The following is a 57,671-nucleotide window of genomic DNA, read 5'->3' as shown; positions in this document are numbered from 1 at the left end:
CGCCTGTTCGGCGTTGAGGTGGATCCAGTCATTGCCACGCAGTTGCTGCGGCTGACGTGGGCGGTCTTTGCGGTTGACGTAGCCGTAACCAAAGCGGCCGCGGTCACACATAAAGTAGTGGTTCACGCTGCCGTTATAGCGGTTTTCAATACGGCGCAATTCACCATAGCGTTCGCCTGGGCTGGTATTACAACCCACACTGCACTGCTGGCAGATACTTGGCGCGAACTGCATATCCCATTTACGGTTATAACGCTCGGAATGGGTTTTATCGGTGAATACGCCAGTCGGGCACACTTCTACCAGGTTACCGGAGAACTCGCTTTCCAGCGTGCCGCTCTCAGTACGACCAAAGTAGACGTTATCGTGCGCGCCGTAGACACCTAAATCGGTGCCGTCAGCATAATCTTTGTAGTAACGCACACAGCGATAACAGGCGATACAGCGGTTCATTTCATGGGAGATGAACGGGCCGAGATCCTGATTCTGGTGAGTACGTTTACTGAAGCGATAGCGGCGGAAACTGTGTCCGGTCATCACTGTCATATCTTGCAGATGACAGTTACCCCCCTCTTCACAGACCGGGCAATCGTGCGGGTGGTTAGTCATCAACCATTCAACCACACTTTCGCGGAACGCTTTGGCTTCGCCGTCATCAATGGAAATAAAGGTTCCATCAGTGGCCGGGGTCATACAGGACATCACCAAACGCCCACGGGTGTCATCGGCGTTTTGGTATTGCTTTACCGCACATTGGCGGCAAGCGCCGACGCTTCCCAGCGCCGGATGCCAGCAAAAGTAAGGAATATCGAGTCCCAGGGAGAGACAAGCTTGTAACAGGTTGTCGGCCCCGTTTACGTCGTATTCTTTGCCGTCTACATGAATCGTAGCCATAGTCAGCATGCTTCCAAGTGGCTTGCCATAAGGCAAGCGTTAATCAAAAATTCTGGCGGGATGAATGACCGGTTCCGGATAAACGGGACAGATGCATTCATCAGGGCTACCAACGTTGCTTCAATAGGTTATTCGGCTGAATACCGGCTATGGCTCGGGTGTTGCCATAGTCCTTCGTTGCGATCCCGGCTTCGAACTCTTCCCGGAAATATTTGATCGCACTTTGTAGTGGTTCAACCGCGCCCGGTGCGTGAGCACAGAAGGTTTTGCCTGGCCCTAAGAAGCGGCATAGCTGCTCCAGCGTCTCGATGTCGCCCGGCTGACCTTCGCCGCGCTCCAGTGCACGCAGGATCTTCACGCTCCATGGCAAACCATCGCGGCAAGGCGTACACCAGCCACAGGATTCGCGGGAAAAAAACTCTTCCAGATTACGCACCAGCGGTACCATGCCAATTTCGTGGTCTACCGCCATTGCCAATGCGGTGCCTAAACGGCTGCCTGCTTTGGCGATGTTTTCGAAGTCCATCGGCAAATCCAGATGGTCAGCGGTCAGAAAGTCAGTCCCTGCGCCGCCCGGCTGCCATGCTTTGAATTTCAAGCCATCACGCATGCCACCAGCGTAATCTTCCAGAATTTCACGGGCGGTGATACCAAATGGCAGCTCCCACAGACCTGGGTTTTTCACCCGGCCAGAGAAGCCCATCAGTTTGGTCCCGGCATCGTTACTCTTCCCGGCGGTGATCCCCTGATACCACTCCACGCCATGCTCAATAATGGCGGGCACGTTACACAAGGTTTCCACGTTATTCACGCAGGTCGGCTTACCCCAAACACCCGAAGACGCGGGGAAAGGTGGCTTGGAACGTGGGTTAGCGCGGCGACCTTCCAGCGAGTTAATCAACGCGGTCTCTTCACCGCAGATGTAGCGCCCTGCACCGGTATGGACGATCAGCTCAAAATCAAAGCCGCTGCCCATGATATTTTTGCCCAGCAAACCCGCTTCGGTTGCTTCGGCAATTGCACGGCGCAAGTTAACCGCCGCTTCGATATATTCGCCACGCAGGAAGATGTAGCCACGGTAAGCTTTTAGCGCAAAGGCACTGATCAGCATCCCTTCCACCAGCAGATGTGGCAGTTGCTCCATCAGCAGGCGGTCTTTATAGGTGCCCGGCTCCATCTCATCGGCGTTACACAGCAGATAGCGGATGTTCATGCTTTCGTCTTTCGGCATCAGGCTCCACTTCAAACCGGTGGAGAAACCTGCGCCGCCACGGCCTTTCAGGCCAGCGTCTTTGACTAAGCTCACAACATCAGGTGGTGCCATGCCTTTTAAGGCTTTTTCAGCACCTTGATAGCCGGTTTTGCTGCGATATTCATCCAGCCACACCGGCTGTTTGTCATCACGCAAACGCCAGGTCAGCGGGTGCATTTCCGGAGTACGGACGATCTCTTTGGTAAAACCTGAGTTAGCTGTCATGGATATTGCTCCAGTAACTTCTCGATATCTTCAGGTTTCAGGTAGCTGTGGGTATCGTCGTCAATCATCATGGTGGGGCCACGATCACAGTTACCTAAACAGCAGGTCGGCAGCAGCGTAAAGCGGCCATCAAAGGTGGTTTGACCTGGCTGAATGCTGAGTTTTTTCGAAATCGCGGCCTGAATCCCCTGATAACCGGTGATGTGGCACACCACGCTGTCGCAGTAGCGGATCACATGACGCCCGACCGGTTGGCGGAAGATCTGGCTGTAGAATGTGGCCACCCCTTCAACATCACTGGCGGGGATACCCAGCACTTCAGCAATGGCGTGAATCGCCCCATCCGGCACCCAACCACGTTTCTTCTGCACAATTTTCAGTGCTTCGATCGACGCGGCGCGGGCATCTTCGTAATGGTGCTTTTCATGCTCGATAGCATCACGTTCTTCAGCACTCAACTCGAAAACGTCAGTTGTGGTCGCCGGTTCAGCCGCATTGACTGCCAGATTCACCACATCAAGGTTCTCTTTATGATCCTGAGTCTCTTTTTGATCACTCATAATTAGCGGTCCACATCAGACATTACAAAATCGATACTGCCCAGATAGACAATCAAGTCAGATACCAGGCTGCCACGGATAACCGATGGGATCTGCTGCAAATGGGCATAGCTTGGTGTACGTATCCGGGTGCGATAGCTCATGGTGCTGGCGTCACTGGTCAGATAGTAGCTGTTGATCCCTTTGGTCGCTTCAATCATCTGGAATGATTCGTTGGCTGGCATCACCGGACCCCATGATACTTGCAGGAAGTGAGTGATCAGCGTTTCGATATGTTGCAGCGTACGTTCTTTCGGCGGCGGAGTTGTCAGTGGGTGGTCAGCCTTGAATGGCCCTTCTGGCATGTGTTTATAACATTGCTCCAGAATGCGCAGGCTTTGACGCAACTCTTCCACTTTCAGCATCACGCGGTCATAACAGTCGCCGTTGTTACCGATTGGCACTTCAAAATCAAAGTTTTCATAACCGGAGTACGGACGCCATTTACGCACGTCAAACTCAACACCTGTGGCACGTAAGCCAGCACCGGTCACGCCCCACTCCAACGCCTCTTTGGCGTTATAAGCGGCGACGCCAACAGAACGCCCTTTGAGGATGCTGTTCTGCAATGCCGCTTTGACGTAGGAGTCCAGACGTTTTGGCATCCAGTCGAGGAAGTCACGCAGCAGACGTTCCCAACCGCGCGGCAGGTCGTGGGCGACGCCACCAATACGGAACCAAGCCGGGTGCATACGGAAACCGGTAATTGCTTCAACCAGATCGTACACTTTCTGACGGTCAGTAAAGGCGAAGAACACCGGCGTCATTGCGCCAACATCTTGGATAAAGGTACTGATATAGAGTAAGTGGCTGTTGATGCGGAAGAGTTCGGACAGCATCACGCGGATGGTTTCGACCCGCTCTGGCACTTTGATACCGGCCAGTTTTTCCACGGCCAGCACGTATGGCATTTCGTTGACGCAACCGCCAAGGTACTCGATACGGTCAGTGTACGGAATATAGCTGTGCCAGGATTGGCGCTCGCCCATCTTTTCCGCGCCACGGTGGTGATAGCCCACGTCCGGTACGCAATCGACAATCTCTTCGCCATCAAGCTGCAACACGATTCGGAATGCACCGTGTGAAGAGGGGTGGTTCGGGCCGAGGTTAAGGAACATAAAGTCCTCGTTTTCGGTGCCGCGCTTCATGCCCCAATCTTCAGGTTTGAAGGTCAGTGATTCCATCTCCAGATCTTCTTTCTGCTTAGTCAGCACAAAGGGATCGAACTCGGTAGCACGGGCTGGGTAATCTTTACGCAGCGGGTGACCTTCCCAGCTCTGCGGCATCATGATGCGCGTCAGATGTGGGTGACCATCAAAGGTAATCCCGAACATTTCCCAGGTTTCCCGCTCATACCAGTTGGCATTAGGGAAAATCTTGGTCGCTGTGGACACGTGCAAGTCTTTTTCAGACAGTGCCACTTTCAGCATGATGTCGCGGTTGCGTTCGATGGAGAGCAGATGATAGAAAACAGAAAAATCTGCGTCAGGAAGACCCTGGCGGTGAGTACGCAGGCGCTCATCCACACCATGTAAGTCAAACAGCATGACGTAGGGTTTAGGCTGTTTTCTTAAGAACGACATTATTTCCAGCAATTGTTCACGCTTCACCCATACCACGGGCATTCCGGTACGGGTTGCTTGAACAACAAAGGCCTCAGGCCCAAAACGATTCGACAGTTCACCAATCACCGGATCATCGAGGTGATCACGGGTTTGCCATGCTGGCTGGGTGCCGTCGGACGTCGTTAAATCGGTCATTATTTATTCACCACACTGTTTTTTCACCACACTGAATGTGTCATTTTGTGGTCATTTGCCGCACACATGTTCTGGATAAAACGGTTCCATCCAAGAACAAATCACTTACGCACAAAAAATCCAACACCGGAAGTCGGGTTAGATCTCGTCAGGTGTACGCAAGTTAGTTACTGCAATTCGTTCAGCATGCTTACGTTCTCTTTCTGGCTGCATATTGGCGCGGTAAACACCTTGATCACCCACAACCCAAGAAAGAGGACGGCGCTCTTTACCGATAGATTCCTGCAACAGTAACAGTGCTTGCATATAAGCTTCCGGACGCGGTGGACAGCCAGGAATATACACGTCTACTGGGAGGAATTTATCCACGCCTTGTACCACGGAATAGATATCGTACATGCCGCCTGAGTTTGCACAGGCACCCATGGAGATAACCCATTTCGGTTCGAGCATTTGTTCATACAGACGCTGAATAACCGGGGCCATTTTGGTGAAGCAAGTCCCAGCCACCACCATGAAGTCGGCTTGGCGCGGAGAAGCACGCAGTACTTCTGCACCGAAACGTGCCACGTCATGTACGGCAGTGAACGAGGTCACCATCTCGACATAACAACAAGAGAGGCCGAAGTTATACGGCCAAAGAGAGTTCTTACGCCCCCAGTTCACCATGTCATGCATGGCGTTCTCAAGTTTACCCATGTAAACACTACGGTGGACATGTTGCTCGAGAGGATCGCCGCTGACGGTTTCCTGAGTTTGCAGGGGGTAACGGTCGTTCTCACCGTTAGGGTCTATGCGGGTGAGCGTATAGTCCATGTTAATGCCTCGCTGTATTTATTGGCGTATATCTGGATGACTGCTGGCGTATTTGACTATGCTCGGTTTGCTCACGCGGCGATTAGAACGCACAGGAGTCCAATCCAGAGCGCCGATACGCACCAGATAAACCAAACCAGCCAAAAGCACCAAAATGAAAATGGTTGCTTCGATAAAGCCTACCCAGCCGCTCTCACGAATAGAGATTGACCACGCATACAGGTACAGGGCTTCAACATCGAAAATAACGAAAAACATGGCGACCAGGTAAAACTTGGCGGATAAACGCATACGCGCTGAACCTACCGAGTCAATACCAGACTCATAGGGGACGTTTTTGGCACGGGCCCGAGCTCTCCCACCCAGGAAGAACGCACCCAAGAGCATCAAACCGCACAGTCCGATTGCGCCGATCAGGAATACAGCGAACGCCCAATGATGAGCGATAACTTCAGTGGTTGTTGACATACGCATTGCTTACTCATCAAAAGTGGTGTCGGACATCCTGCTCTTGTATTGGCAGTTAGTGCACCACATCGATTCAAAGGGAAGGATAAAAACCACACAAAACACACTGTTTTTACAACTGTTTAGCCAGTGTTTTACTGTGGGCTTTTTACTCCTTTCAGTAACCTTTTGTCAACTTAGACAAAAGTAACTACAGATTAATTTACAAGTGCACGATCTTACTTAACATTTGGTGCGGACTCGTAAGCTAAATCGAGTCAGTAATTTGTTAAGTCAGAACATACACATATAAACCAACCAGTATAGTTCGTATTAACTATACCATTGTCTCAGGAATAACCCGTTCTTCCACTCACTAGCTAGGGGTATTTTTTTGATCCAGAACACGTTTTGAGTGTTATTTAATAGATATTCGGCATGAAAAGTTGCACTTTAATATTTATTAATAATGAAACAGTGTTTTGATTAAATTATTTTTATCAATAAATGAGAATGAATATTAATTACATTCCCTCTCAGTAGACGTCATTTCCCTGATGCCGATAAACATCCCTAAGTTAAATAAAACGACGTTTTGAGCATGAAATTAATATGAGATAGGAGTAAATCTGATTTTTATTATGAAAATAAATTAAAAAGCCCCTAGAATTAGGGGCTTATAATATAGTGTTTGCGTTAAATTCTTAACTTATATCGTCGATTAGATAATCAGAATCCAGTACTCGATCTGAGCCAGACTGTAAACCATGTTGATGACCCGCCTGCATGGCATCGAAAATGGCTAATGCCAATTCATTGTCACACTGACTGCTTTTACAGAGTGAATAGTGCGTTTCAGGCAGGCGAGGTAGCCCTTCTGTTTCACCCAGTACCCGTAAATCAGGACTCATCATCTCTATCGGCCTGGCGGTCACACCCAGCCCTGCCCTGACTGCCGCTCGAATGGCAGAAAGCGAAGAGGCGACATAGGCGATGCGCCATGCAATACCCGCCTTGGTTAGATGCTCTATTGCCATATCACGGAAAGGACTTGGCTCATCCATCACCACTAAAGGAACTGACTCGCCGGGCTGGAACTGATAGTCGGCGGCGCAATACCAAAGTGTCGGTGATGTTCTCAAAATCACGTGAGGATGAGTGTCAACCTTAGCCGTAGTAATAGCCAGATTCACCTCGCTTGTATTCAGCATATCGGCGATAAGTGGGCTGCGTTTTACCCGCACATCTATCGCCAGCCGCGGATATAGCGTCGCCACTCGGTTCAGCAAGAAAGGTAACAGCGTATCGGCAGTATCATCAGATGCGCCAATAACGAGTGACCCTTCTATATTGCTGTACATGAGTGACGTACAGGCTTCATCGTTAAAACGTAAAATTTTTCTGGCATAGCCGAGTAACTGGAGACCATGTTCAGTGAGTAATTTGTTACGCCCATGGCGGGCAAATAACTCCTTACCAACTAACTGTTCTAACCGTTGCATTTGCTGGCTAACCGCTGACTGAGTCCGACAAACCGCTGCAGCAGCAGAGGCAAAAGTATTCAAGTCAGCAACAGCTACAAAGGTTCTAAGCAGATCGAGGTCGAGATTAATTATCGGACGATTTGCATTTGTCATAGTGTATTCTTCACTTTTTTGAATTCTAATTACAAACTACCCTGGTGTTTAAGTATTAGCGCCGTCAATAAGGGACAACGCTAAGTATGACAGTACCCCACTCATTAGAGTAGGGCAAAAAATTTACTTATATTTCGTTACCGCTATCTCTTTTTATAAAAAACTATTGACTGAGTGATGCCGTTGTTTGTGAATAAGGTCATAAAAAACCGTTAAATCTTCGATTAATGAAGATTTTTTTGCTTCAGTAATCTCACTATTCGAGGCTACTTATAAGAGTTGGAAACCCATTTTAATTAAAATGCCAAGTCTCTCAAACGGAGGAAATATCAAAAATCATCAATGTATTACTCTGGTATTTTTTTATTTACCTCTGTTAATTCAACTATTAACGCTTGATAACCTTTAAGATTTTGTAAGTTAACATTAATTATTCTTAATAGTTTTCCTATTTACAAGTTTATCCTGCCCCATGCCGCAAGAATATGTATGATGATATAAACTGTTGAATTGAGATTCTTGCTTTTAAAAGGCAAGCTCAATGGAGAGGATTAACCGCTATAACGGCAAGTCTTTGTCTTGAAGAGAATCCCCCTCACCTTGTAAATCCTATTTTTTTGTTAACGGTTGTGTATATCCAAATCGGCCAGGATAAAACTTCAGACAAATTCATCAATCACGCATAATCGAGCAGGGTATAACGATAAAACACCATTAATGTCATTTTGCGCATTCAGCCGACCGTCATTTGAAATAAAAACCGGCATTCGCACTAAAGATGTGCATAGAACTTCAAAAAGCAGCGGCGTCGGAGTACATTGAATACCTTGCAGTGTTCCACGCTGAGGACACGCTTTTACCAGCAAAAGGCTCAATTTTTTATGTCCCCCATTGAGAAATCCAGCAAACTGGACAACGTTTGTTACGACATTCGTGGCCCAGTGCTAAAAGAAGCTAAGCGTCTTGAAGAAGAAGGTAATAAGGTTCTGAAACTGAACATCGGCAACCCTGCCCCGTTTGGTTTCGATGCACCGGATGAAATTCTGGTGGATGTGATCCGTAATTTGCCAACGGCACAAGGCTATTGCGACTCCAAAGGCCTATTTTCGGCGCGCAAAGCCATTATGCAGCACTATCAGGCCCGCGATATGCGTGACCTGACAGTCGAGGATATCTACATTGGGAACGGTGTTTCTGAGCTGATCGTGCAATCCATGCAAGCATTGCTGAATATCGGCGATGAAATGCTGGTGCCAGCACCGGATTATCCGTTATGGACAGCGGCGGTTTCGCTTTCAAGCGGTAAAGCCGTGCACTATATGTGTGATGAAGAGTCAGGCTGGTTCCCTGATTTAGATGATATCCGCAGCAAGATCACCCCGCGTACCCGTGGGATTGTGATTATCAACCCGAACAACCCGACCGGCGCGGTATACAGCAAAGAACTGTTGCTGGAGATTGTTGAAATCGCCCGTCAGAACGACCTGATTATTTTCGCCGATGAGATCTACGATAAGATTTTATATGACGACGCTCAGCATCACTCTATTGCTGCGTTGGCACCGGATTTACTGACCGTCACCTTCAATGGTTTGTCCAAGACTTACCGCGTTGCCGGTTTCCGTCAGGGCTGGATGGTGCTGAACGGGCCGAAGAAGCACGCTAAAGGTTATATCGAAGGCTTGGAGATGCTGGCGTCAATGCGGCTGTGTGCCAACGTGCCGATGCAACATGCGATTCAAACAGCACTGGGCGGCTATCAGAGCATCAATGAGTTTATTCAACCGGGTGGGCGTTTATACGAACAGCGCGACCGTGCCTGGGAGTTGATCAACCAAATCCCCGGTGTTTCCTGCGTGAAACCTCAGGGTGCGCTGTATATGTTCCCGCGCATTGATCAGAAGCGTTTTAATCTGAAAGATGACCAGAAGTTGGTATTGGACCTGCTGTTGCAGGAAAAAGTGTTGCTGGTACAAGGCAGCGCCTTTAACTGGCCATACCCGGATCATGTGCGGATCGTGACATTACCGCGCGTGGATGAGTTGGAGATGGCGGTGAGGAAGCTGGGGAGATTTTTGGAGACCTACCACCAGTAGGGTTTGGTTTTTATTTGTTAAGCTTCACTAAACAACCGTCAACCGGATTAAGTTTCGGTTGATATTCGTTCAGTGATCACCTGACCCTCGCAGCCTCAACCGAGCAGGAGGGCAGGCCGGCCCTCCTGCACCTGCGGCTTGCGCGAAATATTGCCCTGCGGGTAAACCTCCCACGTCTTTCGGGCTGACGAGCCAGCGCGATGGGCATCCTTGCCCAAGCGCGCTTTTCGCGGGCGTCCTGCCCGCTCACTCTACCCTCCATCCTCGTCGGCAATATTCCTGATTGCGCTCAAGGTCAAAAAACAATTCAAAACCCTGTTTTTAGGTTTTGAAGTTAAAAGCACATTTGAGCTGCCGAGTGAAGAGTGGAGGTAGGACGCGAGGCATGGATGCCGAGCGAGGGCCGCTTGAACAGGAGTGAATCGGCCCGGTCCGTCAGCCGGAACGATGATTGAGGGCACCCACGAAGTGGGCAAGCGATACGTGCAAAGCGCGGGATTCCACAAGGGGGCCGCTGCCCCCCTTTGGCGGTTGGGGCATCGGAGGTAAGGTACGCACTGAAGCTTTAACAACCGAACCAGAGCACGAGACCGAATATCAACCGAAACCTGATCCGATCAAATCAAATCAAACATCAACCCAAACCCAATCTGATATGCTATCCCCAGTTCTGCTTTTAAAAAGTAAAAAAGAGAGAAATTTATGAGCCACTTCTTCGCCCACCTATCCCGCCTGAAACTCATCAACCGCTGGCCGCTGATGCGCAATGTCCGCACTGAAAATGTCTCTGAGCACAGCTTGCAGGTGGCATTCGTTGCTCATGCGTTAGCCATCATTAAAAACCGCAAGTTTAATGGCAATCTCAATGCCGATCGAATCGCGCTGCTGGCGATGTATCACGATGCCAGTGAAGTGATTACTGGAGATTTACCTACCCCTATCAAGTATTACAATCCGCAAATTGCCCATGAGTACAAAAAGATAGAAAAAGTCGCGCAACAGAAATTAATCGAAATGTTGCCGAAAGAGTTGCAGCAGGATTTTCGCTGCCTGCTAGATGAAAATTATTATAGTGAGGAAGAGAAAGCACTGGTTAAACAAGCCGACGCTCTGTGCGCTTACCTCAAATGTCTGGAAGAGTTGTCAGCGGGTAATAACGAATTCATTCAAGCCAAGGCTCGATTAGAGAAAACCCTCTCCATGCGCCAAAGCCCAGAGATGGATTACTTTATGGAAGTCTTTGTCCCCAGCTTCAGCCTATCACTAGATGAGATCAGCCTCGACTCACTGGACTAATGTTGAGTTTGACGTTGAAGTTAATTTTCAGAAGCACATTTGAGCTGCCGAATGAAGAGTGTCGGCAAGGAAAACGATCGTGACGCCCGTTTTAGGCGTCACGCGGAGGGACCTGCGACTAAATGACGAAGGATAATTAGAAGGGAAATAACACCGGCACCACCATCACACTCACAATCATCACCAGCACGGTAAAGGGCACTCCCATGCGGACAAAATCACCAAATTTATAGCCACCTGGGCCTAAAACCAGTGTATTGACCGGTGACGACACCGGAGTCATAAACGCCGCCGATGCAGCGATACCAATTATCATTGCGAATGGGTACGGGGAGAGGGACATCTCGCGGGCAGCCGCAATCGCAATCGGGGCCATCAGGACCGCCGTTGCCGTATTGGAGATAAACAGCCCAATGGTGGCGCAGAGCACAAACAAACACAGCAACATCACTCGCGGCCCCATCCCGCCAGCCACATCCATTAACCCCTGGACAATCAAATCCACCCCGCCCGTTTTCTGCAATGCCTGTGCGAAGGGCATCATCCCGATAATCAGGATTAAGCTCGGCCAATGGATCGAGCGGTAAGCGCTTTCCATGTCAATACAACGGAACTGTCCCATCAATAAACAGGCTACCAGCGCCGCAATCACATTCGGCACTTCATCGGTCAGCATCATCGCTACCATCAACGCCAGACAGAACAAAGCATGAGGCGCTTGTGAGATGGCCGGCGCCACTTCGTCAACTTCAGCTGGCAAATTCAGCACGATAAAATCACGGTTTTTTTGCTGTAATTGGCGAATCAGTTTCCAGTCGCCAATGACCAGCAAGATATCGCCAAACTGTAATTTTTCATCGACCAGTTTGCCTTCCAAGGTCTTACCGTTACGACGGATACCCACCACATTCAGGCCATAACGGGTACGGAAGGTGACCTCACGTAAGCTCTTGCCCAATAAGGCAGAGTCAGGAATAAGTGAAACCTCAGCCATCCCGACGTTGCGGGCTTGTTCGGAGAAATATTCACCGCGCAGCACCAGAGGTTCTAACATCTGTTCAGTACAGAATTCGCGTAAATCGATGTCGCAATCGGACATATCAATCAGCAGCACATCGTTTTCATGCAGCTCAGATGAGCTGGTCGCGCTGACCATCACGCGTCGAAAGCGCTTCCAGCGTTCGATCCCCACCACGTTCGCACCATAGCGGGCGCGCAGATGCAGCTCATCAAGAGAACGGCCAATTAAGGGGGAGTCGCGGCGGATAGCCAGGCGGCGGGCGCGGCCTGTCAGCTTATAATCGCGGATAAGATCACGGAAGGTGCGGCGCTTCCATTGGTCTTTTTCTGAGTGCTCTTGTTTACCCCCCAGCCAGCGGCGGGCCACTAACATATAAGCGACCCCCATCAGTAAAATGATGATGCCAATCGGGGTGACGCCAAAAAAGCCAAACCCTTTGATGCCTTCACGTAGCAATTCGCTGTTCACCACCATATTTGGTGGTGTCGCGACCAGAGTCATCATGCCGCTAATCAGGCCAGCAAAGCTCAGTGGCATCATTAATCGCCCCGGCGAGATCTTCATTCGGCTGGCAACACTCAGTACCACGGGGATAAATATCGCCACCACACCAGTCGAGCTCATAAAAGCGCCCAAACCCGCGACGGTAACCATCAATAACGCGAGCATTTTGGTTTCGCTGTGACCAGCCACTTTTACCAGCCAATCCCCGACCTGATAGGCGACACCGGTTCTGACTAATCCGTCACCAATGACAAACAATGCCGCGATCAATATCACGTTGGGGTCGCTGAATCCGCTGGTGGCTTCAGCAAGAGACAAAGTGCCACTCATCACAAAGGCAATAATCACCAACAACGCCACGACATCCATTCGTAACTTATTGGTGGTAAACAGCACTATAGCTATCAGAAGTAGCGTCAACACCCACAATAGTTCGCTGTTCAAAATGGCCTCGTTGGCAAAAAGTGAAGGGAAATTTCCGGCTTTGGCAGTAAAGCATTAAATTCAGCAGCGACCGCTGTCCGAGATCAATAATGACCTGCTAATTTATGAGCTTACCACTCAATAAGTGTATTAATCGTCCTTTTTTTCAGAAAAAATATTCATCAATTTGTGATGCACTATTCACCAGTTAAAAAAATGTCACTTAAATATTCGGATATTCAATCGCATTTAACCGTCTGACTATACTGATAATAGTGAATGGTGAGCAGTCATTGGGTTATCTAGGTGGGAGCAGTAAATGATTAATATTACGGATTATCCGATTATCCTTTTTCTGCTGTCATGTGCACTGTTGTATAGCGCCGCCTATATCGGTCAGGCTTTCTTCCGGCGCGGCCGGGATCTGGACGATAATATCCGCGAAAATTTTACCGTCATTCAAGGGGCGACACTCACCTTACTGGGGCTGATTATTGGCTTCAGTTTTTCCATGGCTATTAACCGCTACGATCTGCGTAAGAATTATGAAGAGGCGGAAGCCAATGCGATCGGCACTGAATATCTGCGCACCGATTATCTGCCAGCCGCATCCAGTACCGCCACTAAAGCGCTGTTAGTGCACTATCTTGATCAGCGGATACTTTTCTATACTACGCGCAATGAAGCGCATCTCACCGCGATTAATAACCAGACCAATCAGTTGGAAAATGCCCTTTGGGTCGAGTTGCTGGAGCCGGTGAATCAGCGCCCTGATCCCGTCAGAGCGTTGGTGGTGTCGGGGATGAATGACGTTTTAAATTCAGCGGGTTATACGCAAGCTGCTTGGTGGAATAGAATCCCACATGCCGCTTGGCTATTGATGCTGATTATTGCCGTTTGTAGTTGCACACTGGTGGGTTATGGCTCAAAACAGGGCAAAAATGGCAAGATCATGACTTTGATATTGCCGCTGGTGATTTCGTTCTCTTTTATGTTAATCGCCGATATTGATAGCCCACGCGGTGGGATTATTCGAGTGAAGCCGCAAAACCTGCACAGTCTGGAAGAGAGCTTGCCGCCCCTTATCCACCCACAACAATAAAGCAAAAGAGCGCCAGTTGGTGCTCTTAGCTTGCTGACAAAATTCATTTATAGCTCGGTGACTGGCGGGTCGACTGTCCCTCGGGGCGTTTCGGTCGCTTACCCGACTACGACCCCAACGGCACATTTCCCCGCTAATCAACTTTCTAATCAGTCTGAGAACAGTTCAGCAGTGAAACGATTAATCCACCAAGCGAACAATGGCCCCATTGGCGGTGACTTCAACAGCAATTTGCTCGAGTGACGTCAGCACCAGATCAACCTGATCGAGTTTTGGTGTGTCAGCAGGGGCATTCACCGCAATCACTTTGCAGCCTGCCGCCAGCCCTGACAAAATCCCCGCTGGCGCATCTTCCACCACGATGCAATCTGCCGGTGCCAGTCCTAAACCTTCAGCTCCCAACAGATAGGCGTCAGGCTTGGGTTTCCCATGCTTCACGAGTTCAGCGGTCACAAAAACTTTGGGTTCCGGCAAATGGCCCGCCGCACGACGCGCTGAGGCAACCGGTACTGAACCGGAAGTGACGATAGCCCATGGAATCGACAGGCTGTTCAGCCGCTCCAACAGTGCGACTGCGCCTGGCAGTGCGGTCACACCATCAGTGTCGTTGGCTTCAATGTGCTCTAATGCCAGAAACTCCGCCTGAAGTTCAGCATCACTGGCACCCGGCATAAAATGGCGAAGAGAGGTAATGGCTTGTTTGCCATGGATAAAATCTAGTACCTCCGTTGGATTGATGCCGCGACCTTGCGCCCAGCCAATCCAAGCTCGTTCAACAGCAGGTAATGAATCAACCAGAGTCCCGTCCAAATCAAAGAGAAAACCTTTACACTCCACAAGCACATCCTCGTCAGTAAACCACTTTTCATGAACCAATAGCTTTGTAAATCAATCGTTTCAATGTACCCAATCAGGCATTGATAATTTGCGAAATCTCAACGGCGCTCAAATGATATTGGCGCGGGCAGGATTGCCAAATCGCCAGCATACGTTGGTATTTGTCCCACATTGGGGTTTGGGAGTTGAAACCGTGAGTGCCGGAGTCAAAATGGGTATAGCGCCCTTCGGTGTTGACCATAAAACGCACATAACTCAAGTAGCGGGATTCGGTGGCAGCATCAAAACCAAGGAACGTGATACGGCGTTCATCCAAATCCTGTTTGTCTTTCAGGTTACCCCAAGAGACTTGCAGCGCGTGGTGCATCTCCATGATATTAATGATGGTCCGGCAAGTCTCTTCGCTCATTTCACCAAAATCACGATCCAGTTCACGCATCTGCAAACCAAAGCCACGTTCGACAATCGTTTGCTGGCGGCGATAGCGCTCAGCGTTTTCTGGGTCCAGCATGGTCATCATCTTGTACTGATTCGACAGAATCAATCGTTGGGCGTTGGTCATATCCATCACTAAACTCCTAAGACATAAATAATGAGGAAATCATCGCACACAGGCTTAGCCCATACTTTGATTTGACAGGGGATTTTGCGCAGCTAATCCTTTGAGGCTAGAGATCATCAAGAAAGGTTTTATCTAGCTGTTTGAATGCGCGTTTCAGTACATCCGCCAGCGACTGATAAGTCGGCGTTTGTTCAATTGGTGCAACAGCCTGCCCTGCTTCAGCCAGCTTGTTACGCACTTCGTGGAACCACTGGAGTAGGGTTGGCGGTAACGGCGTAATCGCACGTTTTCCTAACCACCATAGTCCTTGCAGTGGCAAACCGCAGGCGAACAATGCCGTGGCGATGGCGGGGCCTAATTGGCCGCCGAGCGCTATCTGCCAGGTCAGGGTAAAGATGGCCAGCGGGGGCATAAAGCGAATACCAAAACGTGTCGCGGTTACCACACGATTCTCCGGAAACATCGGTGCCAGGCGTTTGTCTGCAGGCCAGGTCTTCATATAGTGCTGACCACGCTGGAGTACCTGAAACCAATTCACGGTATCAGAGGGTTTTGTTGTCATGGCTCACCTCAACTTCACAAGCAAAAATTAAAATATTTTTTGTAATCCACAAACTAAAAATTAGTCTGTTAAATATATTTTGTTTTTAGGCGACGCTATCGGTATCCTAGCTCGGCCTTTTGGCCGCTAGAAGATGACGATAAATATGTCAACTTTTCGCAGCATTTAAATCAATTTTGTTAAATCGCACCAGTTTTTACCACCAGGTGTTAACGTTTGTACTTAACGTTTAATACGCGATTTTTCCATCATCATGCCTTTTTTGCTATCGCATGATGTTAATCATTAATGTCGACACCAATTTGCGCTACGCTTTTGGACAGATTGACGTTTTATTAACCACGTGTTTTTCGCTGTTTTTGCAAAAACAAATGTCGAACACGACTATAAATAGGTACTTCCATGTCGAGTAAGCTAGTACTGGTTCTTAACTGCGGTAGCTCTTCCCTAAAATTTGCTATCATCGACGCGACCAACGGTGAAGAACACCTCTCTGGTTTAGCCGAATGCTTCCATCTGCCGGAAGCCCGCATCAAATGGAAAATTGATGGTGGCAAACAGGAAGCAGCATTGGGTGCTGGTGCAGCACACAGCGAAGCACTGAATTTCATTGTTAATACTATTCTGGCACAAAAACCAGAGCTTTCTGCTCAACTGACTGCCATCGGTCACCGTATCGTTCATGGTGGCGAGAAGTTCACTGCATCAGCTATCGTTACCGACGAAGTTATTCAGGGTATCAAAGATTCTATCCCGTTTGCACCACTGCATAACCCTGCTCACCTGATCGGTATCGCTGAGGCATTGAAATCCTTCCCGAATCTGACAAATAAAAATGTCGCGGTCTTTGACACTGCTTTCCATCAGACCATGCCGGAAGAGTCTTACCTCTACGCCCTGCCGTACAGCTTATACAAAGACCATGGCATCCGTCGCTATGGCGCACACGGCACCAGCCACTTCTATGTGAGCCAAGAAGCCGCTAAGACTCTGAACAAACCGCTGGAAGAACTGAACGTTATCACCTGCCATTTGGGCAACGGTGGTTCAGTGACTGCGGTACGTAACGGTAAATGTGTTGATACTTCTATGGGCCTGACGCCACTGGAAGGTCTGGTTATGGGTACCCGTAGTGGTGATATCGACCCGGCAATCATTTTCCACCTGCATGATTCAATGGGGATGAGCGTTGATCAAATCAACAAACTGCTGACCAAAGAATCAGGTCTGTTGGGTCTGACTGAAGTCACCAGTGACTGCCGTTATGTTGAAGACAACTATGAAACCAAAGCCGATGCACGCCGTGCAATGGATGTGTTCTGCCACCGTCTGGCTAAATACATCGGTGCTTATACCGCGCTGATGGATGGTCGTCTGGATGCCGTTATCTTCACCGGTGGTATTGGTGAGAACGCAGCCATGGTACGTGAACTGACGCTGGATAAACTGGGCCTGTTGGGCTTTGAAATTGATCACGAACGCAACCTGGCAGCACGCTTTGGTAAATCTGGCACCATCACCAAAGATGGCAGCCGCCTGGCGCTAGTTATCCCAACCAACGAAGAGTTGGTTATCGCACAAGACGCCGCCCGTCTGACTGCATAAACAGTATTTGTACTCATATACCCAAAGTCATTGGCGTTGCAGGTAGGCAGCAAGCGAACGAATCCCGATGAGCTTATTCAGGTAAGTGATTCGGGTGAGTAAGCGTAGCTAACCCCCTGCAACGTCAAGGGCGAAGGGTATACCGTAGAAGAGGTTTTGCCGTGTCCCGTACAATAATGTTGATCCCTACCGGCACCAGCGTTGGTTTAACCAGCGTCAGCTTGGGTGTCATCCGCTCCATGGAACAAAAAGGTGTACGCCTGAGCGTATTCAAGCCCATCGCGCAGCCACGTGCTGGCGGCGATGCACCTGACCAAACCACGACCATCATTCGTGCCAACTCCAGCATCACTGCTGCTGAGCCGCTGAATATGGGTTATGTGGAAACCTTGCTGAGCTCTAACCAGCAAGACGTGTTGATGGAAGAGATTGTTGCTCGTTATCACGAAAATACCAAAGATGCCGAAGTGGTGCTGGTTGAAGGTTTAGTGCCGACACGCAAACATCAGTTTGCCAATGCGCTGAACTATGAAATCGCCAAAACCCTGAATGCAGAGATCGTGTTTGTTATTGCCTTGGGCAATGATTCACCTGACCAATTGAAAGAGCGTATCGAACTGGCTCGTTCTAGCTTCGGTGGCAGCAAAAACAAAAATATCACCGGCGTTATCATTAACAAACTGAATGCCCCAGTTGATGAACAAGGCCGTACCCGCCCTGACCTGTCTGAAATCTTTGATGATTCCACCAAGGCCAGTGTCGCGAACATCGATCCAAAGCAGCTGTTTGCCAATAGCCCGCTCCCCGTTCTGGGCTGCGTGCCATGGAGCTTCGAGCTGATTGCCACTCGTGCTATCGACATGTGCAAGCACTTGAACGCGCGCATCATTAACGAAGGTGATATCAATACTCGCCGCGTTAAATCTGTTACGTTCTGCGCTCGCAGTATCCCGCACATGCTGGAACACTTCCGTCCGGGTTCTCTGCTGGTGACCTCCGCAGACCGCCCAGACGTGTTGGTTTCTGCTTGTCTGGCCGCAATGAATGGCGTTGAAATCGGGGCCATTCTGCTGACTGGCGGTTATGACATTGATGATCGCATCAATAGCCTGTGTGCACGTGCCTTCCAGACTGGCTTGCCTGTATTTATGGTTGATACCAATACTTGGCAGACCTCCCTGAGCCTGCAAAGCTTCAATCTGGAAGTCCCTGCCGACGACCATGAACGTGTTGAGAAGCTGCAAAACTACGTTGCCAGCCATATCAGCAGCGAGTGGATCGACTCTCTGAGTGCCACATCTGAGCGTTCACGTCGCCTGTCTCCACCCGCATTCCGTTATGAGCTGACTGAGTTGGCGCGTAAAGCTGGCAAGCGTATCGTGCTGCCAGAAGGTGATGAACCACGTACTGTTAAAGCAGCCTCTATCTGTGCTGAACGCGGTATCGCGACTTGTGTGCTGCTGGGTAATCCGGAAGAGATCCAACGTGTTGCTGCGGCTCAAGGTGTTGAGCTGGGTAAAGGCGTTGAAATCATCGATCCGGTTGCCGTGCGTGAGCAATACGTTCCGCGTCTGGTTGAGCTGCGTAAGAGCAAAGGCATGACCGAAGTGGTTGCTCGCGAACAGTTGGAAGATAACGTGGTTCTCGGCACACTGATGCTGGAGAAAGGCGAAGTTGACGGTCTGGTTTCCGGTGCCGTTCATACCACCGCGAACACCATCCGCCCACCGTTGCAGTTGATCAAAACCGCACCGGGCAGCTCACTGGTCTCTTCGGTGTTCTTCATGCTGCTGCCTGACCAAGTTCTGGTTTACGGCGACTGCGCGATTAATCCGGACCCAACGGCTGAGCAACTGTCTGAGATTGCTATTCAGTCAGCTGATTCTGCAGCAGCCTTCGGTATCGAACCGCGTGTGGCGATGATCTCTTACTCTACCGGTAATTCTGGTGCAGGTAGTGATGTCGAGAAAGTGCGTGAAGCGACCCGTTTGGCACAGGAAAAACGCCCAGATCTGATCATCGATGGTCCGTTGCAGTATGACGCGGCAATCATGGCAGATGTGGCTAAATCCAAAGCGCCTAACTCACCTGTTGCGGGTAAAGCGACCGTGTTCATCTTCCCAGACCTGAACACCGGTAACACCACTTATAAAGCGGTACAACGTTCTGCCGACCTGATCTCAATCGGGCCGATGCTGCAAGGCATGCGCAAGCCAGTTAACGACTTGTCCCGTGGTGCATTGGTTGACGATATCGTCTATACCGTGGCACTGACAGCGATCCAGTCTGCACAAGCTGACGCTGCGTCTTAATCTCACGATTGAGTACGTAAGGGGTCAAAAGAAACGCCAGCCTCGTGCTGGCGTTTTTGTTAATGACATCCGTGGCCTACAGATTGTCGGCGACAAGACTTTCACCGCCAAGCCACTTGAGCCAAAGGACTGCATTCACAAAACCCACCAACAAAAAAACCGCCATATAGGCGGTTTCTCTGCGCTGGTCCGGTAAGCGGCCATTCCAGCAGGGTTGTTGGCATCAAAAAATGTTACCAGCGTATCGCAAGTGCTTGTATTCACGGCAGTATCGCCGGTGGTGCTGACGTGAAGCGGTCTAAGCATGGACCGCACAATGAAACGATACTTTTGTATTGTACTCGTTGTATTTGGTGCGTTGTTAGCATCCGGAAGTGGGGGTTGGAGTATCTTCAACAACTCAATCACGGTAATAATCAACACATCAGGCAAGTCAGCCCGGTAGCCGTCCTTCGGGGCGGCTTTCCTTTGCTATTTGGCTCTATATTCAGGTACTTTGCCGCAGTTCGAATTTATAGCTGAAACTCTGGCTAAGGGGTTCTTCCGCTTCGCTGTCATCGTCATTATCCAGCAGATCAATCAGCATCTTACCAGCTTCTTTGCCCATCTTTTTGTAGTCAATGCGCATTGAGGTTAGGGTCGGATGGGTTTGATCGCAGCTGTCTGAGCCATCCAGACAGGCCACTGCGATACCACTTGGGATTTTCAGTAGCCGCCGCTGGCACTCAAATAATACGCCAAGCGCGATATCTTCATGGCTACATATCACCGCGTCTAATTCAGGTTGACGCAACAACATCTCCGTCAGGGCATAGCGGCCAAATTGCAAACTGGCGATCTCTGGCGTGGTGACGGTTTGATCCGCATTCTTGTAGTGCTCCAGCATCGCCTTGTGCCATCCATTGAGCTGCTGGCGTTGCAAACGGTTATCCATATGTGCGCCGATATAGCCAATATGGTGATAGCCGCGCTCCAGCAAATGGCGACTTAGCTCATAGGCGGACTCAAAAAAGGCCGCCTCAAGGGTGATTTTGGCCCCTTTGAAGTAAGAACCCACCACGTTGACCGTTGGAATATTCGCCCGTTCGAGCAGTTGATAGGTTTTATCAGCCAGCTGTGAGCCAAATATCACCACAGCCGCCGGACTGCTTTGCAGCAATGTCATCAATATTTCGGCTTCTTTGCGCTGATTATATTCATGGCAACCCAGTAATAGCTGGAACTCATTTTTATTCAGAATCTGTTGCAGCGCCTGCATAAAGCGGGAGCTGGCTTTATCGGTTAATGACGGAATTAAAACGGCGACAGTGTCGCTGTGGCCAGATGCCAGTGCACCAGCAGCACGATTGGGAATATAACCAAGGGCTTCAACCGCTTGCTCTATTTTCTCACGTAACTTATCTGAAACCTGCTCCGGCGTTCGCAGCGCTCTGGAAACAGTCATCGACCCTACTCCGGCGTAGTTCGCCACTTCCTGTAGAGTGACCCGCCCGGTATTACGGCGCTTGCGCGTTTTTTCCATGCTGATTTCCTGCCTGATTAAAAATGTCTTGTCAGATTAAAACACACCCTTTCTGACTGGCTTCGACAATACATTGCATTGTATATGGCTTATTCGGCGATAGCTAAAGCTCATAAAGTGACAAATGATAGCGCTATCACAAATTTTGATAGCGCTATCAGGTAGCGCTATCAATTGCGATATCCGTCACATTAATGAGCGTGATAACTATCTACTCTCAGGTTAACAGTCATCGGGAGTCATAAACATCATGTTAAAAACACTGTTAACGCCAGACGTCATTCAGGTGGTCAGCCAAGCCAAAGATTGGCGTGATGCCATCGCGATTTCATGCCAGCCGCTGATTGATAATGGCTCAATTGAAGCTCGTTATGTTGAGGCGATTTACCGCTCCCATGAAGCCATTGGCCCCTATTACGTGGTCGGGCCGGGGATTGCCATGCCACATGCTCGCCCGGAAGAGGGTGCGAATAAGCTCTCTTTGGCATTAACCGTCATTACCGAGGGCGTCACTTTCAATGCGGAAGGTAACGACCCGGTAAAACTGCTCATAGTGTTAGCCGCGACAGACAGTACTAGCCATATTGAGGCTATTTCTCAACTCGCTCAGTTGTTCGATAACGATAACGATGTACAAGCCTTACTTAATGCCAAAACGCAGCAGGATATATTGTCCGTCATTGCGCGTTACTAAGAGTGACATTGGGTTTGGGTAACAATTTTAAGGGGAAAGAAAATGAAAATTACAGTGGTTTGCGGTAACGGTCTCGGTACCAGCCTGATGATGGAAATCAGCATCAAAAATATTCTGAAAGAGTTGGCCGTCAGTGCGGAAGTGGATCATGTCGATCTCGGTTCAGCCAAAGGAACGCCAAGTGATATTTTTATCGGCACCAAAGACATTGCCGAGCAATTAGTGGCTCAAGCCGTTGGCGGCAAGATCGTGGCACTCGATAACATGATCGATAAGAAAGCCATGAAAGAACGTTTGTCTGTGGCATTAACCGAATTAGGCGCGCTGTAACTGGAGGCTGGCATGGATTTCTTTCGTTTTTTAATGAGTGATGTTCTCTCCGAACCGGCAATACTGGTCGGTTTGATCGCGTTAATCGGCTTGATTGCCCAGAAAAAACCGGTGACCGAGTGCATTAAAGGCACCGTAAAAACCATCATGGGTTTTGTGATTTTGGGCGCAGGTGCGGGTCTGGTGGTTTCATCTCTGGGTGATTTTGCCAATATCTTCCAGCACGCTTTCGGTATTCAGGGCGTCGTGCCAAATAACGAAGCCATTGTGTCTGTAGCGCAGAAGAGTTTCGGTAAAGAGATGGCGATGATTATGTTCTTCGCCATGGTGATCAATATTCTGATTGCCCGCTTTACGCCGTGGAAATTCATCTTCCTGACCGGTCACCACACCCTGTTTATGTCGATGATGGTGGCCGTTATTCTGGCAACCGCCGGGATTAGCGGTGTGACACTGATTGTTATCGGTTCGCTGGTGGTTGGGGTTGCCATGGTGTTCTTCCCTGCCATTGCCCACCCATACATGAAAAAAGTCACCGGTTCTGATGACGTGGCAATTGGCCACTTCTCGACCCTGTCTTATGTTCTGGCGGGCTTTATCGGCAGCAAATTCGGCAATAAAGAGCATTCAACTGAAGATATGAATGTGCCGAAAAGCCTACTGTTCTTGCGTGATACACCGGTCGCTATCTCCTTTACCATGTGTATTATCTTCATCGTCACCTGCCTGTTTGCTGGGCCGGAAGTAGTGAAAAGCCTGAGCGGCGGCAAAAACTGGTTTATGTTCTCGCTGATGCAATCCATTACCTTTGCTGCGGGCGTGTACATCATCCTGCAAGGTGTGCGGATGGTCATTGCCGAGATAGTCCCTGCGTTTAAAGGGATCTCCGACAAATTAGTGCCTAATGCTAAACCAGCGCTGGATTGCCCGGTTGTCTTCCCATACGCGCCAAATGCGGTATTGGTCGGTTTCCTAAGCAGCTTTGCTGCGGGTTTGATCGGGATGTTCGCACTCTATTTGATGAATATGACCGTGATTATCCCCGGCGTGGTGCCTCACTTCTTCGTCGGTGCTGCCGCAGGGGTGTTCGGTAATGCCACTGGTGGACGCCGTGGTGCTATTTTAGGTGCATTCGCTCAAGGTTTACTGATTACCTTCCTGCCAGTGTTCCTGCTGCCAGTACTGGGTGATATCGGGTTTGCCAACACCACATTCAGCGACGCTGACTTTGGTGCCTTGGGTATTTTACTGGGTATTATTGTTAGATAATCAGTGCAATAGAGATAAAAAAACGGCCTCCCTATCATGGGGGGCCGTTCTGTTTGTCGCGGCTTCAGTTGGGAGACTTAGTTTTTACGATTAAACGACACGCTTTTTATCTGCGCATACACCCACTGACCCGGTTTCAGCCCCAGCTCATCGCGCGCCCAAGGGGTGATCCGCGCCCATAACCATTGATCGCCAATCGCGAGTTTGACATCAATCTGCCCATCAACCTCCAGACACTCGGCTATTTTTACCGGCAAGATATTGCGGATACTGCTGCTTTGCGGCGGCTGCAACACCAACGAGACATCCGCCGCATTGATGCGAATACGCATTAAGCCCCCCTCTTGCGCATCCAGCTTGCTTACCCATAAACGCTGATCGGCTAGCGCCAGCGCGGTCATGGCATAACGCTCATGATGACCAATCACGCTCACTCGCAAAATGCTGCTTGGCTCTTCCCGCTGCAACCAAGGGCGCAGTGCGCTACTGGCCCAGACCTCTTCCAGCCCGCCGACAGCGCGAACTTTACCGGCATCCATCACCACCACTTGATCCGCCAGCCGCAGGATTTCATCCATGCTATGGCTAACATACAAAATGGGGGTGTTGACATCTTGCGCCAACCGCTCCAGATAGGGCAACAGCTCGCGTTTGCGCGGCAGATCCAGTGATGCCAATGGCTCATCCATCAGCAGCAGTTCTGGGGCGGTGAGCAATGCGCGACCAATGGCGACTCGCTGTTTCTCGCCACCAGATAGCGTCAGCGGAAAGCGGTTTAATAGCGGCTCGATACCCAGCAGACCGACAATAGAATCAAACTGCCCACGCATCGAAGGGGCCATACCGTACTGCAAGTTGCCCCGCACCCGATAATGGGGGAACAGGCGCGCATCCTGAAAAACATAGCCCACGCGACGTTTTTCAGGCGGCAGATAAATTTGCTGCGCCACATCCACCAGCACCCGACCATTGAGCACTACTTTACCTTGCTGCGGGCGCGTCAGGCCGCCAATCACATTGATCAGTGATGTCTTACCCGCACCGGACAAGCCAAAAATCGCGGTAATGCCCTGCGCCGGTAAATCGGTGGCCACTTGCAGATGCAAATCACCCAGTTGTTGACTGAAATCCAGCTCTAGCATGGGACCCCCATGCGCTTTTTACCCCAACGGGCCAGCCACTCGGACAGCAGCAGTGAAACCAATGACAAAATAATCGCGATAACGCATAACCGCGCCGCCGCAGCTTCCGCGCCGGGGGTTTCAATCAACGTGTACATCGCCAGTGGGATAGTGCGGGTTTCGCCGGGAATATTGGAAACGAAAGTAATGGTCGCGCCAAATTCGCCCAGTGAGCGGGCAAAAGAGAGCACAGTGCCAGCAATCACGCCCGGTAAAGAGAGCGGCAGTGTGATGGTGAAAAACACCCGCCACGGGTTCGCGCCTAACGTACGGGCTGCCAGTTCCAGACGGGTATCGACCGCTTCCAGCGCCAGCCGGATCGCCCTGACCATCAGCGGGAAAGCCACCACTGCCGAGGCCAATGCCGCACCACGCCAACTGAAACTGAAGTTGATGCCAAACCAGCTATAGAGCCACTCGCCAATAAAACCGCGTCGGCCCATACTGATCAGCAGCAAATAACCAATCACCACTGGCGGCAACACCAGTGGCAAGTGAATGACGCTGTCTAACAATGATTTACCGGGGAAACGGCAGCGCACTAAAATCCATGCCATTAAAATACCTAACGGCAAACTGCACGCCACCGCCACACCGGAAACCTTCAGGCTAAGAATAATGGCCTGCCACTCATACTCACTCAATATCATTAGCGTGGGGTAAATCCATAATTTTTGAAAATAGTCGCCGCAGCAGGGCTTTTCAGATAATCATAAAAAGCAGTGACGGTCGGATTCTCATGGCCTTTAACAATCGCCATTGGGTATTCAACCGGCTTATGACTTGCTTCCGGGAATATCCCCACAACTTTAACTTTTTGACTGGCTATGGCATCAGAGCCATAGACAATACCCAGAGGCGCTTCTGCCCGCTCGACCAGCGCCATAGCGCTGCGCACGTTGTTAGCACGCGCCATTTCTGGGGCTAAAGTTGACCAGGCACCTAAATTCTCCAGTGACTCTTTGGCATAAATCCCTGCGGGAACATGATCAGGATCGCCCACCGCTAAACGGCCGCCATCCAACAATTTTTTCCAGTCGGTTTTTTTATCAATGACAACTTTATCAATTTTGCTCTCTTGCGGCGCGATCAATACCAGCTCATTACCTAATAAGGTATAGCGAGTATTGGCAACAATTTGCTGCTTATCAATAGCATAATCCATCCATTGCTGATCCGCAGAAATAAAGAGATCGGCTGGTGCGCCCTGCTCAATCTGGCGTGCCAGGGTGGAGGATGAGGCAAAAGAAGCAACCACATCCACCTGCTTCTCTTTTTTATACTGGGCGGCAATATCTTGCAGTGCATTGGTCAGCGAGGCTGCCGCGAACACAGTGATGTTCTCCGCCGCAAACGCCGTGCTGGAAAAAGCGGCTAGCAGTGCTGCACTCGCTACCCATTTATTCACTTTACCATATTGATTTTTCATGTTGTTCTCCGCATTAATGAACCCGTTATATAGATTGAAATATAACGTAACATCATAAGCAGGTCATGCAGTTTATCGGCAAGATGTGAGGTAACTTGAGTTGTGACAATAATATAGAGGGAGATGACGCGAAGCATAAAACGAAAATGCCCAACGTTTTCGCGTCGGGCATTTAGCAATCAAATTAAGAACGTTCTTTTTTGTGGCTGGTGTTGGAGATGATGTTAAACACCTCACCCAGCCCATAGATCATACCCAAAATCACTGCCATCACCACGGGTACCATGACCACGGCAAAGAGCAGACTTTTCAATAAATCTAACATGCCAGCCTCTCATTACTGCTGATTGAGCGATAACCTAGGTTACCACGATAATTGCCATCTATCATTTACTGTAAATTATATCAGCAATGAATGAATCCTGTTATTTTAACTACCAGCAAAAAAATGTAACCTGCCAAACGTGCGATCTGTCTATAAACAGGCAGTTAAGGCACAATACGCCTTTCCCGCTGGAGTCAAACAATCATGCAGGCAGAAATTCTACTTACCTTAAAACTTCAGCAACGGCTGTTTGCTGACCCCCGCCGCATTGCATTGCTAAAGCAAATACAGCACACGGGATCTATCAGTCAAGGGGCAAAACTCGCCGGTATTAGCTATAAAAGTGCCTGGGATGCCATTAATGAGATGAATACCTTAGCGGAAGAGATTCTGGTGGAGCGGGCAACCGGCGGTAAAGGCGGCGGCGGTGCGCATCTGACCCGTTACGGCGAGCGCTTAATTCAGCTTTATGATCTGCTCGCGAAGATTCAGCAAAAGGCGTTCGACACGCTGAAAGATGATTCGATGCCACTCGATAGCTTACTGGCCGCCATTTCCCGCTTTTCGCTGCAAACCAGCGCCCGCAATCAATTTTTCGGCACCGTCATTGAACGTGACCATCAGCAGGTTCAGCAACACGTCAATATTCAGCTGTCAGATGGTAAAACCCGTTTATCCGCCGCCGTGACCCAACAGAGCGCCGATCGCCTGCAACTTACAGCAGGCAAAGAGGTATTGGCACTGATAAAAGCCCCCTGGGTAAAACTGGTCACCGATCAGGCACTGGCAGGGGCCGCAGATAACTCCCTGGCGGGGATGGTTGCCAGCATCGAACCGGGTCACGATCACAGCGAAGTCATAGTGACATTAACTGGCGGGGCCAGTCTCTGCTCGACGCAAAACAACAGCGAATTGCACCAACTGAATTTACGTGTCGGTAGCCCTGTCATTGCTCAATTTAATGCTGATCGCGTCATTATCGCGACACTTTGCTAAATAATTCAGCTTAGTTATTAACCGTGAGCATGGTATTGCTTATTGACATTCCTGCCCTTTCCGCTTATCCCTAACACTCTTATTGTGTTGCATAATGTGGGAAAGATGATGTCTGAGTTGCATATATCGCAAGGTTGTTTTCGCCTGAGTGACACCCGGACACTTATCGTGCCTGCGTTATCTATCTCTTCGAGTGATGAAAAACCGTCGGGCGATAAGCCGCAACCCAGTGATAGCTGGGCATTCGTCGGGGCCAATGGCAGCGGAAAATCAGCGTTGGCTAAAGCATTATCAGGGGAACTCACCTTACTGAACGGCAGTCGCCAGAGTGATTTTCGCCATACAGTGCGTTTGTCATTCGAACAGCTCCAGCAGTTAGTTAGCGAAGAGTGGCAGCGCAATAACACCGATCTGCTCAGCGCAGACGAGGATGATACCGGGCGCACCACCGCTGAAATCATTCAGGAAGAGCGTCAGGATCCGCTGTACTGTCAGCAGTTAGCCGAACAATTTGGTATCAGTCAGCTACTCTCGCGTCGGTTTAAATATCTTTCTACTGGTGAAACCCGCAAAACCCTGTTGTGCCGTGCACTGATAACACAACCGGATCTGTTGATTCTCGATGAACCCTTCGATGGGCTGGATGTCGCCGCCCGCGCACAGCTCGCGGGTATGCTATCCACTCTTTCCGCGCAAGGTGTCACGCTGGTTCTGGTACTCAATCGCTTCGATGATATTCCTGATTTTGTGCAGTATGTCGGCGTATTGGCGGACTGCCACCTGACCCATACTGGCCCACGCCAACAAATTCTGTCCGAAGCCCTGATTGCCCAGTTGGCCCACAGTGAAAATCTGGATGGTTTGTCATTGCCAGAAGCTGAACATCCGCAACAGCAGATCCATTTACTGAAAGATAAGCCGCTGATTACCTTGCACAATGGTGTTGTAGAGTATAACGACCGCCCTATTCTGCATAACTTGAGTTGGCAGGTGAATCGCGGCGAGCACTGGCAAATTATCGGCCAGAACGGCGCGGGAAAATCAACCTTACTCAGCCTGATTACCGGTGACCATCCGCAAGGCTACAGTAATGATTTGACGCTGTTTGGCCGCCGCCGTGGCAGTGGTGAAACCATCTGGGATATCAAGCGCCATATTGGCTATGTCAGCAGCAGCCTACATCTGGACTATCGGGTCAGTTCCAGTTTGCGTAACGTTATTTTGTCCGGCTTTTTCGATTCGATTGGTATTTATCAAGCTGTATCCGACCGCCAGCAACAGTTAGCCGATGAATGGTTGGCCCTGCTAGGCTTCTCTGCCACCGCCGCTAATCAGCCCTTCCACAGCTTATCCTGGGGACAACAACGGCTGGCATTGATCGCGCGGGCGCTGGTTAAACATCCGGCGCTACTGATTCTTGATGAGCCATTACAAGGTTTAGATCCCCTTAACCGCCTGTTAGTCCGCCGTTTTATTGATGTGATGATCGGCGAGGGGGAGACACAGCTGTTGTTCGTTTCTCACCACGCAGAAGATGCACCGCAGTGCATTACTCACCGTCTAACCTTTATTCCCGAAGGTGATATCTATCGCTATCGCCAAGAGAAGTTACCCCACTAAATCGCCTATGTTATTATTCCCACCGTCAGCCATTATTAGTGCTGACGGTGGATAACGAACCATTCAATTAAGGGATTATTTATGTGGGGTATCCTTGCGGCTTCGCTGCTTTTTTTATCTGTTAACCGGGTACTTGCCCTGTTCCTCTTGGCCTCTTCACTGGCGATTGCCTTTTATCACGGTGTCCTGACACTGCCTTCAGCGGCATTCTTGTTACTAACAGTGATTGTTGCGCTACTGCTGAATAAATACCGTGCGCAGAAATGGCTGGCTGTCGGGCTGGAAACGGTGCTGGTATTGGCCTCCATCGCGCTCTTTCTGCATTTGGTACCCGGTTTTAACAATCTGAAAGTACTGGATAAAGTGATCGTGGGGCCACTCAGCACACCTTTCACTATGTACTACAACCTTGATAAAGCCGTGATCCCCTTTATCTTGCTGGCTTGTCTGCCCACCCTGTTTGTTGCTAAAAGTCATCCATCAATGAGCCGAATGGGCTGGATTGGATTGATTGTCAGCATGCCCGCACTGCTACTGCTGGCTGTCGCCTTGGGTGGGCTGAAGATTGAAATGCACACCCCAGCCTGGATTGGCTCCTTTGTTGTTGCCAATCTCTTTTTTGTTTGTTTGGCTGAAGAAGCGCTGTTCCGTGGCTATTTGCAGCAACGTTTAACTCAGTGGTTGGGGAGCTATCCGGCACTGATCATCACTGCCCTGATCTTTGGTGCGGCGCATTTTGCTGGCGGCCCACTATTGATGATTTTCGCTGCATTGGCGGGACTGATTTACGGCCTGGCATGGCTGTGGAGTGGTCGTTTATGGGTGGCGGTAGCATTTCATTTCGCGTTGAATTTACTGCATTTACTCTTCTTCACCTATCCGCTTTATTTGCCGCACTAACCTTTATTGGCCGGGTTTCTACTGACCCGATACGGGCTTTCACCGCCGCATCGGGTCATGACATCACCGGCAGGACATTCCTGCTGAATTGATGGATGGGAACGCTACCACTTCAGTTATCATTGTCACGACCGAGATTTTTGTGATTTTTTGCCTATCCTTGTTCATTCCGCTGTATTTATGCTCCGACAGAGAATAAGCTTGGATAAAATTGAGTGTAAACGATTCCATTATCGAGCGCAGATCACCTTTTTGCTGGTAATCCCGTGCTATCTTTCTTAGACCAAAGTCATTCGAGGAGTCTTTTATGTACGTTCTGGTAACAGGTGGTAGCGGTTACATCGGTAGCCATACCTGTGTGCAATTGATTGAGGCGGGTTATAAACCAGTCATCCTCGATAACCTTTGCAACAGCAAATCCAGCGTATTAGCTCGGATAAATAGCCTGACCGGCTACACACCTGAACTGTATCAGGGTGACGTCCGTGATCGCGCACTGCTCGACAAAATCTTTGCGGCTCATCCTATTCATGCCGTCATTCATTTTGCCGGTCTGAAAGCCGTGGGTGAATCGGTCACTAAGCCATTGGAATATTACAATAATAATGTCTATGGCACCTTAGTGTTACTGGAAGCCATGCGCGCCGCGCAGGTCAAAAACTTTATCTTCAGCTCATCCGCCACGGTTTATGGCGATCAGCCCAAAATTCCTTATGTCGAAAGCTTCCCAACAGGCTCACCGTCCAGCCCCTATGGCCACAGCAAATTGATGGTTGAGCAAATTTTGCAAGATCTACAACTGGCTGATCCGCAATGGAATATGACGATTCTGCGCTATTTCAACCCGGTCGGTGCACATCCATCAGGGCTGATGGGTGAAGACCCGCAGGGCATTCCAAACAACCTGATGCCATTTATTGCGCAGGTTGCCGTGGGTCGCCGTGAGTCACTGGCAATATTCGGTAATGACTATCCAACCCCTGATGGCACAGGGGTACGTGATTACATTCATGTGGTCGATTTAGCCGATGGTCATGTGGCGGCGATGAAAAAACTGCACAATCACCCCGGGGTTCATATTTTCAATCTGGGTGCTGGGGTCGGCAGCAGTGTTCTACAAGTGGTCGAGGCGTTCACCAAAGCTTGTGGCAAGCCACTGGCCTACCATTTTGCCCCACGTCGCGAGGGCGATTTGCCCGCCTACTGGGCCGATTCGACCAAAGCAGCAGAACAACTGGGCTGGCGCACCTGTCGCTCACTTGATGAAATGGCGGCCGATACCTGGCGCTGGCAATCCAACAATCCGCAGGGCTACCCCGATTAAGGTATTGTTATGACTGACTTTAACCCTGTGGACCATCCACATCGCAGATATAACCCACTGAGCGATCAGTGGGTACTGGTCTCGCCCCATCGGGCCAAACGCCCATGGCAAGGCCAGCAAGAAGCACCGGCGACAGAGAGCTTACCGGCGCACGATCCTGACTGTTTCTTATGCCCTGGCAATACTCGGGTGACAGGCGATGTCAATCCTGACTACGCCTCCACCTATGTGTTTACCAATGACTTTGCTGCGTTGATGCCCGATACCCCCGATGCGCCGCAGAGCGAAGATCCGCTGATGCGCAGCCAAAGTGCCCGTGGCACCAGCCGCGTTATCTGCTTCTCGCCGGATCACAGTAAAACCTTGCCACAGCTGACCCTACCTGCACTGGAAGATGTGATTCAGACGTGGCAACAGCAGAGTGCCGAGTTGGGTAAAATTTACCCGTGGGTTCAAGTGTTTGAGAATAAAGGTGCGGCGATGGGCTGCTCCAATCCGCATCCCCATGGGCAAATTTGGGCTAATAGTTTTTTGCCAAATGAAGCCACGCGGGAAGATCGCCTACAGCGGGACTATTTTCAGCAACATCAATCGCCCATGCTACTCGATTATGCCGAACGTGAGCGCCGTGACGGCAGCAGAACAGTGGTGGAAACCGAGCACTGGTTAGCTGTAGTGCCTTACTGGGCGGCGTGGCCATTTGAAACTTTGCTGCTGCCAAAAACACAGATATTGCGCTTAGAAGATATCTCAGCAGCACAGCGCGCCGATCTGGCTATCGCGCTGAAAAAACTGACCAGCCGCTATGACAACTTATTCTCGTGCTCCTTCCCGTACTCGATGGGATGGCACGGCGCACCCTATAACATTAGTGGCACTGATAATTGCAATAACACTGATAACAGCAACAACAACGCGCACTGGCAGTTACATGCTCACTTCTACCCGCCACTACTGCGCTCGGCGTCGGTACGTAAATTTATGGTGGGTTATGAAATGCTGGCCGAGACCCAGCGTGACCTTACAGCAGAGCAGGCGGCTGAACACCTGCGAGCAGTCAGTGATGTTCATTATCGAGAAGGCGGAGTCAAATAATGAGTTTAAAACAGCATACCCAGGCTATTTTCCGCCAACAGTTTAACCGCGACGCTGATATCACCATTAAAGCGCCGGGCCGCGTCAATCTCATTGGCGAACATACCGATTATAACGACGGTTTTGTGCTGCCCTGCGCCATTGATTATGAAACGGTGATCAGCTGTGGTAAGCGCGATGACCGCCAAATTCGGGTGATTGCCGCTGATTATGACAATCAACAAGACATTTTCTCCCTTGATGCCCCAATAGTGCCACACCCTGAATACCGCTGGGCAGATTACGTGCGCGGCGTGGTGAAACATTTACAACTACGCTCAGCCGATTTTGGTGGCGCAGATTTGGTGATCAGTGGCAATGTACCGCAGGGAGCGGGTCTCAGCTCATCGGCATCATTGGAAGTGGCGGTCGGTCAGGCGCTGCAATCCCTCTACCAGTTACCACTGAGTGGCGTGGAGCTGGCACTGAATGGGCAAGAAGCTGAAAACCAGTTTGTCGGCTGTAACTGCGGCATCATGGATCAGCTGATTTCCGCACTGGGTCAGCAAGATCACGCGTTGTTGATTGATTGCCGCACCCTGGAAACCCGTGCGGTGCCGATGCCCGCCAATGTTGCGGTGGTGATTATTAACTCCAATGTGAAACGGGGCCTGGTGGACAGCGAATACAACACCCGCCGTCAGCAATGTGAAACCGCTGCCCGCTTCTTTGGCGTCAAAGCGCTGCGCGACGTCGATCCTAATCTATTCTTCTCCATTCAGGATGAGCTAGACCCGGTCGTCGCTAAACGCGCTCGCCATGTGATTACGGAAAATGAGCGCACGCTGGCCGCTGCTGATGCACTGGCCTCCGGTGATTTGAAATTGATGGGGCAATTGATGCAGGAGTCTCATATTTCGATGCGTGATGATTTCGAGATCACAGTTCCGCCGATCGATAGCCTGGTGGATATTGTTAAATCGGTGATTGGGGAGCAAGGTGGTGTTCGTATGACTGGCGGTGGTTTTGGCGGCTGTATTGTTGCGCTGATGCCAACGTCGCTGGTCGAGCAAGTTCGAGCTACCGTCGCGCGCGAGTATCCGGCACATAGCGGCGGCAGGACAGAGACCTTCTACGTATGTCAGGCTTCACAAGGAGCGGGTTTATGCTGAAAAACGACGCTGCACCGCCAAGCAGTGTTGACCAGTTAGCACCGGATGGTCACCCCTTTGAAATGACCGAATTGCGCAATAAATCAGGCATGAGCGTGACGCTGATGGACTGGGGTGCTACTTGGCTGTCTGCAATACTGCCGCTGAAAGAGGGCGAAAAACGCGAACTGTTGCTGGGGTGCCAAACGCCGGCTGACTACTTGCATCAGGCGGCGTACCTCGGCGCCACGGTTGGCCGCTACGCGAATCGCATTGCTAACGCCCAAATCACGGTGGAGGGTGAAACTCTCCAACTGATACCAAACCAAGGCCCTAACCAGCTCCATGGTGGCCCAGAGGGGTTCCATGCCCGTCGCTGGCAGAAGGTTAAGCAGGACGAGAAGCAGGTCATCTACCAACTGCATTCGCCTGATGGTGATCAGGGCTTCCCCGGCAATCTGGCCGCTGAAGTGAAGTATTTACTAACCGAAGATAACCGATTAGAGATTCACTATCAGGCGCAGGTGGATAAAACTTGCCCAGTGAATCTGACCAATCATGCCTACTTCAACCTTGATGGCGAAGGGCGTGATGTTCGGGCGCACCGTCTACAGCTGTTTGCGGACCGCTACTTACCGGTCGACAGTGATGGCATCCCAACAGGCGGGTTGGCGAATGTTGAGAAAACCGGCATGGATTTCCGTCAACCGAAAACGCTCGCGCGCGACTTCCTGCAAGATCGCTGTCAGCAGCGAGTGAAAGGGTATGACCATGCTTACCTGTTGCACCGTACCTGTGGTGCCACAGAAAGCCCGGCGGCACATTTGTGGTCATCTGATAATCGCGTACAAATGAGTGTCTATACCACGGCTCCGGCGTTACAGCTGTATAGCGGCAATTTCCTTGGCGGCACGCCGTCACGAAATGGCGGAACCTATGCCAGCTACACCGGTGTTGCATTGGAAAGTGAATTTCTGCCAGATAGCCCGAACCACCCCGAATGGCCGCAACCTGATTGCTGGTTAAAACCGGGGAAAACCTATCGCGCCACCACCGTTTATCAATTTATCGCCTTGTAACTTTTTTTATATGCGGCCGCCGACTACGCTTAATGGCATCTGTCAGGCGGCCGTATCCCGCTGTTACCTGCCCTTTCAGACGCCAAAATAGCTTAAATAACCAGTACTTAAATAAAGGGAACTGATATGCGTCTAACTACCTTATGGTTGATCTCAGCCGGCTTGTTGTTGAGTGCCAATGTGATGGCAGCAGATACGGCAAAAACCCCCTCACCCGCTCAAGCCGCGCAACAGCAAAAAATGACCGATTGTAATAAGCAGGCAGCCACAAAATCGCTAAAAGGGGATGAGCGCAAAACGTTCATGAGCCAATGTCTGAAAGCCCAACCCACACCGGCTGAAAAAGCATTGACGCCGCAGCAACAAAAAATGAAAAGCTGCAATGCCGAAGCCGCAACCAAAGCGTTAAAAGGCGATGAGCGCAAAACCTTTATGAGCACGTGCCTGAAAAAAGCGGTCTAACTCCTCGGATAACACTCACTACACCTAAAACTCTTGGCGTCACAGGTAGGCGGCAAGTGAGCGCATCCCGATGAGCTGACTCAAGTCGGTGATTTGGGTAAGTGAATGTAGCCAACAACCCTGTGGCCCCAAGGATAAAGAATACCCAAAGTCATTGGCGTCACAGGTAGGCGGCAAGTGAGCGCATCCCGATGAGCTGACTCAAGTCAGTGATTCGGGTAAGTGAATGTAGCCAACAACCCTGTGGCCCCAAGGATAAAGAATACCCAAAGTCATTGGCGTCACAGGTAGGCGGCAAGTGAGCGCATCCCGATGAGCTGACTCAAGTCAGTGATTCGGGTAAGTGAATGTAGCCAACAACCCTGTGGCCCCAAGGATAAAGAATACCCAAAGTCATTGGCGTGACAGGTAGGCGGCAAGTGAGCGCATCCCGATGAGCTGACTCAAGTCAGTGATTCGGGTAAGTGAATGTAGCCAACAACCCTGTGGCCCCAAGGACGAAGGGTATTTCGCGGAATCGATTCAACTCGAGCCCTTACGTAAACGCAAAAAATTGGTTATGGTTAAACACAAACGATTGCTGTTAGCGGCAATCCGGCAATATAATGATAATAGTTATCATTGAATCATTTGAGGAGTTCGAACTATGGCAGTAACAAAGCTGGTTCTGGTACGTCACGGCGAAAGTCAGTGGAACAACGAAAACCGCTTCACCGGTTGGTATGACGTTGATTTATCTGAGAAAGGCCGTACTGAAGCAAAAGCAGCGGGCAAGCTGTTAAAAGACGAAGGCTTCACTTTTGATTTCGCTTACACCTCAGTGCTTAAACGCGCTATCCACACTCTGTGGAGCATTCTGGATGAGTTGGATCAAGCTTGGTTGCCAACTGAAAAAACCTGGAAGCTGAATGAGCGTCATTATGGTGCGCTGCAAGGTTTGGATAAATCAGAAACGGCGGCTAAATACGGTGATGACCAAGTTAAACTGTGGCGTCGCGGCTTTGCTATCACCCCTCCAGCACTGGACAAAAGTGATGAGCGCTTCCCAGGCCATGACCCACGTTATGCAAAATTAACCGATGCTGAGCTGCCAACCACTGAAAGCCTGGCGCTGACCATCGATCGTGTTATCCCTTACTGGGAAGAAGTGATCAAACCACGTATTGCCAGCGGCGAGCGCGTAATCATCGCGGCCCACGGTAACTCACTGCGTGCCTTGGTAAAATATCTGGATGATCTGAACGAAGAAGAGATTCTTGAACTGAACATCCCAACTGGCGTGCCATTGGTGTATGAGTTTGATGAAAACTTCAAACCAATCAAACACTACTATCTGGGCAATGCTGAAGAGATCGCGGCTAAAGCCGCTGCGGTTGCCAATCAGGGTAAAGCAAAATAATCAACCCTGATTAGCACCATTAAAAAACCCCCGTTCATCATCGATGGCGGGGGTTTTTATTTGCCTGTCTAATTATCTGCGCAGGCAGTTTGGATGCGAACAGCGCTTACTGACGGCGAGCCTTCACTGCGCTAGCTAACTGGCGTAGTAACACTTCCGTATCTTCCCAACCAATACAGGCATCGGTGACACTTTTGCCGTAAGTCAGTGGCTCGCCACTTTCCAAATTCTGATTACCTTCCACCAGATGGCTTTCAATCATCACGCCCATAATGGATTTCTCACCCTGAGCTATCTGGCGGCAAACATCAGTGCCGACTTCCATCTGCTTTTTGAACTGCTTGCTGCTGTTAGCATGGCTGAAATCAATCATGATCTGCGGTTCAAGACCCGCTTTACTCAGCCCTTCTTTAACCGCTGCAACATGTGCGCTGCTGTAGTTTGGCTCTTTGCCGCCACGCAGAATGATATGGCAATCGTCGTTACCGGCTGTATTAACAATCGCTGAATGGCCCCATTTGGTCACAGACAGGAAGCAATGTGGCGCACTAGCAGCATTAATTGCATCGATGGCGACTTTAATCGTGCCATCTGTGCCATTTTTAAATCCAACCGGACAAGAGAGGCCAGAAGCCAGCTCGCGGTGAACCTGAGATTCAGTGGTACGGGCACCAATAGCACCCCAGCTCATCAGGTCAGCCAGATATTGCGGGGTGATCATATCCAAAAACTCACCCGCAGCCGGTAGGCCACTCTCGTTAATATCTAACAGCAACTTACGTGCGATACGTAAACCGTCATTGATGTCGTAGCTACCATCCATATGCGGATCGTTAATCAGACCTTTCCATCCCACGGTGGTACGCGGTTTTTCAAAGTAGACTCGCATCACCACTTCAAGCTCACCTTCCAGCTCTTCGCGCAGTGCCAGCAAACGGGTCGCATACTCTTTTGCCGCTTGAGTATCATGAATCGAGCATGGGCCGATCACCACCAGGAGACGGTCATCATTCGCGCGCAAAATATTGTGAATCGCTGTGCGGGTCTTGGATACGGTTTCTGCTGCATTTTTGCTGGCAGGAAACTTCTCTAACAGGGCAACAGGCGGCAGGAGTTCCTTAATTTCATTAATCCGTAGGTCATCATTCAGGTAATTCATAGCTCTTCCATTAAGTCTTGTGACGATCATCGCACAACGTCTATCTGTACCAATATAGTTGAACCAATTTAGCTGGTGAATTGAACGCTGTAAATCTACTTTGTCGCATTGGGTGTTGAGCACGGATTAACCTTAGTTAAAGCCAGTAAGCCAAACTCTCTGCTAAGACCTATACTCAACAGCAATTTTTATCAGTGCAGTTAATTCACTGCTTGAATCAATTTCTACCAGAGTTAACATAAATAAACGGTTATGAGCACATATTTCATGGTCAAAGGATAAACATGGCTACATCCTCACTTTTCCCGCAAGACAGCAACAGTAAACGCCTGCTGGTCGCCTTCGCAATCACTACCCTGTTTATGGTTGTCGAAGCCATTGGTGGCTGGCTATCCGGATCGCTGGCGCTATTAGCCGATGCGGGACACATGCTGACTGACTCTGCCGCATTATTCATCGCGTTGATGGCCGTACACTTTTCACAGCGAAAACCTGATTCCCGCCACACCTTTGGTTATTTGCGGCTCACCACTTTGGCCGCTTTCGTGAATGCCGCAGCATTAGTCTTGATCGTCGTGTTGATTGTCTGGGAGGCAGTCCAACGCTTCGTCTCCCCCCATGAAGTCATGGGTGTGCCGATGTTAATCATCGCCATTGCGGGGCTATTGGCGAATATCTTCTGCTTTTGGATACTTCATCGCGGCGAGGAAGAGAAAAATATCAATGTGCGCGCTGCGGCCTTACATGTGTTGGGGGATTTATTAGGCTCAGTTGGGGCGATCATCGCCGCCATCGTGATTCTGACCACCGGTTGGACGCCAATCGACCCTATTTTGTCAGTGCTGGTATCCGCGTTAGTGTTGCGTAGCGCCTGGCGGCTGCTGAAAGAGAGTTTCCATGAATTACTGGAAGGCGCGCCGCAGGAGATTGATATCGCCAAACTGCGCAAGGGCTTATGCTCCGACATATATGAAGTGAGAGATGTTCATCACGTTCATCTATGGCAAGTCGGTGACCAGCGACTTATGACACTGCATGTGCAGGTGATCCCCCCAAGGGATAATGATGAATTGCTGCAACGTATTCAGCACCATTTATTGCATCACTACAATATTGGTCATGCCACCATTCAAATGGAGTATCAGGGCTGCGAAACACCCGATTGCTCAATTAATCAGGCGGCTCCGGCGGGTAGTCACCACCACCATCATCACTGATGCAAACAGTCAGGCCGCAGATCCCACTCGGGGATACCTACGGCCTGATTTATGCTACTCAACAAAGCTATTGAACTGAATAATCACTCACCTTGGACCGACAGCGGGCGTGAATGATTTCGCGCCGCACTCTTTATCCACAACCACGAACCGTTCAGGGCAATCAGCGTCAGTAAGACGTACTCCAGCGCCATAGCGTACACCCCTTGATAGGCAAAAATCGCGACACTGATTACATCAATTACTACCCAAATCAACCAGTTTTCAACATATTTGCGGGTCATTAGGATCATCGCCACAATGGACAACACCATCATGGTGGAGTCCCAGAATGGGAAGGCATCAGGCTGCAACTCTGGCATTTGCACATTCGCACCCAAACTCTGCATCACCGTCACTGCCACGCGAGTCAACCAGGCAAATACGGTATCAATATGCAGTGTCATCAAGGTGATACCAGCAATGCAAACCACCGCCCAACCCAATGCTTTGGGCAAAGATAACCAGCGAATCTTCAACTCAGCCTGATTATCTGGCGTTTGTTTACTCCAGGCATACCAGCCGTAAATATTGGCGACGAAGAAGAACAGCTGTAATAACAAGCTGGCATAGAGCTGAATCTGGAAGAAAATTACCGCGAACAGTGTCACGTTAATCAAACCAAACAGATAGTTGATGATCTTCTCTTTGCTGGCAAACCAGATGCACAGCAGCCCAAACAGCGTACCAATCGCCTCTATCCATGAAAGGTCATAACCGCCCGCACCCAGCGGGATATGCACCAATATATTGCCTGTACTAAAGAAATCCATTTGGCGTCCTTTTAACTGTCACCCTTCGTATTTGAAGTTGCGGGGTTGTTGGCTACGCGCCTTCACCCGAATCACTTACTGATGTAAGCTCTTCGGGATTCTATTGCTTGCCGCCTACCTGCAACGCCACATTCTGCGGGTATTAATCATTTAAGTGTTAAGGCCATTTAATCGAATTCACAACTTAAGCATTGCCTTTGACTTGCAACTTCAACTGGTTGGCAAAATCTAACATGCGATTTAGCGGTATCAGCGCCTGCTGACGCAACTCTTCATCAACATGTATCTCATGCATCGCCCCGCCCTGCTCCAGCCCTTCAGCAATGGCTCTGAGGCCATTCATCGCCATCCACGGACAATGGGCGCATGTTCGGCATGCCGCGCCTTCGCCTGCTGTCGGTGCTTCAAATAACTCTTTATCCGGGCAAGCCTGCTGCATCTTGTAAAAAATGCCACGATCCGTGGCAACGATCAATTTCTGCTGCGGCAAGGTTTTTGCCGCCTGAATCAGTTGGCTGGTTGAACCGACAGCATCAGCCATATCGACGATCGACTGAGGAGACTCCGGATGGACCAACACCGCCGCGTCAGGGTGTAGTGCTTTCATGCGGGCCAGTGCCTGGGTTTTAAACTCGTCATGGACGATACAGGCGCCCTGCCAGCATAAGATATCTGCGCCGCTCTTCTTCTGCACATAGTTGCCTAAATGGCGGTCAGGTGCCCAGATAATTTTCTCGCCCAAGCTATCGAGATGCTCGATTAACTCAACAGCAATACTGGAGGTCACCACCCAGTCCGCTCTAGCTTTGACTGCTGCCGAGGTATTGGCGTAGACCACCACGGTCCGGTCCGGGTGGCTATCACAGAAGGCGGCAAATTCATCAATCGGGCAGCCTAAATCCAGCGAGCACTCCGCATTCAGGGTGGGCATCAATACTTGCTTCTCTGGATTGAGAATTTTGGCGGTCTCTCCCATAAAGCGCACCCCAGCGACCAGTAAGGTCGAAGCCGGATGGGTATTGCCAAATCGTGCCATCTCGAGGGAGTCGGCGACGCAGCCACCGGTCTCTTCAGCCAATGCCTGGATTTCGGGATCAGTATAATAGTGAGCGACTAACACGGCATCGCGTTGCTTCAGCAGTGTTTTGATTTTCTCACGGTAAAAGGCTTTTTCATCCGCATCCAGAGGGACTGGCCGTGGAGGGAAAGGGTAAATAGCCGCATTCACATCAAAAATTTCGCTCATCGCTCACATCTCTGTTGCCAATCATTCCGACGCCACCAATCATTGCTGACTGCCAGTAGAATTGGTTTGTTTTTTATCCTAAACAAAATAACCAATATTTAGCGAAAAGTCGCCCAATATTGTCTAATAATGGCAAAAATGTTTAATAGAGTTAAAAATGAGATGAAAATTGGAGTGATTGAAGAGCTGTAGGAAGATTATAGGGGTGATGTTGGGGTGTTGGGCGTAAAAATAGACATTGGAAGCTTAGGAAGAATATGAATATAGGGAATATCGAGGGACATGAACATAATGGTGGGTCGTGCGGGATTCGAACCTGCGACCAATTGATTAAAAGTCAACTGCTCTACCAACTGAGCTAACGACCCATTATATATTTACTGCTTAGTGATAATTCGGTGTTCGTCGTGCGGGATAACTGTACTGCTACATAATGGTGGGTCGTGCGGGATTCGAACCTGCGACCAATTGATTAAAAGTCAACTGCTCTACCAACTGAGCTAACGACCCATTATATATTTACTGCTTAGTGATAATTCGGTGTTCGTCGTGCGGGATAACTGTACTGCTACATAATGGTGGGTCGTGCGGGATTCGAACCTGCGACCAATTGATTAAAAGTCAACTGCTCTACCAACTGAGCTAACGACCCATTATGTATTTACCGCTTAGTGATAATTCGGTGTTCGTCGTGCGGGATAACTGTACTGCTACATAATGGTGGGTCGTGCGGGATTCGAACCTGCGACCAATTGATTAAAAGTCAACTGCTCTACCAACTGAGCTAACGACCCATTATGCATTTACTGCTTAGTGACATTTCAACGCTAATCGTGCGGGATGACTCGTCCTGCGGACTCGCCCTTCGGGTCAACGCTGCGCGTTGCTGTCTCGCTTCGCTCGGCTCGAACCTTTAACCAATCGATTAAAAGTCAACTGCTCTACCAACTGAGCTAACGACCCATTACCGCTACTACTGACGATAATTTCCTGCTGCTTTAACGTTTTACAAGTTGTCTTGGCAACGGCGGCATATATTACTAATTTCTCTTCACAGTGCAACTTAAATTTCTGTTGAAGCGTTTAACTGCTTGTTCTTCGCTCGCCAAAGCCCAGAAATTAGTCAATATGACCAATTCCTGGACTCGAAAAAGGCTAAAGAGCAGATAAACGTTTCTGTGCCTGTTTAGCAGCATCAGTATTAGGATATTGCTTGATCACTTGTTGATAAACCGCCTTCGCTTTGTCGCTTTGGCCTTTATCCTGCATGATCACCCCAACTTTAAACATCGCTTCTGAACTTTTTGGAGACTTTGGATAATTTTTTACTACAACAGCATAATAATATGCAGCATCGTCTTTCTTACCTTTGTTGTAATACAACTGCCCTAGCCAGTAGTTGGCATTAGGCTGATAAGTCGACTTTGGATACTGTTTCACAAAACCTTGGAAAGCAGTGATCGCTTGATCGTATTGCTTTTTCTCAAGAGCCAAGGAAACGGCAGCATTATAATCGCTGTTTTCATCACCAGTACTTGCCGCAGGAGCCGCTGTAGTAGCTACTGTACCTGCCGCAGCAGTATCGGAACTTCCAGTCGTGGCATTAGCTGACGCAGCAGCATCAGCCGCGGGAGCTGCTGTTGAAGCCCCCTGACCACCACTCAGACTATCCATCTGCTGGTAGATCTGCTTTTGCCGCTCAACAATTTGATTGAGCTGGTACTGATTTTCTTGGATCTGACCGCGTAAACTATCAACATCGCGTTGCGAATCAGACAGTTGTTGCTGAAGTTGAGTTAATAGCTGGCTGTGAGCGTTGGAAATACGCTCAAGTTGAGTGACCCGATCTTCTACCGAGCCGGAGCCGACATTACTGATTGGCGCTTGGGCAGTAGCGGCCCATGGGACCGCTACGCCAACCAGTAACGACAGACCCACCAAGTGACGTCTGAAGTTACTGTTCATGCGATTCTCTTAGTAAACCAGAACTGCACGACGGTTTTTAGCGAACGCTGCTTCGTCATGGCCCAATACTGCTGGTTTCTCTTTACCGTAAGAAACGATAGAGATCTGGTCAGCAGAAACGCCTTTACCTTGCAGATACATCTTCACTGCATTAGCACGACGCTCGCCCAACGCGATGTTGTATTCTGGCGTACCGCGTTCATCCGCATGGCCTTCAACAACAACTTTGTAAGATGGGTTGCTACGCAGGAATGCAGCGTGTGCATCCAGCATTTGAGCGAAGTCAGAACCGATATCGTATTTATCGAAACCGAAGTAAACGATATTGTTCTTTTGCAGTTCTTGCATCTGAAGACGCGCTTGCTCTTCGGAAGACAGGTTGCTGCCATTTTCTGTACCAGTGCCAGCGCCCATGCCAGATTGGTCATTATTTGCGCTTTTGTTAGAACTACAAGCAGCGATTGCCAGAACTGGCAAAGCCAACATTAGCCCTTTTAGCACTTTGTTCAGTTGCATCTCTTTGATCCTTTTATAGTTTGCCATACATACGTATTTACACATGCATCACAGATACGGCGACCAGGCAGGAAATTTGACCTGTCCATCAGTTGCCGGAAGACGCGCTTTGAAACGCCCATCAGTCGAGACCAGCTGTAACACGGCTCCCAGCCCTTGTGTCGAGCTATAGATAACCATGGTGCCGTTAGGCGCGATACTAGGCGTTTCATCCAGGAACGTGTCCGTTAATACTTGAACGGCTCCCGTTACTAGATCCTGTTTGGCGATGTGTTGCGACCCACCATTGGAACTAACCAATACCAGGAACTTACCATCAGGACTCACATCTGCGTTCTGGTTCTGAGAACCTTCCCACGTGATTCGCTGCGGCGCACCGCCATTAATATTCACTTTATAAACTTGTGGACGACCACCCTGATCCGAGGTATAGGCCAGATTTTGGCTATCCGGGAACCAGCTTGGTTCTGTGTTATTGCTACGGCCATCGGTAACCTGGCTGATTTGACCAGAACCTAAGTCCATAACATACAAGTTCAGGCTGCCGCTTTTAGATAAAGCGAAGGCCAATTTAGTGCCGTCCGGCGAGAAGGCTGGTGCGCCATTATGACGTGGGAATGAAGCCACTTGTCTGATTGCACCATTTGCCAGCGTCTGAATAACCAGTGCTGATTTACCACTCTCGAAAGTGACATAAGCAATTTTGCTACCATCTGGAGACCAGGCTGGTGACATCAAAGGTTCAGGAGAACGGTGAACGACAAATTGGTTGTAGCCATCGTAATCAGAAACCCGCAATTCATGTGGGAATTTACCGCCGTTCGTTTGCACGACATAGGCAATACGAGTGCGGAAAGCACCTTTAATCCCGGTCAGTTTTTCAAATACTTCATCACTGGCAGTATGCGCAGCATAACGTAGCCATTGCTTGGTTACTTTATACTGGTTTTGCGCCAAAACGCTACCCGCAGCACCAGAAGTATCGACTAACTGGTAAGAAACGACATAACTACCATCGGCACTTGGCTGAACCTGACCAACAACCACGGCATCAATACCCAATGCAGTCCAAGCCGCAGGCGTTACCTCAGCCGCAGTGGAAGGCTGTTGTGGCATGCGAGCTGCGTCAATAGGGTTAAACTTACCACTGTTACGTAAATCCGCGCCAACAATAGCGCCAATCTCTTCAGGTGGTGTGCCCGGCCCCATCCATTTGAATGGAACCACCCCAATTGGGCGCGCAGAGTCTACCCCTTGGGTAATCTCAATTCGGACTTCTGCGTGTAATACAGACGCCCATAAAACTAAAAAGCCTAGCGCTACTCGAAATGCCTGCTTCATCTTGTCTCCCTTATCCGAGCGGGATGCCCGCGATAATTAGCAGAATTTTAACAAACCAACGCAAACAAAACTACATAATCCACTGGTTGATTAACAGTATTATCCACTGCCAATCAAACTTTATTGCGGTTTAAAATCAAGTGGAACATTCTTAAACACTTCATAAACATCCTGACTTGGAGGTTTAGGTATTTTAGCAAGTTTTGCAGCGGCGATAGCAGCCTGACACAGTGCCGGGTCGCCACCTTCAGCTTTAACATCAATTAATAGACCATCTGGTGCTAGTTTAATTCGCAGATTACAGGTACGGCCTTTGTAAAGATCTGCATCATAAAATTTACTTTGGATCGCAGCAGTTACCTGGCCCAAATAGCCACTAATATCCCCCGCTGATGCCCCGCTCTTCTTACCACCACCTTTACCTGCGGCAGCAGCACCTGCACCTGAACCACTTTTAGGTGCATTCTTATTATTTGCCAAGCCACCAAACAGCTCATCTACGTCTGTTGCAGCAGCGGCCGCTTCTGCGGCAGCTTTTTTCTTGGCATCAGCTGCGGCGGCTTTTTTAGCGTCAGCAGCCGCTTTTTTCTCAGCATCTGCGGCAGCTTTCTTTTCAGCAGCATCGGTTGCAGCTTTTTCGGCAGCTTCCGCGGCTTTCTTCGCATCAGCATCGGCTTGTTTCTTCGCCGCGGCCGCTACAGCAGCCTCTTTTTTGGCTTCAGCTTCTGCTTTTTTCTGCGCATCAGCCTGAGCTTTCACGATTTTGTCTGCTTCCGCTTTAGCTTGAGCTGCGGCGGCCTCAGCTTGTTTCTGTTCTTCTTTCGCTTTTGCAGCAGCGGCAGCAGCAACTTTCTGCTGCTCAGCGGCCTGTTTTTGCTGTTCAGCGGCTTGTTTTTTCTGTTCTTCAGACGCCTGCTTTGCATCTTCTTGCGCTTGCAGACGCTCTTTTTCTAATTCTTTCAGGCGCTGTTGTTCCGTGGCCTGTTTTTGCTGTAACTCTTCCGCTTGTTGCTCGGCTTTCTTCTGGCGTTGCTGTTCTGCGCGTTTAGCATCCGTCTGCTGCTGTTGCTGACGGTTATACTGTTCTGTCACCGCGCCCGGATCGACCATGACGGCGTCGATAACTTCGCCGCCAGCACCGCCGCCGCCCATTTCAGTCGTCTGCGTCAGAGAGCCCCAAATCAACAGGGCAATCAATACGATATGCAGAACCACCGAAACTATAATGGCGCGATTCAGCTTATCATTTTGCTCGGTTGCCTTACCCACGCTCGATTTCCACACTCGATGTCCGCGCTCTATTTCTAAAAAACGGAACTGCTAAAAACAGGGTCTCTACTGACTGGACTCACTATCAATCCAGCCAATATCAACGCAAATTTATATCGGTTGAGTCATTAAGCCCACCGACGTCACGCCAGCCTGATGCAGCATATTCAGTGCCTTAATGATTTCATCATAAGGGACCTCTTTCGCGCCGCCAATCAGGAATACGGTTTTCGGATTCGATTTCAATCTTGCCTGAGCTTCTGCCACCACTTGTTCTGAAGGCAGTTGCTCCATTCGCTGATGATCAATCACCAACGAGTATTGCCCGACACCTGACACTTCAACAATCACCGGTGGATTATCATCGCTCGAGACGGTTTTTGAGTCCGTCGCATCAGGAAGATCCACTTCAACGCTTTGCGTGATAATTGGCGCTGTCGCCATGAAAATCAGCAATAGCACCAGTAAGACGTCAAGCAAGGGAACAATGTTAATTTCAGACTTAAGCTCGCGACGTTTACGACCACGTACTCGCGCCATACAACCCCCTACTTATTTGCTATCGGCGCTGGCAAAAGCCTGACGATGCAGAATAGCAATGAACTCTTCCATGAAGTTGTCATAGTTTTGTTCAAGTTTATTCACGCGCTGATTTAGACGGTTATAAGCCATAACAGCAGGGATGGCCGCAAACAGGCCGATTGCCGTGGCAATCAATGCTTCAGCAATACCCGGCGCGACCATCTGCAATGTTGCCTGCTTAACTGCACCCAGAGAAATAAAGGCGTGCATAATCCCCCATACTGTACCAAACAGGCCGATATACGGGCTGATGGAACCGACAGTACCCAGGAATGGAATATGAGTTTCCAGCGCTTCTAATTCACGATTCATTGAGATGCGCATCGCACGGGAAGCACCGTCAATCACGGCCTCAGGCGCGTGGCTGTTTGCGCGGTGCAAACGGGCAAACTCTTTAAAACCAGAATGGAAGATCTGCTCGGAGCCGCCAAGCGTATCGCGGCGGGCCTGGCTTTCCTGATACAGGCGAGACAGCTCAATGCCGGACCAAAATTTATCTTCGAAGGCTTCCGCATCGCGGGTGGCAGCATTCAGAATACGCGTTCGCTGAATGATGATCGCCCATGAAGCAATAGAAAAGCCCATCAGAACCAGCATGATAAGCTTAACAAATAGGCTTGCCTGCAGGAATAAATCCAGAATGTTCATGTCAGCCACTACTTAAACTCCGCGACAATAGACTTAGGAAGCGCTCTTGGCTTCATTTGGTGTGGATCGATACATGCGATCAATACTTCTGCACTACTCAGAAGATTGCCATGTGAGTCGAGAATTCGTTGAGCAAACGTGAGAGAAGCCCCACGCATTGCGGTAATTTCACTCTGAACTTCCAGCATATCATCGAGACGTGCGGGTGCCAGGTATTCTACCGTCATGCGGCGGACAGCGAAAGCGACATGCTCACTGAGCAATTGCTGCTGGTGGAAATTGCGTTGGCGCAACATTTCTGTGCGCGCCCTTTCGTAAAAGGCAACGTAGCGTGCATGGTAAACCACGCCACCAGCATCGGTGTCTTCAAAATAGACACGTACCGGCCATCGAAACAACGTATTACTCACTCTACTTCCCAGTAATGCAATTAACGGACACACTATACTGAAGAGCGTTACGCTTTGGAATCACTTGCGAGAATACAACGAAAATAATTATGGGCCAGGAGGCCCATAAGGAGAGATTTTGTGCAGATTTAGGCGATATAGGTTCAGATTAAGCGAAAAAGTAGAATAATCCCGCGCCCAAGATCACAATTGCTGGAAGTGGTGAGAAAAAAGCGCGCAACCACACCCGCTTAGGGCGAAAGCCTACACCATGAATCACACCAGTACACACTGCCCACACGATAAACACCTCTTGCCAGACTTCAAGTGAGCTGGTTGCCGCCGCAAAACGCGAAGGGTCCCAAAACACACAGAAAGCCACAGCAAATGCGAGCAGCAGTGAAAGGGCCCTAAGCGGGCCCTTATCCATTAACTCATATAACTTATCGGACAACATCATCTTCGCCATTATTAGCGGCTTTCGCTGCTGCGTTGGCTTCACTCTGCTCCAGCGCCAGAGCAGTAATGATACCAAAGGAGCAGGCCAGAAGTGTCCCTAGAATCCAGGCAAAATACCACATGCTTTATGCTCCTTAGTACAGTGAATGCTTGTTGTTTTCGATAAAGTCTTTATCAATGCGCCCGAACATTTTGTAGTAACACCAACTGGTGTACAGCAAGATGATAGGCACAAAGATGATCGCAACAATGGTCATCACTTTCAGCGTCAACAGGCTAGATGTCGCATCCCACATTGTCAGACTAACATTTGGCACTGTGCTTGAAGGCATCACAAACGGGAACATGGTGACCCCAGCAGTCAAAATCACACAGGCAATGGTCAGTGATGAAAACAGGAAGGCCCAAGCCCCTTTTTCAAAGCGCGACAACAAGATAGTAAACAGTGGCAGAATCACCCCAAGAGCAGGCAGCGCCCACAGGCTTGGGTACTTGTTGAAATTAATCAACCATGCACCGGCCTGATGTGCAACTTCTTTGCGCATCGGGTTAGATTGGGCAGCTGTATCCAATGCTGAGGTAATAACAAAACCATCAATGCCATTAACTAGCCAGATACCCGCCAGCAGGAAGGCAACCGCCATCACCAAGGCAGAAATCTGTGCCGCGACACGGGAGCGCAGATGCAACTCGCCACGTGTACGCATTTGCAGGTAAGTTGCCCCTTGGGTGACCAGCATGGTTAAGCTGACAACACCTGCCAGTAAGCCAAACGGGTTCAGCAACTGGAAGAAGTTACCGGTGTAGAACAGACGCATGTAGCTGTCCATGTGGAACGGTACGCCTTGCAGCAAGTTACCGAACGCCACACCAAACACAACCGCAGGTACGAAGCTACCCACAAAGATGCCCCAGTCCCACATGTTGCGCCAGCGGTTATCTTCCACCTTCGAGCGGTAGTCAAAACCGACCGGACGGAAGAATAACGCGGCCAACACCAGAATCATCGCAATATAGAAGCCGGAGAATGCGGCGGCATACACCATTGGCCAGGCCGCAAACAGCGCCCCACCTGCGGTGATCAACCAAACCTGATTGCCATCCCAGTGAGGAGCAATCGAGTTAATCATAATCCGACGTTCGGTATCATTCTTACCGATGATCCGCAGCAGAATACCGACACCCATATCGAAACCATCGGTGACTGCGAAACCAATCAGCAGCACACCGATCAGCAGCCACCAGATAAATCGTAATACTTCATAATCAAACATAAGTGGACTCCTGTTTACCGTGCTTCCTGCACTGGTGCAGTCGGCTGTTCAAAATGATAGCGGCCAGTTTTCAGGCTGCTAGGCCCAAGGCGCGCAAATTTGAACATCAGGTACATTTCTGCAACCAGGAACAGCGTGTACAGACCGCAAATCAGCCCCATTGAGAATAGGATATCCCCAGCAGTCACGGATGAGTTTGCAATTGCTGTCGGTAGCACTTCACCGATGGCCCATGGTTGACGACCATACTCCGCCACAAACCAACCGGCTTCTACTGCAATCCACGGCAACGGAATACCGAACAATGCAGCACGAAGTAGCCATTTTTTCTGCCCAATCTGACCACGAACGACGTTATAGAACGACAAACCGATGATCAGCAGCATCAAGAAGCCACAGGCCACCATGATGCGGAAGGCGAAGTAGAGCGGCAGAACGCGCGGGATTGAGTCTTTAGCGGCTAACTGAATTTGTTCTTCAGTCGCATCTGTGACGTTTTGCGTATAGCGCTTCAGCAACAAACCATAGCCCAAATCTTGCTTAGTTTTACTGAACGCCTCGCGTACGGCTGGATCAGTATTACCGGCGCGTAATTTCTCTAACAGACTATAAGCCTGAATACCATTACGGATGCGCACTTCATGTTGAGACATCAAATCACGCAAGCCGATAACCGGAGTGTCCAGCGAACGGGTCGCGATTATGCCCAGCGCGAATGGGATCTGAACAGCAAAGCGGTTCTCCATTGTTTCCTGATTAGGGATCGCAAACAGCGTAAAGGCCGCTGGCGGCGGTTGAGTTTCCCATTCAGCTTCGATGGCAGCCAGTTTGGTTTTCTGCACGTCACCCATTTCATAACCAGATTCATCACCCAGCACAATAACAGACAGCGTTGCGGCCAAACCAAAGCTCGCAGCAATCGCAAAAGAGCGCTTGGCGAACGGAATATCACGGCCTTTCAACAGATAGTAAGAGCTGATACCCAGAACAAACATCGCACCGGTAACATAACCTGCCGCCACAGTATGAACGAATTTCACCTGAGCAACTGGGTTCAGAACCAGTTCTGAGAAGCTCAGCATCTCCATACGCATGGTTTCAAAGTTGAAATCAGAGGCAATCGGGTTTTGCATCCAACCGTTTGCAACCAAGATCCACAGCGCAGAGAAGTTAGAGCCTAATGCAACCAGCCAGGTTACGGCCAAATGCTGATGTTTACTCAGACGATCCCAACCGAAGAAGAACAGACCGACGAAAGTAGATTCCAGGAAGAACGCCATTAAACCTTCGATTGCCAGAGGGGCACCGAAGATATCGCCGACGTAATGTGAGAAATATGACCAGTTAGTCCCGAACTGGAACTCCATAGTCAAACCAGTAGCAACCCCCAGAGCAAAGTTAATAGCAAATAACTTACCCCAGAATTTGGTCATATCTTTATAGATTTGTTTACCGGACAGCACATAAACCGATTCCATAATTGCCAACAAAAACGCCATACCCAGCGTAAGTGGGACAAATAAGAAATGGTACATTGCCGTTAAGGCAAACTGTAACCGTGACAGTTCGACAATATCAAACATCTTGACTCCTTGCTCCTCGCAGGAAGACTCCGACTTGCGGCTACTAGACTTCCATATAAACCGAAAGTCTCATAATGCCCCGCAGTGAATGCCCAAAAAAACACAACAAAAATAACAATATCAACTACCCAGTATTACACCGCGGTAATAGTACGCTTCTAATCCCACACAATAAATAGGATTTTACGTGACCCAGCGTTGAGTTCTGGATACAGGTCAACAAACAGGCTATTTACCCATCATGCCGTAGTTTGATCTAGGACAATTTAAGCGCATATCCATATTATTGCCATATTCAAAAGTTGATTTAGAACAATTAATTATTTTTTCATGTTAATTAAAAGTCCGATTGTTTTTATATAACCCGAACTGTTAATGAAATGTAATTTTATGGTTTAGCTAATGCATTATTACTTCGTTATTATGCGATCTAGATTAACTTTTAAATTTATTAGATTCAGAGTGAGTTAAATCACAATTCTGAGTTTTATATAAATATACTAGCCCATCCTGAGGGAAGCGTTCGCAAGTGTTGCCATTTTGTTGCATGATAAAGTGCTATTACTTGATAAAATATTGAATCCTCTCAATGAAAAAAATAGCCATTACCACATTACTCTGTGTCAGTAGCGCTTCCATTGCCGCGCAACAAGTTGATATTACTATCCTTGGCACCTCTGATCTCCATGGTACTTTTGTGCCTTGGGATTATGCCAGCGACAGTGAAAATTTGGCTGGTAGCCTGAGCCAAATCGCCACCAAAGTGCAAAAAATACGTGCTGAGCAGCCGAATATTATTCTGGTGGACGCCGGTGATACCCTCCAAGGCAACTTTGTTGAAACCTTTAAGAATGAACCTATCAGCCCGATGATCCTTGGCTTTAATGCCTTGAAGTATGATGCCTGGGTGATGGGTAATCACGAATTCGATTTCGGTCTGAAAGTACTGGGTACCTCTTTAAAGCAATTTAACGGCACTGCACTAGCAGGCAATATTTTCTGGGACTCAGGTAAGCCCTACCTGCCCTCTTATAAAATCATCGAACGTCAGGGCGTTAAAATCGGCATTATCGGGATGGATACCCCAATGACTGCTGAATTCGCGCAGGGTACTGACCGTATTAACGGTATCCACTTCACTGATCCGGTGCAGGAAGTCAAAAAAGTCATTCAGCAAATCCAGCCACAAGTTGACGCCATTATTCTGGTCGCTCATATGGGGATCGATAACGAGAACCAGCGGCCTGGAACTGGCGTTGGCGATATCGCCAAAGCTAATCCAGAGTTGGCGGCTATCGTCGCGGGTCATATGCATGTGAAGATTGATAAGGCTGTAGTTAACGGCGTTATTATCACTGAGCCGGATAAATATGGCCGCGCCCTTTCCCGTATTGATCTGAAATTTGAACAGCGTGATGGCAAATATCACCTGATCGATAAAGACAGCTACACCTACCCAATCAAAGATGTCGAGTCAGATAAAAAGCTGGAAGCCATTTATCAACCTTACCATGATATTTTGCGCGCCAATGCGAACCGAGTGATTGCTAAGTTGAGTGGTACCAATCTGGTGCCTGCTGATGAGATTAAAGGTATTCCCCAAGTCCATGTGCAAGATACAGGTATCAGCGCACTGTATCAGGAAGCCGCGCATTATTATGCCCCTCAAGCCCAAATCATCGCTCTACAGATTGATAATGACCGCCCGAAATTAAATGTAGGTAATATCACCGCGAAAGACATTGCATTTAACTATCAATATGCCGGTGGTGAAATCACGGTTTATGCCCTGACAGGCAAAGAGTTAAAACAGTATATGGAGTGGTCGGCTGACTACTTTAATCAAGTTAAGCCGGGTGATGTCACTTACAGTTTTAATCCGCAGCGCCGCGCCTCCAAATATTCAACCAATGACTTCTTTGATGGCGTGACCTATACCATTGATTTAAGCAAACCGGCGGGTTCGAGAATCACTGATTTGCGCCTCAATGACGGCACACCAGTGATTGATATCACGCCAATCCATCTGGGCATGAATAGCTATCGCATGGGCCATCTCACGCAAAAAGGTGGGGTGCTTGAGGGGCAGAAATTCCTGATATTGTCTGACAGTAAAGATGATTACGGTGAAGAGGCAGGCACAATCCGTAATCTGACTATTCGCTATTTGACCGATGTTAAGGCGGGGAAATATGAGGGCAAACCTCAGCAACGCTGGCAATTAGTTGGATTGAAAGGCTATGAAAAAGAACGGAAAATCGTTAAAAAACTGATTAATAATGGCACAATCTCAGTACCGACAACGGCTGATGGTCGCTACACCAATATTGCGTCGATTAACGTCAAGGATAAGTTATTTAAGGACAAAACCAGTTGCGATGCCGCACTCGCCACCTTGCGCCAGCAAGCCGCAAGTGCCAGCAATGAGCAAGCTAAGCAACAGGCGCAAACGGATATTGCATTAATCACTGCATTGAATAAGTTCTGATTGAGCATTAAAAAGGCCACCGAAAGGTGGCCTGTATAGACTGCGGTTTTATTGATTACTGCGGCAATATCGCTTTAACCGCATTACCAATTTCAGCCAAGCTACGTACTGTTTTCACGCCAGCTGCTTCCAGAGCCGCGAATTTATCATCTGCCGTACCCTTACCGCCAGCAATGATGGCACCTGCGTGGCCCATACGTTTGCCTTTTGGCGCAGTGACGCCAGCAATGTAACCGACAACAGGTTTAGTCACGTGCTCTTTGATATAAGCTGCCGCTTCTTCTTCTGCGTTACCGCCGATTTCACCGATCATCACGATAACTTCAGTCTGTGGGTCTTCCTGGAACAACTTCAGAATATCAATAAAGTTGGAACCTGGGATTGGGTCGCCACCAATACCGACACAGGTCGATTGACCAAAACCAATGTCAGTTGTCTGTTTTACCGCTTCATAAGTCAACGTACCTGACCGAGAGACGATACCGACTTTACCTGGCAAGTGAATATGACCCGGCATGATACCAATCTTACATTCGCCAGGGGTGATAACACCTGGGCAGTTCGGGCCGATCATGCGCGCATCAGACTGTTCTAATCTGACTTTTACCACCAGCATATCCAGCGTTGGGATGCCTTCAGTAATACAGATAATCAGTTTGATACCGGCGTCGATGGCTTCCAGAATCGAGTCTTTGCAAAACGGTGCTGGCACATAGATAACAGATGCAGTCGCACCGGTCGTCTCTACAGCTTCACGCACAGTATTGAAGACCGGCAGGCCCAGATGTTGAGTACCGCCTTTGCCTGGTGTGACACCGCCAACCATTTTTGTGCCGTAGGCGATAGCTTGTTCAGAGTGGAAAGTCCCTTGGCTACCGGTAAAACCCTGGCAAATAACTTTGGTATTTTTATTAATTAAAATTGACATTATTTAGCCCCCACTGCCGCTACAACTTGCTGAGCCGCATCTGTCAGGCTGGTCGCAGCAATGATATTCAAACCGCTGTCTGCCAGTTTTTTGGCACCCAGTTCGGCGTTGTTCCCTTCCAGACGAACGACCACAGGCACGCTAACACCCACTTCTTCCACTGCGCCAATAATGCCGTCAGCGATCAGGTCGCAACGCACAATGCCGCCGAAGATGTTAACGAAAACCGCTTTCACTTTGTCGTCAGACAAAATAATTTTAAAGGCTTCAGTCACGCGCTCTTTGGTTGCACCACCACCCACATCGAGGAAGTTCGCCGGTTCGCCACCGTGCAGTTTCACGATGTCCATGGTGCCCATTGCCAAACCAGCACCGTTAACCATGCAACCAATGTTGCCATCCAACGCCACATAGTTCAGTTCCCACTGTGCAGCTTGGGCTTCTCGGGCATCTTCTTGCGACTGGTCGCGCATTTCGCGCAGTTCTGGTTGACGGAACAGAGCATTGCCGTCTGCGCCCAATTTGCCATCCAGGCAGACCAGATCACCCTGTTTAGTGATAACCAGCGGGTTGATCTCAACCATCGCCAAATCACGCTCCAGGAAGAGTGTTGCCAGACCCATAAAGATCTTGGTGAATTGAGTCACTTGCTTACCGGTCAGGCCCAGCTTGAAGGCCAATTCGCGCCCCTGATAAGGCTGCGGGCCAGTCAACGGATCCAGTGCGATTTTATGGATCAGTTCTGGCGTCTCTTCGGCCACTTTCTCAATTTCAACGCCGCCTTCGGTAGATGCCATAAACACCACGCGACGGGAGCTGCGATCGATAACCGCGCCCAGATACAGCTCTTTGTCGATATCAGTCGCAGCTTCAACCAGAATCTGGTGAACCGGCTGACCATGAGCATCTGTCTGATAAGTTACCAGTTTTTTACCTAACCACTGTTCAGCGAAAGCACGAATATCTTCTTTGCTGTTAACCAGTTTCACGCCGCCCGCTTTACCGCGACCGCCTGCATGAACCTGACATTTAACCACCCACGGGCCAGTACCGATTTTAGATGCGGCTTCTTCTGCTTCACGCGGTGTGCTACAGGCGTAGCCAGTTGGAGCTGGCATGCCATACCGAGCAAACAGTTGTTTTGCCTGATATTCGTGTAAATTCATGATGTTCTATCCATATAAGGTCTGAGATGGGCCGAAGCCTACTAGGCAACCTGATTGCACGGAGGCAGGTATTCAACACCTTGCAATCAGGCCAACCTTGTCATTTATCTTTTTTATACGTCGAGCAGCAAGCGAGCTGGATCTTCCAGCATCTCTTTCACCGTCACCAGATAACCGACAGACTCGCGGCCATCGATTAAGCGGTGATCGTAGGACAGTGCCAGATACATCATTGGCAGAATCACTACCTGACCATTTACCGCCATTGGACGATCTTTGATGGCATGCATGCCAAGGATCGCGCTTTGTGGTGGGTTAATGATCGGAGTCGACATCAGTGAGCCGAATACACCGCCGTTAGTAATAGTGAAATTACCGCCAGTCAGCTCTTCAACTTTCAGTTTGCCGTCACGGCCTTTTACGGCCAATTCTTTGATTTTCTTCTCAATATCTGCCATACCCATAGTATCTACATCACGCAAGACTGGGGTCACCAGACCGCGCGGGGTAGAGACAGCAATGCTGATATCGAAGTAGTTGTGGTAAACCACGTCTTCGCCATCAAGGGAAGCATTCACTTCAGGATAGCGTTTCAGTGCTTCGACAACCGCTTTGATATAGAAGGACATAAAGCCCAAGCGGACACCGTGACGTTTCTCGAAAGCTTCACCATACTGCTTACGCAGATCCATGATTGGCTTCATGTTGATTTCGTTAAACGTGGTCAGCATCGCGGTGCTGTTTTTCGCTTCCAGCAGACGCTCAGCAACACGTTTACGCAGGCGAGTCATTGGCACACGTTTTTCACTGCGGCCTGCCAATGCGACTGGCGCTGCGGCTTCAACTTTAGCTTCAACCGCCGCTGGTGCAGCTTTACGGTTTGCCAAATGACTATCCACGTCTTCACGTGTGATTCGACCACCAACGCCGCTGCCTTTAATGGCGCTGGCATCAAGGTCGTGCTCTGCAATCAGACGACGAATGGCCGGGCTGAGGCTATCGTTGCTCTCTTCTTCCAGGCTGGCCGTCTGGCGCTGAGCAGGAGTGGACTCGGTGCTCTGGCTTTTTTCTTCTGTCGGCTTGCCTGAGCTATCACTTGGACGAATACGACCCAGAACTTGACGTGAGGTGACAGTTGCACCCTCATCTTCCAAAATGGCGTCCAAAATACCGTCCTGACTGGCCGGAACTTCCAGAATCACTTTGTCTGTTTCAATCTCAACCAACACTTCATCACGCTTAACGCTATCACCCGGTTTTTTGTGCCAGGTTGCGACTGAACCATCGGCGACAGACTCAGGGAGGTCAGGAACATTAATATCTACGCTACTCATTCTCTATCCTTTATGTGTTAACCGGCTCGCTATTCAACGGTCAGCGCGTCATTAACCAGAGCTTGTTGTTGTTTCTGGTGTACGGAAATATATCCAACTGCCGGTGAAGCGGACGCCGGGCGGCCTGCATAACGCAAGGAAGCACCAAATGGAATCACTTCGCGGAAGTTGTGTTGGCTGCAATACCATGCCCCCTGATTAAGCGGCTCTTCCTGACACCAGACGAAATCATGCACGTGAGCAAATTGCTCCAACACGGCCTGGACGGCATGGTGCGGGAACGGATAAAGCTGCTCGATACGCACGATAGCGACATCGGTTTGCCCATTCTTGCGGCGCTGTTCCAACAGATCATAATAGACCTTGCCAGAACACATCACGACACGCTTAACGCCTTTCGGGTCCATTTCGTCAACTTCACCGATAGCAGGCAAGAAGCTGCCATTCGCCAATTCATCCAGAGATGATATCGCTAACGGATGACGTAACAATGACTTCGGTGACATCACCACCAGCGGACGGCGCATACCACGGAGCGCCTGACGGCGAATCATGTGGTAAACCTGTGCTGGCGTTGATGGGATGCACAC

General features: G+C 49.6%; 53 protein-coding genes, 4 tRNA genes and 1 other RNA gene (2 of these 58 only partly in view). 19 read left to right on the top strand and 39 right to left on the bottom strand.

Annotation, left to right across the window (positions count from 1 at the left end; genetic code table 11):
- The 7 genes from nuoG to rovM form a co-directional block, all read right to left on the bottom strand.
- Positions 1–894, bottom strand: partial view of an NADH-quinone oxidoreductase subunit NuoG gene (nuoG, locus tag ACZ76_RS15525; protein ID WP_048620327.1) — the beginning only. 1,851 nt of this gene lie to the left of the window's left edge; the window shows 894 of its 2,745 coding nt (coding positions 1–894); its start codon is at positions 892–894; its stop codon lies beyond the left edge, outside the window.
- Positions 895–1,000: 106 nt separating this feature from the next.
- A complete protein-coding gene (nuoF, locus tag ACZ76_RS15520; RefSeq protein WP_048619729.1) occupies positions 1,001–2,371 on the bottom strand; it encodes an NADH-quinone oxidoreductase subunit NuoF in 1,371 nt (456 codons plus the stop codon).
- Entirely contained in the window at positions 2,368–2,931 is a 564-nt protein-coding gene (gene nuoE, locus ACZ76_RS15515) for an NADH-quinone oxidoreductase subunit NuoE (protein WP_048619728.1), read from the bottom strand. Before nuoE ends, nuoF begins: the two co-directional genes overlap by 4 nt.
- Before the next feature lie 2 nt (positions 2,932–2,933).
- Complete coding sequence (gene nuoC, locus ACZ76_RS15510) at positions 2,934–4,730, bottom strand: NADH-quinone oxidoreductase subunit C/D (RefSeq protein ID WP_048619727.1); 1,797 nt, start codon at positions 4,728–4,730, stop codon at positions 2,934–2,936.
- Between the two features lie 138 nt (positions 4,731–4,868).
- A complete protein-coding gene (locus ACZ76_RS15505) occupies positions 4,869–5,546 on the bottom strand; it encodes a NuoB/complex I 20 kDa subunit family protein (protein ID WP_002210278.1) in 678 nt (225 codons plus the stop codon).
- Between the two features lie 18 nt (positions 5,547–5,564).
- The gene (gene nuoA / locus ACZ76_RS15500) at positions 5,565–6,020 is read right to left on the bottom strand and encodes an NADH-quinone oxidoreductase subunit NuoA (protein WP_032898292.1); all 456 of its coding nucleotides are present in this window, start codon (positions 6,018–6,020) and stop codon (positions 5,565–5,567) included.
- A 677-nt stretch (positions 6,021–6,697) separates the two neighbouring features.
- Positions 6,698–7,630: a virulence transcriptional regulator RovM gene (rovM, locus tag ACZ76_RS15495; RefSeq protein ID WP_048619725.1), complete on the bottom strand. Its 933-nt coding sequence runs from the start codon at positions 7,628–7,630 to the stop codon at positions 6,698–6,700.
- A gap of 881 nt (positions 7,631–8,511) precedes the next feature.
- Here rovM and ACZ76_RS15490 point away from each other — a divergent pair.
- On the top strand, positions 8,512–9,726 hold the full coding sequence (locus ACZ76_RS15490; protein WP_048619724.1) for a pyridoxal phosphate-dependent aminotransferase: 1,215 nt from the start codon (positions 8,512–8,514) through the stop codon (positions 9,724–9,726).
- Between the two features lie 702 nt (positions 9,727–10,428).
- Positions 10,429–11,022 (top strand): 5'-deoxynucleotidase, encoded by a 594-nt coding sequence (gene yfbR, locus ACZ76_RS15485; RefSeq protein ID WP_048619723.1) that lies wholly within the window; start codon positions 10,429–10,431, stop codon positions 11,020–11,022.
- A gap of 136 nt (positions 11,023–11,158) precedes the next feature.
- On the opposite strand, the gene ACZ76_RS15480 is transcribed toward yfbR, so the two are convergent.
- Positions 11,159–12,991, bottom strand: a complete 1,833-nt coding sequence (locus ACZ76_RS15480; protein ID WP_048619722.1) for an SLC13 family permease — start codon at positions 12,989–12,991, stop codon at positions 11,159–11,161.
- A gap of 298 nt (positions 12,992–13,289) precedes the next feature.
- On the opposite strand from ACZ76_RS15480, the gene ACZ76_RS15475 reads away from it, so the two are divergent.
- Entirely contained in the window at positions 13,290–14,072 is a 783-nt protein-coding gene (locus tag ACZ76_RS15475) for a bestrophin-like domain (protein ID WP_048619721.1), read from the top strand.
- A 180-nt stretch (positions 14,073–14,252) separates the two neighbouring features.
- Here the strand turns inward: ACZ76_RS15475 and ACZ76_RS15470 are convergent, their stop codons facing one another.
- The 3 genes from ACZ76_RS15470 to yfbV all read right to left on the bottom strand — a co-directional run bounded on the left by ACZ76_RS15470 (position 14,253) and on the right by yfbV (position 16,033).
- Positions 14,253–14,909 carry a sugar phosphatase gene (locus ACZ76_RS15470; RefSeq protein WP_048619720.1) on the bottom strand — a complete coding sequence of 219 codons (657 nt, stop codon included), beginning with the start codon at positions 14,907–14,909 and terminating at the stop codon, positions 14,253–14,255.
- Between the two features lie 73 nt (positions 14,910–14,982).
- Positions 14,983–15,477, bottom strand: coding sequence for a YfbU family protein (locus tag ACZ76_RS15465; RefSeq protein ID WP_048619719.1), 495 nt, complete (start codon positions 15,475–15,477; stop codon positions 14,983–14,985).
- 100 nt (positions 15,478–15,577) lie between these two features.
- Entirely contained in the window at positions 15,578–16,033 is a 456-nt protein-coding gene (gene yfbV / locus ACZ76_RS15460) for a terminus macrodomain insulation protein YfbV (protein WP_048619718.1), read from the bottom strand.
- Positions 16,034–16,435: 402 nt separating this feature from the next.
- Between yfbV and ackA the strand changes: the two genes are divergently transcribed.
- Together ackA and pta are read left to right on the top strand one after the other, a co-directional pair.
- Positions 16,436–17,638, top strand: a complete 1,203-nt coding sequence (ackA, locus tag ACZ76_RS15455) for an acetate kinase (protein ID WP_004878179.1) — start codon at positions 16,436–16,438, stop codon at positions 17,636–17,638.
- A 176-nt stretch (positions 17,639–17,814) separates the two neighbouring features.
- Complete coding sequence (gene pta / locus ACZ76_RS15450; protein WP_048619717.1) at positions 17,815–19,950, top strand: phosphate acetyltransferase; 2,136 nt, start codon at positions 17,815–17,817, stop codon at positions 19,948–19,950.
- Positions 19,951–20,437: 487 nt separating this feature from the next.
- Here pta and ACZ76_RS15445 read toward each other — a convergent pair whose 3' ends face one another.
- Complete coding sequence (locus ACZ76_RS15445) at positions 20,438–21,472, bottom strand: LacI family DNA-binding transcriptional regulator (protein WP_048619716.1); 1,035 nt, start codon at positions 21,470–21,472, stop codon at positions 20,438–20,440.
- Between the two features lie 250 nt (positions 21,473–21,722).
- On the opposite strand from ACZ76_RS15445, the gene ACZ76_RS15440 reads away from it, so the two are divergent.
- From ACZ76_RS15440 to ACZ76_RS15430, 3 genes are read left to right on the top strand one after another with little or no spacing between them, the layout of a single operon-like run.
- A complete protein-coding gene (locus ACZ76_RS15440; RefSeq protein ID WP_004391631.1) occupies positions 21,723–22,166 on the top strand; it encodes a PTS sugar transporter subunit IIA in 444 nt (147 codons plus the stop codon).
- Positions 22,167–22,208: 42 nt separating this feature from the next.
- Positions 22,209–22,496, top strand: coding sequence for a PTS sugar transporter subunit IIB (locus tag ACZ76_RS15435; RefSeq protein WP_004714840.1), 288 nt, complete (start codon positions 22,209–22,211; stop codon positions 22,494–22,496).
- 12 nt (positions 22,497–22,508) lie between these two features.
- Positions 22,509–23,765: a PTS ascorbate transporter subunit IIC gene (locus ACZ76_RS15430; RefSeq protein WP_038631791.1), complete on the top strand. Its 1,257-nt coding sequence runs from the start codon at positions 22,509–22,511 to the stop codon at positions 23,763–23,765.
- 77 nt (positions 23,766–23,842) lie between these two features.
- Here the strand turns inward: ACZ76_RS15430 and modC are convergent, their stop codons facing one another.
- The 4 genes from modC to ACZ76_RS15410 all read right to left on the bottom strand — a co-directional run bounded on the left by modC (position 23,843) and on the right by ACZ76_RS15410 (position 26,700).
- Positions 23,843–24,907 carry a molybdenum ABC transporter ATP-binding protein ModC gene (gene modC / locus ACZ76_RS15425; protein ID WP_048619715.1) on the bottom strand — a complete coding sequence of 355 codons (1,065 nt, stop codon included), beginning with the start codon at positions 24,905–24,907 and terminating at the stop codon, positions 23,843–23,845.
- Positions 24,901–25,596: a molybdate ABC transporter permease subunit gene (gene modB, locus ACZ76_RS15420; protein ID WP_048619714.1), complete on the bottom strand. Its 696-nt coding sequence runs from the start codon at positions 25,594–25,596 to the stop codon at positions 24,901–24,903. The genes modC and modB overlap by 7 nt, the downstream gene beginning before the upstream one ends.
- Positions 25,596–26,375 (bottom strand): molybdate ABC transporter substrate-binding protein, encoded by a 780-nt coding sequence (gene modA, locus ACZ76_RS15415; protein ID WP_048619713.1) that lies wholly within the window; start codon positions 26,373–26,375, stop codon positions 25,596–25,598. Before modA ends, modB begins: the two co-directional genes overlap by 1 nt.
- A gap of 184 nt (positions 26,376–26,559) precedes the next feature.
- A complete protein-coding gene (locus ACZ76_RS15410) occupies positions 26,560–26,700 on the bottom strand; it encodes an AcrZ family multidrug efflux pump-associated protein (RefSeq protein WP_048619712.1) in 141 nt (46 codons plus the stop codon).
- Between the two features lie 204 nt (positions 26,701–26,904).
- Here ACZ76_RS15410 and modE point away from each other — a divergent pair, with 204 nt between their 5' ends.
- From modE to gpmA, 9 genes are all read left to right on the top strand, one after another.
- Positions 26,905–27,696: a molybdenum-dependent transcriptional regulator gene (gene modE / locus ACZ76_RS15405; RefSeq protein ID WP_048619711.1), complete on the top strand. Its 792-nt coding sequence runs from the start codon at positions 26,905–26,907 to the stop codon at positions 27,694–27,696.
- A 108-nt stretch (positions 27,697–27,804) separates the two neighbouring features.
- Positions 27,805–29,316, top strand: coding sequence for a molybdate ABC transporter ATP-binding protein ModF (gene modF / locus ACZ76_RS15400; protein WP_048619710.1), 1,512 nt, complete (start codon positions 27,805–27,807; stop codon positions 29,314–29,316).
- Positions 29,317–29,397: 81 nt separating this feature from the next.
- Entirely contained in the window at positions 29,398–30,216 is an 819-nt protein-coding gene (locus tag ACZ76_RS15395; RefSeq protein ID WP_048619708.1) for a CPBP family intramembrane glutamic endopeptidase, read from the top strand.
- A gap of 307 nt (positions 30,217–30,523) precedes the next feature.
- Entirely contained in the window at positions 30,524–31,540 is a 1,017-nt protein-coding gene (gene galE / locus ACZ76_RS15390) for a UDP-glucose 4-epimerase GalE (RefSeq protein WP_048619707.1), read from the top strand.
- A 9-nt stretch (positions 31,541–31,549) separates the two neighbouring features.
- Complete coding sequence (gene galT, locus ACZ76_RS15385; RefSeq protein ID WP_048619706.1) at positions 31,550–32,635, top strand: galactose-1-phosphate uridylyltransferase; 1,086 nt, start codon at positions 31,550–31,552, stop codon at positions 32,633–32,635.
- Entirely contained in the window at positions 32,635–33,786 is a 1,152-nt protein-coding gene (gene galK, locus ACZ76_RS15380; protein ID WP_048619705.1) for a galactokinase, read from the top strand. The genes galT and galK overlap by 1 nt, the downstream gene beginning before the upstream one ends.
- Positions 33,780–34,844 (top strand): galactose-1-epimerase, encoded by a 1,065-nt coding sequence (gene galM / locus ACZ76_RS15375; protein ID WP_048619704.1) that lies wholly within the window; start codon positions 33,780–33,782, stop codon positions 34,842–34,844. Before galK ends, galM begins: the two co-directional genes overlap by 7 nt.
- Before the next feature lie 126 nt (positions 34,845–34,970).
- A complete protein-coding gene (locus ACZ76_RS15370) occupies positions 34,971–35,306 on the top strand; it encodes a PsiF family protein (RefSeq protein ID WP_048619703.1) in 336 nt (111 codons plus the stop codon).
- Positions 35,307–35,952: 646 nt separating this feature from the next.
- Positions 35,953–36,705, top strand: a complete 753-nt coding sequence (gene gpmA, locus ACZ76_RS15365) for a 2,3-diphosphoglycerate-dependent phosphoglycerate mutase (protein WP_048619702.1) — start codon at positions 35,953–35,955, stop codon at positions 36,703–36,705.
- 106 nt (positions 36,706–36,811) lie between these two features.
- Here the strand turns inward: gpmA and aroG are convergent, their stop codons facing one another.
- Entirely contained in the window at positions 36,812–37,864 is a 1,053-nt protein-coding gene (gene aroG, locus ACZ76_RS15360) for a 3-deoxy-7-phosphoheptulonate synthase AroG (RefSeq protein ID WP_048619701.1), read from the bottom strand.
- A 284-nt stretch (positions 37,865–38,148) separates the two neighbouring features.
- On the opposite strand from aroG, the gene zitB reads away from it, so the two are divergent.
- Positions 38,149–39,081 carry a CDF family zinc transporter ZitB gene (gene zitB, locus ACZ76_RS15355; RefSeq protein ID WP_048619700.1) on the top strand — a complete coding sequence of 311 codons (933 nt, stop codon included), beginning with the start codon at positions 38,149–38,151 and terminating at the stop codon, positions 39,079–39,081.
- Between the two features lie 83 nt (positions 39,082–39,164).
- Here zitB and pnuC read toward each other — a convergent pair whose 3' ends face one another.
- The 18 genes from pnuC to cydA form a co-directional block, all read right to left on the bottom strand.
- Positions 39,165–39,893 carry a nicotinamide riboside transporter PnuC gene (gene pnuC, locus ACZ76_RS15350; RefSeq protein ID WP_048619699.1) on the bottom strand — a complete coding sequence of 243 codons (729 nt, stop codon included), beginning with the start codon at positions 39,891–39,893 and terminating at the stop codon, positions 39,165–39,167.
- Between the two features lie 184 nt (positions 39,894–40,077).
- Entirely contained in the window at positions 40,078–41,139 is a 1,062-nt protein-coding gene (nadA, locus tag ACZ76_RS15345) for a quinolinate synthase NadA (protein WP_048619698.1), read from the bottom strand.
- 292 nt (positions 41,140–41,431) lie between these two features.
- Positions 41,432–41,507, bottom strand: a tRNA-Lys gene (locus ACZ76_RS15340).
- Positions 41,508–41,573: 66 nt separating this feature from the next.
- Positions 41,574–41,649, bottom strand: a tRNA-Lys gene (locus tag ACZ76_RS15335).
- Positions 41,650–41,715: 66 nt separating this feature from the next.
- Positions 41,716–41,791 (bottom strand) — tRNA-Lys (locus ACZ76_RS15330).
- Between the two features lie 66 nt (positions 41,792–41,857).
- Positions 41,858–41,933: transfer RNA gene (locus ACZ76_RS15325), tRNA-Lys, on the bottom strand.
- 30 nt (positions 41,934–41,963) lie between these two features.
- Positions 41,964–42,095: non-coding RNA, RtT sRNA (locus ACZ76_RS18585), on the bottom strand.
- Between the two features lie 199 nt (positions 42,096–42,294).
- Positions 42,295–43,104: a cell division protein CpoB gene (cpoB, locus tag ACZ76_RS15320; protein ID WP_048619697.1), complete on the bottom strand. Its 810-nt coding sequence runs from the start codon at positions 43,102–43,104 to the stop codon at positions 42,295–42,297.
- Positions 43,105–43,113: 9 nt separating this feature from the next.
- The gene (pal, locus tag ACZ76_RS15315) at positions 43,114–43,620 is read right to left on the bottom strand and encodes a peptidoglycan-associated lipoprotein Pal (protein ID WP_004393299.1); all 507 of its coding nucleotides are present in this window, start codon (positions 43,618–43,620) and stop codon (positions 43,114–43,116) included.
- Positions 43,621–43,668: 48 nt separating this feature from the next.
- Complete coding sequence (tolB, locus tag ACZ76_RS15310) at positions 43,669–44,961, bottom strand: Tol-Pal system beta propeller repeat protein TolB (protein ID WP_048619696.1); 1,293 nt, start codon at positions 44,959–44,961, stop codon at positions 43,669–43,671.
- 120 nt (positions 44,962–45,081) lie between these two features.
- Positions 45,082–46,230 carry a cell envelope integrity protein TolA gene (gene tolA / locus ACZ76_RS15305; RefSeq protein ID WP_048619695.1) on the bottom strand — a complete coding sequence of 383 codons (1,149 nt, stop codon included), beginning with the start codon at positions 46,228–46,230 and terminating at the stop codon, positions 45,082–45,084.
- A 111-nt stretch (positions 46,231–46,341) separates the two neighbouring features.
- Positions 46,342–46,770, bottom strand: coding sequence for a colicin uptake protein TolR (gene tolR, locus ACZ76_RS15300; protein WP_004393306.1), 429 nt, complete (start codon positions 46,768–46,770; stop codon positions 46,342–46,344).
- Between the two features lie 12 nt (positions 46,771–46,782).
- Positions 46,783–47,469, bottom strand: a complete 687-nt coding sequence (gene tolQ / locus ACZ76_RS15295) for a Tol-Pal system protein TolQ (RefSeq protein ID WP_004715787.1) — start codon at positions 47,467–47,469, stop codon at positions 46,783–46,785.
- Positions 47,469–47,870 carry a tol-pal system-associated acyl-CoA thioesterase gene (ybgC, locus tag ACZ76_RS15290; RefSeq protein WP_005165498.1) on the bottom strand — a complete coding sequence of 134 codons (402 nt, stop codon included), beginning with the start codon at positions 47,868–47,870 and terminating at the stop codon, positions 47,469–47,471. The genes tolQ and ybgC overlap by 1 nt, the downstream gene beginning before the upstream one ends.
- A gap of 148 nt (positions 47,871–48,018) precedes the next feature.
- Entirely contained in the window at positions 48,019–48,306 is a 288-nt protein-coding gene (gene ybgE / locus ACZ76_RS15285) for a cyd operon protein YbgE (protein ID WP_049599449.1), read from the bottom strand.
- Positions 48,293–48,430, bottom strand: a complete 138-nt coding sequence (gene cydX, locus ACZ76_RS15280; protein WP_004393309.1) for a cytochrome bd-I oxidase subunit CydX — start codon at positions 48,428–48,430, stop codon at positions 48,293–48,295. Before cydX ends, ybgE begins: the two co-directional genes overlap by 14 nt.
- 12 nt (positions 48,431–48,442) lie before the next feature.
- The gene (gene cydB, locus ACZ76_RS15275; protein WP_048619693.1) at positions 48,443–49,582 is read right to left on the bottom strand and encodes a cytochrome d ubiquinol oxidase subunit II; all 1,140 of its coding nucleotides are present in this window, start codon (positions 49,580–49,582) and stop codon (positions 48,443–48,445) included.
- A 14-nt stretch (positions 49,583–49,596) separates the two neighbouring features.
- Entirely contained in the window at positions 49,597–51,165 is a 1,569-nt protein-coding gene (gene cydA / locus ACZ76_RS15270; RefSeq protein WP_048619692.1) for a cytochrome ubiquinol oxidase subunit I, read from the bottom strand.
- Between the two features lie 589 nt (positions 51,166–51,754).
- On the opposite strand from cydA, the gene ACZ76_RS15265 reads away from it, so the two are divergent.
- The gene (locus ACZ76_RS15265) at positions 51,755–53,653 is read left to right on the top strand and encodes a bifunctional metallophosphatase/5'-nucleotidase (RefSeq protein WP_048619691.1); all 1,899 of its coding nucleotides are present in this window, start codon (positions 51,755–51,757) and stop codon (positions 53,651–53,653) included.
- Positions 53,654–53,708: 55 nt separating this feature from the next.
- Here ACZ76_RS15265 and sucD read toward each other — a convergent pair whose 3' ends face one another.
- From sucD to sucA, 4 genes are all read right to left on the bottom strand, one after another.
- On the bottom strand, positions 53,709–54,581 hold the full coding sequence (gene sucD / locus ACZ76_RS15260; protein ID WP_048619690.1) for a succinate--CoA ligase subunit alpha: 873 nt from the start codon (positions 54,579–54,581) through the stop codon (positions 53,709–53,711).
- Complete coding sequence (gene sucC, locus ACZ76_RS15255) at positions 54,581–55,747, bottom strand: ADP-forming succinate--CoA ligase subunit beta (protein ID WP_048619689.1); 1,167 nt, start codon at positions 55,745–55,747, stop codon at positions 54,581–54,583. Before sucC ends, sucD begins: the two co-directional genes overlap by 1 nt.
- 113 nt (positions 55,748–55,860) lie before the next feature.
- Complete coding sequence (gene odhB / locus ACZ76_RS15250) at positions 55,861–57,081, bottom strand: 2-oxoglutarate dehydrogenase complex dihydrolipoyllysine-residue succinyltransferase (protein ID WP_048619688.1); 1,221 nt, start codon at positions 57,079–57,081, stop codon at positions 55,861–55,863.
- Positions 57,082–57,110: 29 nt separating this feature from the next.
- On the bottom strand, positions 57,111–57,671 hold the end of the coding sequence (gene sucA, locus ACZ76_RS15245; protein WP_048619687.1) for a 2-oxoglutarate dehydrogenase E1 component. The gene runs 2,247 nt beyond the window's last position; the window shows 561 of its 2,808 coding nt (coding positions 2,248–2,808); the start codon falls outside the window, past its right edge; it ends in the stop codon at positions 57,111–57,113.

The sequence above is a fragment of the Yersinia aleksiciae genome (assembly GCF_001047675.1).
GTDB lineage: Bacteria > Pseudomonadota > Gammaproteobacteria > Enterobacterales > Enterobacteriaceae > Yersinia > Yersinia aleksiciae.
Note: the sequence above shows the minus strand (reverse complement) of the source record. Positions and strands in the feature narration are given on the sequence as shown.

What these genes read in the sequence shown, in the direction of transcription:
- sucD (WP_048619690.1), bottom strand. Translation starts at nt 54,581, where the DNA reads ATGTCAATTTTAATTAATAAAAATACCAAAGTTATTTGCCAGGGTTTT.
- cydA (WP_048619692.1), bottom strand. Translation starts at nt 51,165, where the DNA reads ATGTTTGATATTGTCGAACTGTCACGGTTACAGTTTGCCTTAACGGCA.
- modC (WP_048619715.1), bottom strand. Translation starts at nt 24,907, where the DNA reads ATGCTAGAGCTGGATTTCAGTCAACAACTGGGTGATTTGCATCTGCAA.
- cydB (WP_048619693.1), bottom strand. Translation starts at nt 49,582, where the DNA reads ATGTTTGATTATGAAGTATTACGATTTATCTGGTGGCTGCTGATCGGT.
- ACZ76_RS15505 (WP_002210278.1), bottom strand. Translation starts at nt 5,546, where the DNA reads ATGGACTATACGCTCACCCGCATAGACCCTAACGGTGAGAACGACCGT.
- galM (WP_048619704.1), top strand. Translation starts at nt 33,780, where the DNA reads ATGCTGAAAAACGACGCTGCACCGCCAAGCAGTGTTGACCAGTTAGCA.
- nuoE (WP_048619728.1), bottom strand. Translation starts at nt 2,931, where the DNA reads ATGAGTGATCAAAAAGAGACTCAGGATCATAAAGAGAACCTTGATGTG.
- yfbR (WP_048619723.1), top strand. Translation starts at nt 10,429, where the DNA reads ATGAGCCACTTCTTCGCCCACCTATCCCGCCTGAAACTCATCAACCGC.
- ACZ76_RS15465 (WP_048619719.1), bottom strand. Translation starts at nt 15,477, where the DNA reads ATGGATATGACCAACGCCCAACGATTGATTCTGTCGAATCAGTACAAG.
- ACZ76_RS15265 (WP_048619691.1), top strand. Translation starts at nt 51,755, where the DNA reads ATGAAAAAAATAGCCATTACCACATTACTCTGTGTCAGTAGCGCTTCC.
- yfbV (WP_048619718.1), bottom strand. Translation starts at nt 16,033, where the DNA reads ATGACAACAAAACCCTCTGATACCGTGAATTGGTTTCAGGTACTCCAG.
- galE (WP_048619707.1), top strand. Translation starts at nt 30,524, where the DNA reads ATGTACGTTCTGGTAACAGGTGGTAGCGGTTACATCGGTAGCCATACC.
- galT (WP_048619706.1), top strand. Translation starts at nt 31,550, where the DNA reads ATGACTGACTTTAACCCTGTGGACCATCCACATCGCAGATATAACCCA.
- nuoA (WP_032898292.1), bottom strand. Translation starts at nt 6,020, where the DNA reads ATGCGTATGTCAACAACCACTGAAGTTATCGCTCATCATTGGGCGTTC.
- ACZ76_RS15395 (WP_048619708.1), top strand. Translation starts at nt 29,398, where the DNA reads ATGTGGGGTATCCTTGCGGCTTCGCTGCTTTTTTTATCTGTTAACCGG.
- pta (WP_048619717.1), top strand. Translation starts at nt 17,815, where the DNA reads ATGTTGATCCCTACCGGCACCAGCGTTGGTTTAACCAGCGTCAGCTTG.
- rovM (WP_048619725.1), bottom strand. Translation starts at nt 7,630, where the DNA reads ATGACAAATGCAAATCGTCCGATAATTAATCTCGACCTCGATCTGCTT.
- ackA (WP_004878179.1), top strand. Translation starts at nt 16,436, where the DNA reads ATGTCGAGTAAGCTAGTACTGGTTCTTAACTGCGGTAGCTCTTCCCTA.
- odhB (WP_048619688.1), bottom strand. Translation starts at nt 57,081, where the DNA reads ATGAGTAGCGTAGATATTAATGTTCCTGACCTCCCTGAGTCTGTCGCC.
- ybgE (WP_049599449.1), bottom strand. Translation starts at nt 48,306, where the DNA reads ATGTTGTCCGATAAGTTATATGAGTTAATGGATAAGGGCCCGCTTAGG.
- pal (WP_004393299.1), bottom strand. Translation starts at nt 43,620, where the DNA reads ATGCAACTGAACAAAGTGCTAAAAGGGCTAATGTTGGCTTTGCCAGTT.
- zitB (WP_048619700.1), top strand. Translation starts at nt 38,149, where the DNA reads ATGGCTACATCCTCACTTTTCCCGCAAGACAGCAACAGTAAACGCCTG.
- cpoB (WP_048619697.1), bottom strand. Translation starts at nt 43,104, where the DNA reads ATGAACAGTAACTTCAGACGTCACTTGGTGGGTCTGTCGTTACTGGTT.
- nuoC (WP_048619727.1), bottom strand. Translation starts at nt 4,730, where the DNA reads ATGACCGATTTAACGACGTCCGACGGCACCCAGCCAGCATGGCAAACC.
- ACZ76_RS15440 (WP_004391631.1), top strand. Translation starts at nt 21,723, where the DNA reads ATGTTAAAAACACTGTTAACGCCAGACGTCATTCAGGTGGTCAGCCAA.
- ACZ76_RS15490 (WP_048619724.1), top strand. Translation starts at nt 8,512, where the DNA reads ATGTCCCCCATTGAGAAATCCAGCAAACTGGACAACGTTTGTTACGAC.
- cydX (WP_004393309.1), bottom strand. Translation starts at nt 48,430, where the DNA reads ATGTGGTATTTTGCCTGGATTCTAGGGACACTTCTGGCCTGCTCCTTT.
- ACZ76_RS15435 (WP_004714840.1), top strand. Translation starts at nt 22,209, where the DNA reads ATGAAAATTACAGTGGTTTGCGGTAACGGTCTCGGTACCAGCCTGATG.
- nadA (WP_048619698.1), bottom strand. Translation starts at nt 41,139, where the DNA reads ATGAGCGAAATTTTTGATGTGAATGCGGCTATTTACCCTTTCCCTCCA.
- ACZ76_RS15430 (WP_038631791.1), top strand. Translation starts at nt 22,509, where the DNA reads ATGGATTTCTTTCGTTTTTTAATGAGTGATGTTCTCTCCGAACCGGCA.
- aroG (WP_048619701.1), bottom strand. Translation starts at nt 37,864, where the DNA reads ATGAATTACCTGAATGATGACCTACGGATTAATGAAATTAAGGAACTC.
- modE (WP_048619711.1), top strand. Translation starts at nt 26,905, where the DNA reads ATGCAGGCAGAAATTCTACTTACCTTAAAACTTCAGCAACGGCTGTTT.
- nuoF (WP_048619729.1), bottom strand. Translation starts at nt 2,371, where the DNA reads ATGACAGCTAACTCAGGTTTTACCAAAGAGATCGTCCGTACTCCGGAA.
- tolB (WP_048619696.1), bottom strand. Translation starts at nt 44,961, where the DNA reads ATGAAGCAGGCATTTCGAGTAGCGCTAGGCTTTTTAGTTTTATGGGCG.
- ACZ76_RS15370 (WP_048619703.1), top strand. Translation starts at nt 34,971, where the DNA reads ATGCGTCTAACTACCTTATGGTTGATCTCAGCCGGCTTGTTGTTGAGT.
- galK (WP_048619705.1), top strand. Translation starts at nt 32,635, where the DNA reads ATGAGTTTAAAACAGCATACCCAGGCTATTTTCCGCCAACAGTTTAAC.
- modB (WP_048619714.1), bottom strand. Translation starts at nt 25,596, where the DNA reads ATGATATTGAGTGAGTATGAGTGGCAGGCCATTATTCTTAGCCTGAAG.
- tolR (WP_004393306.1), bottom strand. Translation starts at nt 46,770, where the DNA reads ATGGCGCGAGTACGTGGTCGTAAACGTCGCGAGCTTAAGTCTGAAATT.
- modF (WP_048619710.1), top strand. Translation starts at nt 27,805, where the DNA reads ATGTCTGAGTTGCATATATCGCAAGGTTGTTTTCGCCTGAGTGACACC.
- gpmA (WP_048619702.1), top strand. Translation starts at nt 35,953, where the DNA reads ATGGCAGTAACAAAGCTGGTTCTGGTACGTCACGGCGAAAGTCAGTGG.
- modA (WP_048619713.1), bottom strand. Translation starts at nt 26,375, where the DNA reads ATGAAAAATCAATATGGTAAAGTGAATAAATGGGTAGCGAGTGCAGCA.
- ACZ76_RS15445 (WP_048619716.1), bottom strand. Translation starts at nt 21,472, where the DNA reads ATGGAAAAAACGCGCAAGCGCCGTAATACCGGGCGGGTCACTCTACAG.
- ACZ76_RS15475 (WP_048619721.1), top strand. Translation starts at nt 13,290, where the DNA reads ATGATTAATATTACGGATTATCCGATTATCCTTTTTCTGCTGTCATGT.
- ACZ76_RS15410 (WP_048619712.1), bottom strand. Translation starts at nt 26,700, where the DNA reads ATGTTAGATTTATTGAAAAGTCTGCTCTTTGCCGTGGTCATGGTACCC.
- sucC (WP_048619689.1), bottom strand. Translation starts at nt 55,747, where the DNA reads ATGAATTTACACGAATATCAGGCAAAACAACTGTTTGCTCGGTATGGC.
- pnuC (WP_048619699.1), bottom strand. Translation starts at nt 39,893, where the DNA reads ATGGATTTCTTTAGTACAGGCAATATATTGGTGCATATCCCGCTGGGT.